Annotated in this window: 51 protein-coding genes (1 of these 51 running past the window's edge); 31 read left to right on the top strand and 20 right to left on the bottom strand. The window is 62.4% G+C overall.

The window, feature by feature from the left end; genetic code table 11:
• The 3 genes from secD to ACIP1G_RS05650 all read left to right on the top strand — a co-directional run.
• On the top strand, nt 1-1,073 hold the 3' portion of the coding sequence (gene secD / locus ACIP1G_RS05660) for a protein translocase subunit SecD (protein ID WP_400734594.1). 790 nt of this gene lie to the left of the window's left edge; 1,073 of the gene's 1,863 nt are visible here — the last part of the coding sequence; its start codon lies beyond the left edge, outside the window; it ends in the stop codon at nt 1,071-1,073.
• 10 nt (nt 1,074-1,083) lie between these two features.
• Nucleotides 1,084-1,992, top strand: coding sequence for a protein translocase subunit SecF (gene secF / locus ACIP1G_RS05655; RefSeq protein WP_400734592.1), 909 nt, complete (start codon nt 1,084-1,086; stop codon nt 1,990-1,992).
• Nucleotides 1,993-2,110: 118 nt separating this feature from the next.
• Nucleotides 2,111-2,653, top strand: a complete 543-nt coding sequence (locus ACIP1G_RS05650) for a glycine zipper 2TM domain-containing protein (protein ID WP_400734591.1) — start codon at nt 2,111-2,113, stop codon at nt 2,651-2,653.
• Nucleotides 2,654-2,819: 166 nt separating this feature from the next.
• Here ACIP1G_RS05650 and suhB read toward each other — a convergent pair whose 3' ends face one another.
• Nucleotides 2,820-3,638, bottom strand: a complete 819-nt coding sequence (suhB, locus tag ACIP1G_RS05645) for an inositol-phosphate phosphatase (RefSeq protein ID WP_012270588.1) — start codon at nt 3,636-3,638, stop codon at nt 2,820-2,822.
• Nucleotides 3,639-3,789: 151 nt separating this feature from the next.
• On the opposite strand from suhB, the gene trmJ reads away from it, so the two are divergent.
• The 22 genes from trmJ to ACIP1G_RS05535 all read left to right on the top strand — a co-directional run bounded on the left by trmJ (nt 3,790) and on the right by ACIP1G_RS05535 (nt 23,864).
• On the top strand, nt 3,790-4,545 hold the full coding sequence (trmJ, locus tag ACIP1G_RS05640) for a tRNA (cytosine(32)/uridine(32)-2'-O)-methyltransferase TrmJ (RefSeq protein ID WP_400734590.1): 756 nt from the start codon (nt 3,790-3,792) through the stop codon (nt 4,543-4,545).
• Between the two features lie 3 nt (nt 4,546-4,548).
• Nucleotides 4,549-5,334 (top strand): serine O-acetyltransferase, encoded by a 786-nt coding sequence (cysE, locus tag ACIP1G_RS05635; RefSeq protein WP_016501401.1) that lies wholly within the window; start codon nt 4,549-4,551, stop codon nt 5,332-5,334.
• Between the two features lie 179 nt (nt 5,335-5,513).
• Complete coding sequence (gene iscR, locus ACIP1G_RS05630) at nt 5,514-6,005, top strand: Fe-S cluster assembly transcriptional regulator IscR (RefSeq protein WP_008092572.1); 492 nt, start codon at nt 5,514-5,516, stop codon at nt 6,003-6,005.
• Between the two features lie 46 nt (nt 6,006-6,051).
• A complete protein-coding gene (locus ACIP1G_RS05625) occupies nt 6,052-7,266 on the top strand; it encodes an IscS subfamily cysteine desulfurase (RefSeq protein ID WP_400734589.1) in 1,215 nt (404 codons plus the stop codon).
• Nucleotides 7,267-7,313: 47 nt separating this feature from the next.
• The gene (iscU, locus tag ACIP1G_RS05620) at nt 7,314-7,700 is read left to right on the top strand and encodes a Fe-S cluster assembly scaffold IscU (protein ID WP_003248539.1); all 387 of its coding nucleotides are present in this window, start codon (nt 7,314-7,316) and stop codon (nt 7,698-7,700) included.
• A 28-nt stretch (nt 7,701-7,728) separates the two neighbouring features.
• Nucleotides 7,729-8,052, top strand: a complete 324-nt coding sequence (gene iscA, locus ACIP1G_RS05615) for an iron-sulfur cluster assembly protein IscA (RefSeq protein ID WP_060511418.1) — start codon at nt 7,729-7,731, stop codon at nt 8,050-8,052.
• A gap of 8 nt (nt 8,053-8,060) precedes the next feature.
• Nucleotides 8,061-8,582, top strand: a complete 522-nt coding sequence (gene hscB / locus ACIP1G_RS05610; RefSeq protein ID WP_400734588.1) for a co-chaperone HscB — start codon at nt 8,061-8,063, stop codon at nt 8,580-8,582.
• A gap of 42 nt (nt 8,583-8,624) precedes the next feature.
• Nucleotides 8,625-10,487: a Fe-S protein assembly chaperone HscA gene (gene hscA, locus ACIP1G_RS05605; RefSeq protein ID WP_400734586.1), complete on the top strand. Its 1,863-nt coding sequence runs from the start codon at nt 8,625-8,627 to the stop codon at nt 10,485-10,487.
• 3 nt (nt 10,488-10,490) lie between these two features.
• Entirely contained in the window at nt 10,491-10,832 is a 342-nt protein-coding gene (gene fdx, locus ACIP1G_RS05600; protein ID WP_400734585.1) for an ISC system 2Fe-2S type ferredoxin, read from the top strand.
• A gap of 10 nt (nt 10,833-10,842) precedes the next feature.
• A complete protein-coding gene (gene iscX / locus ACIP1G_RS05595) occupies nt 10,843-11,043 on the top strand; it encodes a Fe-S cluster assembly protein IscX (protein WP_110699949.1) in 201 nt (66 codons plus the stop codon).
• 88 nt (nt 11,044-11,131) lie between these two features.
• A complete protein-coding gene (gene ndk / locus ACIP1G_RS05590) occupies nt 11,132-11,557 on the top strand; it encodes a nucleoside-diphosphate kinase (RefSeq protein WP_012316140.1) in 426 nt (141 codons plus the stop codon).
• A gap of 28 nt (nt 11,558-11,585) precedes the next feature.
• Entirely contained in the window at nt 11,586-12,731 is a 1,146-nt protein-coding gene (gene rlmN, locus ACIP1G_RS05585; protein WP_346644596.1) for a 23S rRNA (adenine(2503)-C(2))-methyltransferase RlmN, read from the top strand.
• Nucleotides 12,732-12,745: 14 nt separating this feature from the next.
• Nucleotides 12,746-13,507, top strand: coding sequence for a type IV pilus biogenesis/stability protein PilW (gene pilW / locus ACIP1G_RS05580; protein WP_400734582.1), 762 nt, complete (start codon nt 12,746-12,748; stop codon nt 13,505-13,507).
• Complete coding sequence (locus ACIP1G_RS05575) at nt 13,504-14,547, top strand: RodZ domain-containing protein (RefSeq protein WP_400734580.1); 1,044 nt, start codon at nt 13,504-13,506, stop codon at nt 14,545-14,547. Before pilW ends, ACIP1G_RS05575 begins: the two co-directional genes overlap by 4 nt.
• Before the next feature lie 3 nt (nt 14,548-14,550).
• Nucleotides 14,551-15,660 carry a flavodoxin-dependent (E)-4-hydroxy-3-methylbut-2-enyl-diphosphate synthase gene (gene ispG / locus ACIP1G_RS05570; RefSeq protein ID WP_016713199.1) on the top strand — a complete coding sequence of 370 codons (1,110 nt, stop codon included), beginning with the start codon at nt 14,551-14,553 and terminating at the stop codon, nt 15,658-15,660.
• A gap of 25 nt (nt 15,661-15,685) precedes the next feature.
• Nucleotides 15,686-16,975: a histidine--tRNA ligase gene (hisS, locus tag ACIP1G_RS05565; RefSeq protein ID WP_400734579.1), complete on the top strand. Its 1,290-nt coding sequence runs from the start codon at nt 15,686-15,688 to the stop codon at nt 16,973-16,975.
• Nucleotides 16,976-17,014: 39 nt separating this feature from the next.
• Nucleotides 17,015-17,656: a tetratricopeptide repeat protein gene (locus tag ACIP1G_RS05560; protein WP_400734577.1), complete on the top strand. Its 642-nt coding sequence runs from the start codon at nt 17,015-17,017 to the stop codon at nt 17,654-17,656.
• On the top strand, nt 17,657-18,799 hold the full coding sequence (gene bamB / locus ACIP1G_RS05555; protein ID WP_400734576.1) for an outer membrane protein assembly factor BamB: 1,143 nt from the start codon (nt 17,657-17,659) through the stop codon (nt 18,797-18,799).
• Nucleotides 18,800-18,915: 116 nt separating this feature from the next.
• Nucleotides 18,916-20,379: a ribosome biogenesis GTPase Der gene (gene der / locus ACIP1G_RS05550; RefSeq protein ID WP_400734575.1), complete on the top strand. Its 1,464-nt coding sequence runs from the start codon at nt 18,916-18,918 to the stop codon at nt 20,377-20,379.
• Nucleotides 20,380-20,673: 294 nt separating this feature from the next.
• Nucleotides 20,674-21,759 carry an RHS repeat-associated core domain-containing protein gene (locus ACIP1G_RS05545; RefSeq protein WP_400734573.1) on the top strand — a complete coding sequence of 362 codons (1,086 nt, stop codon included), beginning with the start codon at nt 20,674-20,676 and terminating at the stop codon, nt 21,757-21,759.
• Nucleotides 21,760-21,936: 177 nt separating this feature from the next.
• Entirely contained in the window at nt 21,937-23,085 is a 1,149-nt protein-coding gene (locus ACIP1G_RS05540) for a pyridoxal phosphate-dependent aminotransferase (protein ID WP_400734572.1), read from the top strand.
• Nucleotides 23,073-23,864 (top strand): amidohydrolase, encoded by a 792-nt coding sequence (locus tag ACIP1G_RS05535; protein ID WP_400734570.1) that lies wholly within the window; start codon nt 23,073-23,075, stop codon nt 23,862-23,864. The genes ACIP1G_RS05540 and ACIP1G_RS05535 overlap by 13 nt, the downstream gene beginning before the upstream one ends.
• Before the next feature lie 102 nt (nt 23,865-23,966).
• Here ACIP1G_RS05535 and ACIP1G_RS05530 read toward each other — a convergent pair whose 3' ends face one another.
• Both ACIP1G_RS05530 and ACIP1G_RS05525 read right to left on the bottom strand, forming a co-directional pair.
• Nucleotides 23,967-26,522: a PepSY domain-containing protein gene (locus ACIP1G_RS05530; RefSeq protein WP_400734568.1), complete on the bottom strand. Its 2,556-nt coding sequence runs from the start codon at nt 26,520-26,522 to the stop codon at nt 23,967-23,969.
• A 249-nt stretch (nt 26,523-26,771) separates the two neighbouring features.
• On the bottom strand, nt 26,772-29,084 hold the full coding sequence (locus ACIP1G_RS05525; RefSeq protein WP_400734567.1) for a TonB-dependent receptor: 2,313 nt from the start codon (nt 29,082-29,084) through the stop codon (nt 26,772-26,774).
• 222 nt (nt 29,085-29,306) lie between these two features.
• On the opposite strand from ACIP1G_RS05525, the gene ACIP1G_RS05520 reads away from it, so the two are divergent.
• Together ACIP1G_RS05520 and ACIP1G_RS05515 are read left to right on the top strand one after the other, a co-directional pair.
• Entirely contained in the window at nt 29,307-29,987 is a 681-nt protein-coding gene (locus ACIP1G_RS05520) for a Fe2+-dependent dioxygenase (protein WP_400734565.1), read from the top strand.
• A gap of 3 nt (nt 29,988-29,990) precedes the next feature.
• Complete coding sequence (locus ACIP1G_RS05515; protein ID WP_400734563.1) at nt 29,991-30,740, top strand: tetratricopeptide repeat protein; 750 nt, start codon at nt 29,991-29,993, stop codon at nt 30,738-30,740.
• 157 nt (nt 30,741-30,897) lie between these two features.
• Here ACIP1G_RS05515 and ACIP1G_RS05510 read toward each other — a convergent pair whose 3' ends face one another.
• The gene (locus ACIP1G_RS05510; protein ID WP_012270610.1) at nt 30,898-32,061 is read right to left on the bottom strand and encodes a type III PLP-dependent enzyme; all 1,164 of its coding nucleotides are present in this window, start codon (nt 32,059-32,061) and stop codon (nt 30,898-30,900) included.
• Between the two features lie 507 nt (nt 32,062-32,568).
• Between ACIP1G_RS05510 and ACIP1G_RS05505 the strand changes: the two genes are divergently transcribed.
• The 3 genes from ACIP1G_RS05505 (at nt 32,569) to ACIP1G_RS05495 (ending at nt 36,578) form a co-directional block, all read left to right on the top strand.
• Nucleotides 32,569-33,060 (top strand): sigma-70 family RNA polymerase sigma factor, encoded by a 492-nt coding sequence (locus ACIP1G_RS05505; RefSeq protein WP_400734561.1) that lies wholly within the window; start codon nt 32,569-32,571, stop codon nt 33,058-33,060.
• Nucleotides 33,061-33,077: 17 nt separating this feature from the next.
• Entirely contained in the window at nt 33,078-34,040 is a 963-nt protein-coding gene (locus ACIP1G_RS05500; RefSeq protein WP_400734559.1) for a FecR family protein, read from the top strand.
• A 108-nt stretch (nt 34,041-34,148) separates the two neighbouring features.
• Complete coding sequence (locus ACIP1G_RS05495; RefSeq protein ID WP_400734558.1) at nt 34,149-36,578, top strand: TonB-dependent siderophore receptor; 2,430 nt, start codon at nt 34,149-34,151, stop codon at nt 36,576-36,578.
• A gap of 109 nt (nt 36,579-36,687) precedes the next feature.
• Here the strand turns inward: ACIP1G_RS05495 and ACIP1G_RS05490 are convergent, their stop codons facing one another.
• The 4 genes from ACIP1G_RS05490 to ACIP1G_RS05475 are packed head-to-tail and all read right to left on the bottom strand — an operon-like array spanning nt 36,688 to nt 40,133.
• Nucleotides 36,688-37,845 (bottom strand): betaine/proline/choline family ABC transporter ATP-binding protein, encoded by a 1,158-nt coding sequence (locus ACIP1G_RS05490; protein ID WP_400734557.1) that lies wholly within the window; start codon nt 37,843-37,845, stop codon nt 36,688-36,690.
• Nucleotides 37,842-38,495 (bottom strand): ABC transporter permease, encoded by a 654-nt coding sequence (locus tag ACIP1G_RS05485; protein ID WP_400734555.1) that lies wholly within the window; start codon nt 38,493-38,495, stop codon nt 37,842-37,844. Before ACIP1G_RS05485 ends, ACIP1G_RS05490 begins: the two co-directional genes overlap by 4 nt.
• Complete coding sequence (locus ACIP1G_RS05480) at nt 38,492-39,406, bottom strand: glycine betaine ABC transporter substrate-binding protein (protein ID WP_400734553.1); 915 nt, start codon at nt 39,404-39,406, stop codon at nt 38,492-38,494. The genes ACIP1G_RS05485 and ACIP1G_RS05480 overlap by 4 nt, the downstream gene beginning before the upstream one ends.
• Nucleotides 39,407-39,419: 13 nt before the next feature.
• Nucleotides 39,420-40,133: an ABC transporter permease gene (locus tag ACIP1G_RS05475; RefSeq protein WP_400734552.1), complete on the bottom strand. Its 714-nt coding sequence runs from the start codon at nt 40,131-40,133 to the stop codon at nt 39,420-39,422.
• 548 nt (nt 40,134-40,681) lie between these two features.
• Between ACIP1G_RS05475 and ACIP1G_RS05470 the strand changes: the two genes are divergently transcribed.
• Nucleotides 40,682-42,265, top strand: coding sequence for a peptide chain release factor 3 (locus ACIP1G_RS05470; RefSeq protein ID WP_400734550.1), 1,584 nt, complete (start codon nt 40,682-40,684; stop codon nt 42,263-42,265).
• Nucleotides 42,266-42,385: 120 nt separating this feature from the next.
• Here the strand turns inward: ACIP1G_RS05470 and ACIP1G_RS05465 are convergent, their stop codons facing one another.
• From ACIP1G_RS05465 to ACIP1G_RS05410, 12 genes are all read right to left on the bottom strand, one after another.
• Nucleotides 42,386-43,465 (bottom strand): polyamine ABC transporter substrate-binding protein, encoded by a 1,080-nt coding sequence (locus ACIP1G_RS05465; protein ID WP_400734548.1) that lies wholly within the window; start codon nt 43,463-43,465, stop codon nt 42,386-42,388.
• 52 nt (nt 43,466-43,517) lie between these two features.
• On the bottom strand, nt 43,518-43,859 hold the full coding sequence (locus ACIP1G_RS05460; protein WP_400734546.1) for a cupin domain-containing protein: 342 nt from the start codon (nt 43,857-43,859) through the stop codon (nt 43,518-43,520).
• 32 nt (nt 43,860-43,891) lie between these two features.
• Entirely contained in the window at nt 43,892-45,298 is a 1,407-nt protein-coding gene (locus ACIP1G_RS05455) for an NAD(P)/FAD-dependent oxidoreductase (RefSeq protein WP_400734544.1), read from the bottom strand.
• A 64-nt stretch (nt 45,299-45,362) separates the two neighbouring features.
• Nucleotides 45,363-46,172 carry a helix-turn-helix domain-containing protein gene (locus ACIP1G_RS05450; RefSeq protein WP_400734542.1) on the bottom strand — a complete coding sequence of 270 codons (810 nt, stop codon included), beginning with the start codon at nt 46,170-46,172 and terminating at the stop codon, nt 45,363-45,365.
• A 371-nt stretch (nt 46,173-46,543) separates the two neighbouring features.
• Nucleotides 46,544-47,512: a peptide ABC transporter ATP-binding protein gene (locus ACIP1G_RS05445; RefSeq protein WP_400734540.1), complete on the bottom strand. Its 969-nt coding sequence runs from the start codon at nt 47,510-47,512 to the stop codon at nt 46,544-46,546.
• Nucleotides 47,512-48,480, bottom strand: a complete 969-nt coding sequence (locus tag ACIP1G_RS05440) for an ABC transporter ATP-binding protein (protein WP_400734538.1) — start codon at nt 48,478-48,480, stop codon at nt 47,512-47,514. The genes ACIP1G_RS05445 and ACIP1G_RS05440 overlap by 1 nt, the downstream gene beginning before the upstream one ends.
• Before the next feature lie 10 nt (nt 48,481-48,490).
• Nucleotides 48,491-49,417 (bottom strand): ABC transporter permease subunit, encoded by a 927-nt coding sequence (locus tag ACIP1G_RS05435; RefSeq protein ID WP_400734536.1) that lies wholly within the window; start codon nt 49,415-49,417, stop codon nt 48,491-48,493.
• Between the two features lie 10 nt (nt 49,418-49,427).
• Nucleotides 49,428-50,438 carry an ABC transporter permease subunit gene (locus ACIP1G_RS05430; protein WP_016485006.1) on the bottom strand — a complete coding sequence of 337 codons (1,011 nt, stop codon included), beginning with the start codon at nt 50,436-50,438 and terminating at the stop codon, nt 49,428-49,430.
• A 91-nt stretch (nt 50,439-50,529) separates the two neighbouring features.
• A complete protein-coding gene (locus ACIP1G_RS05425) occupies nt 50,530-52,140 on the bottom strand; it encodes an ABC transporter substrate-binding protein (protein ID WP_400734534.1) in 1,611 nt (536 codons plus the stop codon).
• A gap of 78 nt (nt 52,141-52,218) precedes the next feature.
• Nucleotides 52,219-53,598 (bottom strand): OprD family porin, encoded by a 1,380-nt coding sequence (locus tag ACIP1G_RS05420; protein WP_400734532.1) that lies wholly within the window; start codon nt 53,596-53,598, stop codon nt 52,219-52,221.
• A 217-nt stretch (nt 53,599-53,815) separates the two neighbouring features.
• Nucleotides 53,816-55,408, bottom strand: a complete 1,593-nt coding sequence (locus tag ACIP1G_RS05415) for an ABC transporter substrate-binding protein (protein ID WP_400734530.1) — start codon at nt 55,406-55,408, stop codon at nt 53,816-53,818.
• Between the two features lie 146 nt (nt 55,409-55,554).
• Nucleotides 55,555-57,180: an ABC transporter substrate-binding protein gene (locus ACIP1G_RS05410; protein ID WP_400734528.1), complete on the bottom strand. Its 1,626-nt coding sequence runs from the start codon at nt 57,178-57,180 to the stop codon at nt 55,555-55,557.
• Between the last annotated feature and the right edge of the window lie 491 nt (nt 57,181-57,671).

The raw sequence follows: 57,671 nt of genomic DNA, 5'->3' as shown, positions 1-57,671 counted from the left end.
TGCCTGGCGTGCAGGATACTGCCGAAGCCAAGCGTATCCTGGGTAAAACCGCCAACCTGGAGTTCCGCTTCGGTGCCGAGCCGGGCGCGTCCAAGGCCACTACCGAGGTGTTCGAGTTCCGTGAAGGCGGCCGTTCCGCACCGGTCGAGCGCGGCCTGATCATCACCGGTGACCAGGTTACCGACGCCCAGGCCAGCTTCGACGAACACGGCCGCCCGCAGGTGAACATCCGCCTGGATGGCCACGGCGGCGAGCTGATGAGCCGTGCTACCCGTAGCAACGTCGGCCGCAGCATGGCGGTGATCTTCATCGAGCAGAAGCCGGTCACCCGCTACGTCAAGCAGACCGTCGATGGCGTCGAGAAGGACGTTGCCGTACAAAGCTTCGTCGAAGAGAAGAAAATCATCAGCCTGGCGACCATTCAGTCGCCACTGGGTAGCCAGTTCCGCATCACCGGCCTGAACGGCCAGGGTGAATCGTCCGAACTGGCCCTGTTGCTGCGTGCCGGTGGTCTGGCCGCACCAATGTACTTCGCTGAAGAACGTACCATTGGTCCAAGCCTGGGTGCCGACAACATCACCAAGGGTATCGATGCGTCGCTGTGGGGCATGCTGTTCGTCTCGCTGTTCATCATCGCCATCTACCGCGGCTTCGGCGTGATCGCCACCATCGCCCTGGCGGGCAACATGGTCCTGCTGCTGGCGCTGATGTCGCTGCTGGGTGCTACGCTGACCCTGCCGGGTATTGCCGGTATCGTGTTGACCATGGGTATGGCGGTAGACGCCAACGTGCTGATCTTCTCGCGTATCCGCGAAGAGCTTAACGCCGGCATGTCGGTGCAGCGCGCCATCCACGAAGGCTTCAACCGCGCCTACACCGCGATCATCGACGCCAACCTCACCAGCTTGCTGGTCGGCGGCATCCTGTTCGCGATGGGTACCGGCCCGGTCAAAGGCTTTGCGGTCACCATGTCCCTCGGGATTTTCACCTCGATGTTCACCGCCGTCATGGTGACCCGTGCAATGGTCAACCTGACCTGCGGCGGGCGTGACATCAAGAAGCTGTGGGTTTGAGGGAGCTGCGATGAAAACCATCAACTTCATGGGCGTGCGCAATGTCGCGTTCGCCATTACCGTGCTCCTCACCGTCCTGGCGCTGTTCAGCTGGTGGCAGAAGGGCCTGAACTTCGGCCTGGACTTCACCGGCGGTACGCTGATCGAGCTGACCTACGAGCGCCCGGCCGACCTCAAGGCAGTACGTGCCGAACTGGTCGATTCCGGCTTCCACGAGGCGGTGGTGCAGAGCTTTGGCGCTACCACCGACCTGCTGGTGCGTATGCCGGGCGATGACCCGCAACTGGGCAACAAGGTAGCCGCCGCCCTGCAAAAGGCTGGCGGTGACAACCCGGCCACGCTCAAGCGTGTCGAGTTCGTCGGCCCACAGGTGGGTGAAGAGCTGCGCGACCAGGGCGGCATGGGCATGCTCCTGGCGCTGGGCGGCATCCTCATCTACCTGGCCTTCCGCTTCCAGTGGAAGTTTGCCGTGGGTGCGATCGTTTCGCTGATCCACGACGTGGTGGTGACGTTGGGTATCCTGTCGTTCTTCCAGATCACTTTCGACCTGACGGTGCTGGCAGCTGTGCTGGCGATCATCGGCTACTCGCTGAACGACACCATTGTGGTATTCGACCGGGTGCGTGAGAACTTCCGCGTCATGCGCAAGGCTTCGCTGATCGAGAACATCAACGTTTCCACTACCCAGACCCTGCTGCGTACCATCGCCACCTCGGTTTCGACCTTGCTGGCCATTGCTGCTCTGCTGTTCTTTGGTGGTGACAACCTGTTCGGCTTCTCGCTGGCCCTGTTCATCGGCGTCATGGCCGGTACCTACTCGTCGATCTACATCGCCAATGTGGTACTGATCTGGCTGAACCTGAGCAGTGAAGACCTGATCCCGCCGGCCAAGGCCGAGGGTGTGGACGAGCGTCCGTAAGCGCTGTTTTCACACCGTTTGGCAGCCTGAAGGCGCGAGTGTTGAACTCGCGCCTTTTTTTTCGTTCCAAGGCTGGGAGAAAGCGGGTTGGACCCGCGGGTATGATCAGGAGGTTCATGTGAACAAATCAATGCTGGTGGGTGCGGTACTGGGTGCTGTCGGTGTGACTGCCGGAGGTGCTGTCGCGACCTACAGCTTGGTCAACAAGGGGCCTGAGTATGCACAGGTCACCGACGTGCAACCGATCAAACAACAGGTAAAAACCCCGCGCGAAGTCTGCAAGGACGTCGCTGTTACCCGTCAGGCGCCGGTCAAGGACCAGCACCAGATTGCCGGTACCGTGGTGGGTGCAATTGCCGGTGGCCTGCTGGGTAACCAGATTGGTGGTGGTACCGGCAAGAAGATCGCCACCGTGGCCGGTGCGGTCGGTGGTGGTTATGCCGGTAACAAGGTGCAAGAGGGCATGCAGGAGCGTGATACCTACACCACCACGCAAACCCGCTGCAACACGGTCAACGACATCAGCGAAAAGGTGGTGGGCTACAACGTGAAGTACACCATCGGTGACCAGGTGGGGCAGGTGAAGATGGATCGCGAGCCAGGGTCGACCATTCCGGTGGACAAGAATGGCAAGTTGATCCTGAGCGAAGCCGGTCAGTAATTTGGGTTGCCTGTGCCGGCCTCTTCGCGGGTAAACCCGCTCCTACATGGATCGCATTACCCTTGTAGGAGCGGGTTTACCCGCGAAGAGGCCGGCACAGGCGGTACAAAACTGTCAGGCACAAAAAAAGCACCGCAAGGGTGCTTTTTTTGCCGGCAATCCGCGCTTAGCGCTTCATGCTTTCTGGCAGGTGCGGCTGGATAGCAGTCAGCACGGCTTTGAAGCACTTGATGTTGCCTGCAACGATATGGCCCTTGTCGAGGAAGTCGTGGCCGCCGTTGAAGTCGCTCACCAGGCCGCCAGCTTCCTGGATCAGCAGCACGCCGGCTGCCATGTCCCATTCGGACAGGCCCGATTCCCAGAAGGCGTCGAAACGACCAGCGGCCACGTAGGCCAGGTCCAGGCTGGCAGAGCCGGCGCGGCGGATGCCGGCGGTCTGGCCAGTCAGGGCGCGGAACATGCCCAGGTAGTTGTCCATGTCGGCCATCTGGCCGTCACGGAACGGGAAGCCGGTCCCCAGAAGGGCGCCTTCCAGGCTGGTGCGCGAGCTGACACGCAGGCGGCGGCCGTTGAGCTGGGCGCCACGGCCACGGCTGGCGGTGAATTCTTCCTGGCGTACCGGGTCGAGCACAACGGCGTGCTCAAGGCGACCACGGTATTTGCAGGCGATGCTGACCGCGAAGTGGGGGATGCCGCGCAGGAAGTTGGTGGTACCGTCCAGTGGGTCGATGATCCACAGGTAGTCTTTACCTTCTTCGCCGGTGCCCGCATGCATGCCCGTCTCTTCACCCTGGATGGAGTGGTTCGGGTAGGCCTTGCGCAGCGCGTCGACGATCTTCTGCTCGGCGGCACGATCAACCTCGGAAACGTAGTCCTTAGCCTCTTTCTCGTCCACCTTGATGCTATCCAGGCGTTCGATGGAGCGGAAAATCAGTTCACTGGCGCTGCGAGCGGCGCGCAGGGCGATATTCAGCATAGGCTGCATGGGCGGGTCACCTGGAGATGTTAAAGAAGAAAGCCGATCATTCTAGCAGAAAAATTTGGCGGCAGAAGTGTCACATTTGCTTTCATGGCGTTACGTCTGTCGGTTCTGTAAGATCGAAGGCCCTGAATCCTGCATCTGTGAGCACAACACCTTGCTGCAAAATATTCGTGTTGTTCTGGTCAATACCAGCCACCCCGGCAACATCGGCGGCGCTGCGCGTGCCATGAAAAACATGGGCTTGTCGCGTCTGGTGCTGGTGCAGCCGAAAGAGTTCCCCGCCGCGGAGGCCAGTGCCCGTGCCTCGGGCGCCGACGATGTGCTGGATAGCGCCCAGGTGGTCGACAGCCTTGAACAGGCACTGGTCGGCTGCAACCTGGTGATGGGCACCAGCGCCCGCGAGCGCAGCATTCCCTGGCCGTTGATCGGCCCGCGCGAGTGTGGCGACAAGGCGGTGGAGCATGCCAATGGCGGCGAAGAAATCGCCCTGGTGTTCGGGCGCGAGCACGCCGGCCTGACCAACGAAGAACTGCAGCGATGTCACTTCCACGTGCACATTCCCTCCAACCCCGACTTCAGCTCGCTGAACCTGGCTGCTGCCGTGCAGGTGCTCTCTTATGAGGTGCGCATGGCCTGGCTGGCTGCGGGTGCAGCGCCGGGCAAGGTCGAGAAGGTTGACGCCAGCGAGCTGGCGACCATGGACGAAATGGAGCTGTTCTACGACCACCTGGAAAAAACCCTGGTGGGCATCGGCTTCCTCGACCCCGAGAAGCCCAAGCACCTGATGCCGCGCCTGCGCCGGCTGTATGGGCGGGTGGCGGTCGAGCGTTCGGAAATGAGCATTTTGCGCGGCATCCTTACCGAGACCCAGAAAGTGGTCCGGGGCGAGCCGCATAAACGGAAGGACTGACAGATGTTCGAACGCCTGCGTGAAGATATTCAAAGTGTATTCCACCGTGACCCGGCGGCGCGCAACGCCTTCGAGGTGCTCACCTGCTACCCGGGCATGCATGCCATCTGGCTGCATCGCCTGGGCAATGCCCTGTGGAAGCGTGATTTCAAGTGGCTGGCCCGGCTGGTGTCGAACTTCGGCCGCTGGCTGACCGGCATCGAGATTCACCCCGGCGCCACCATTGGCCGGCGCTTCTTTATTGACCATGGCATGGGCATCGTCATTGGCGAAACTGCCGAGATCGGTGATGACGTCACCCTTTACCAGGGCGTGACCCTGGGTGGTACCAGCTGGAACAAGGGCAAGCGCCACCCGACCCTGGAAAACGGCGTGGTGGTAGGGGCGGGGGCCAAGGTGCTGGGCCCGTTCACCGTCGGTGCCGGGGCCAAGATCGGCTCCAATGCGGTGGTGACCAAGGCGGTACCGGCTGGTGCCACCGCGGTGGGCATCCCGGGGCGGATCATCGTCAAGAGCGAAGACACCGAAGTCGAGGCCAAGCGCAAGGCCATGGCCGAGAAGATCGGTTTCGATGCCTATGGCGTCAGTGGCGACATGCCCGACCCGGTGGCCCGTGCCATCGGCCAGATGCTCGACCACCTGCAGGCCGTCGACGAGCGGTTGGAGGGTATGTGTGGCGCGCTGACCAAGATGGGCAGTGACTACTGTGCCAAAGAGCTGCCGGCCCTGCCGGAAGACGACTTCACCGAGGTTGCCCAGGTGGCTCAGCGCGACACTCAGTCGCATTGATTGCGCCGCGCTGAAATCATAGTGACATACGGGGCGTGTGCTCACGCCCCTCGTCTGCTACAATCGCGCCCGCCTCCCCGATGCAAACCCGACTAAAGCACTAGGTCTAATAGTTGACTTAAATGCTCGGGAATCGCATACTCGCACACATCCCGAAACTCCCGTGGTACCCAATAGCCATGCGACTGACTACCAAAGGCCGATACGCCGTGACCGCCATGCTCGACCTGGCGTTGCACGCGCAGCATGGGCCGGTGTCTTTGGCCGACATTTCCGAGCGCCAGGGCATTTCCCTCTCTTATCTGGAACAGCTGTTCGCCAAGCTGCGCCGCAGCAGCCTGGTTTCCAGCGTGCGCGGTCCAGGTGGCGGCTACCAGCTGTCGCGGGGCATGGAGACCATCCAGGTGGCCCAGGTCATTGATGCGGTCAACGAATCGGTCGATGCCACCCGTTGCCAGGGCCTCGGGGACTGCCATGCCGGTGATACCTGCCTGACCCACCACCTGTGGTGCGACCTCAGCCAGCAGATCCATGAATTCCTCAGCGGCATCAGCCTGGCCGACCTCGTCATGCGCCGTGAGGTGCAGGAAGTCGCCCAGCGCCAGGACCTGCGTCGTGTCGCAGGCCGAACCGCCCAGCTGGACAAGATTGAGACGTCCGCCGTCGATTGATCCCCCTGGGACGACGAGCGACGCCACCGCCTGATAGGAGAGACAAATGAAGTTGCCGATCTACCTCGATTACTCCGCGACCACTCCGGTTGACCCACGCGTCGCCCAGAAGATGGCCGACTGCCTGCTGGTTGACGGGAACTTCGGTAACCCGGCTTCGCGCTCCCACGTCTTCGGCTGGAAGGCCGAGGAAGCGGTCGAGAACGGTCGCCGCCAGGTTGCCGAGCTGATCAACGCCGACCCGCGCGAAATCGTCTGGACCAGCGGTGCCACCGAGTCCGACAACCTCGCGCTGAAAGGTGTCGCGCACTTCTATCAGACCAAGGGCAAGCACATCATCACCTCCAAGATCGAGCACAAGGCGGTCCTGGATACCGCTCGCCAGCTGGAACGTGAAGGTTTCGAAGTCACTTACCTTGAGCCAGGCGAAGACGGCATCGTCACCCCGGCCATGGTTGAGGCAGCACTGCGCGACGACACCATCCTGGTCTCGCTGATGCACGTTAACAACGAAGTCGGCTCGATCAACGACATCGCCGCCATCGGTGAACTGACCCGTTCGCGCGGCGTGCTGTTCCACGTTGACGCCGCCCAGTCGGCCGGCAAAGTCGAAATCGACGTGCAAAAGCTGAAGGTCGACCTGATGTCGTTCTCGGCGCACAAGGTCTACGGCCCGAAAGGCATCGGCGCGCTGTACGTCAGCCGCAAGCCTCGCGTACGCCTGGAAGCCATCATTCACGGCGGTGGCCATGAGCGCGGCATGCGTTCGGGCACCCTGCCGACCCACCAGATCGTTGGCATGGGCGAAGCGTTCGCCATCGCCAAGCAGGAAATGGCCGCGGAAAACCTGCGCATCAAGGCCCTGAGCGACCGCTTCTTCAAGCAGGTTTCCAACCTTGAAGAGCTGTACGTCAACGGCAGCCAGACTGCCCGCGTACCTCACAACCTGAACCTGAGCTTCAACTACGTCGAAGGCGAGTCGCTGCTGATGTCGTTGAAGGACATCGCCGTTTCGTCCGGTTCGGCCTGCACCTCCGCGTCGCTCGAGCCGTCGTACGTACTGCGCGCTCTGGGTCGCAACGACGAGCTGGCGCACAGCTCGATCCGCTTCTCTTTCGGCCGCTTCACCAGCGAAGAAGAAGTCGACTACGCCGCGCAGAAAGTCTGCGAGGCAGTCAACAAACTGCGTGAACTGTCGCCGCTGTGGGACATGTACAAAGACGGCGTTGACATCTCCAAGATCGAGTGGGCCGCCCACTAAGCAGTCGCCAGCAAGAGCGGCTCCCCTGATGAGGAAGGAATAGCACCATGGCATACAGTGAAAAGGTCATCGACCACTACGAAAACCCACGCAACGTCGGCAAGATGAATGCCGAGGACCCGGATGTCGGTACCGGCATGGTCGGCGCCCCAGCGTGCGGTGACGTGATGCGTCTGCAAATCAAGGTCAACGAGCAGGGCGTTATCGAAGACGCCAAGTTCAAGACCTACGGCTGCGGTTCGGCCATCGCTTCCAGCTCCCTCGCCACCGAGTGGATGAAGGGCAAGACCCTGGACGAAGCCGAGACCATCAAGAACACCCAGCTGGCCGAAGAACTGGCGTTGCCGCCGGTCAAGATCCACTGCTCGGTACTCGCCGAGGATGCCATCAAGGCAGCCGTACGCGATTACAAGCAGAAGAAAGGCTTGATCTAAGTCGCCTGTTGCAAGGTAAGGAGTTCTGATGGCTATCAGCATGACAGAAGCCGCCGCCAACCACATTCGCCGCTCCCTCGACGGGCGCGGCAAAGGTGAGGGCATTCGCCTGGGCGTGCGCACCACCGGTTGCTCGGGCCTGGCCTACGTGCTGGAGTTCGTCGACGAACTGGCGGACGAAGACACCGTGTTCGAGAACCATGGCGTGAAGGTGATCATCGATCCCAAGAGCCTGGTCTACCTCGACGGCACCGAGCTGGACTTCGTCAAGGAAGGGTTGAACGAAGGCTTCAAGTTCAACAACCCCAACGTGCGCGGTGAGTGTGGCTGCGGCGAAAGCTTCAACGTTTGAGGCTGGCTGTGGGTACTCCTTGTCATTACGCATTGTTTGACCTCCAGCCAAGCTTCCGCCTGGATCTCGACAAGCTGGCCACTCGCTATCGCGAGCTGGCCCGCGAAGTCCATCCCGACCGCTTTGCCGACGCCTCCGAGCGTGAGCAGCGCGTAGCGCTGGAAAAGTCTGCAGCCCTCAACGACGCCTACCAGACTCTGCGCAGTGCGCCGCGTCGCGCCCGCTACCTGCTGGCCATCAGCGGCCACGAAGTGCCCCAGGAAGTCACGGTCCACGACCCGGACTTCCTGTTGCAGCAGATGCAGTGGCGTGAAGAGCTCGAAGAACTACAGGACGAAGCCGACCTCGATGGTGTCGGTGTGTTCAAGAGGCGCCTGAAGGTCGCCCAGGACACGCTGAACGAGGACTTTGCCGCCTGCTGGGATACCCCAGGCGAGCGCGACAAGGCCGAGCGCCTGATGCGCCGCATGCAGTTCCTCGACAAGCTCGCCCAAGAAGTGCGCCAACTGGAAGAGCGCCTCGACGATTAACCCGGTGCTGCCCGTGATGGCACCTAAGGTATTCAGATAAGCATGGCCCTACTGCAGATTGCCGAACCCGGTCAAAGCCCTCAGCCGCACCAGCGCCGCCTGGCGGTGGGGATCGACCTGGGTACCACCAACTCTCTGGTCGCTGCACTGCGCAGCGGCCGTAGCGAGCCCCTGCCCGATGCGCAGGGCAACGTCATTCTGCCGTCCGCGGTGCGCTACCTCGAAGGGCGCAACGAAGTGGGGCAGGCTGCACGTGATGCCGCTTCCAGTGACCCGCTGAACACCGTGCTGTCGGTCAAGCGCCTGATGGGGCGCGGCCTGGCCGACGTCAAGCAGTTGGGTGAGCAGCTGCCGTACCGCTTTGTTGGCGGTGAGTCGCACATGCCGTTCATCGACACCGTGCAGGGCCCGAAAAGCCCGGTGGAAGTGTCTGCCGACATCCTCAAGGTGCTGCGTGAGCGTGCCGAAGCGACCCTGGGTGGCGAGCTGGTGGGTGCGGTAATCACCGTGCCGGCCTATTTCGACGATGCTCAACGCCAGGCCACCAAAGATGCTGCGCGCCTGGCCGGCCTTAACGTACTGCGCCTGCTCAACGAGCCGACCGCAGCTGCCGTGGCCTACGGCCTGGACCAGAACGCCGAAGGCGTGGTGGCTATCTATGACCTGGGCGGCGGTACCTTCGATATCTCCATTCTGCGCCTGACCGCTGGCGTGTTCGAAGTGCTGGCCACCGGTGGCGATACCGCCCTGGGTGGTGACGATTTCGACCACACCATTGCCGGCTGGATCATCGAACAGGCCGGCCTGTCGTCCGACCTGGACCCGGCCACCCAGCGCGCGCTGCTGCAAACTGCCTGCGCCGCCAAGGAAGCCCTGACCGACACCGACGTGGTCGCTGTCAGCCATGGCGCCTGGCAGGGTGAGCTGAGCCGCGCCGCCTTCGAAGCCATGATCGAGCCACTGGTCGCCCGCAGCCTCAAGGCCTGCCGCCGCGCCGTGCGCGACAGTGGCGTAGAGCTGGAAGAAGTCAGCGCCGTGGTCATGGTGGGTGGTTCAACCCGTGTGCCGCGCGTGCGTGAAGCCGTGGGCGCGTTGTTCGGCCGTACCCCATTGACCTCGATCGACCCCGACCAGGTGGTGGCCATCGGTGCCGCCATCCAGGCCGACACCCTGGCTGGCAACCGCCGCGAAGGTGGCGAGCTGCTGTTGCTCGATGTCATCCCGCTGTCGCTTGGCCTTGAGACCATGGGCGGGCTGATGGAGAAAGTGATCCCGCGCAATACCACCATTCCGGTGGCGCGTGCGCAGGAATTCACCACTTATAAAGATGGCCAGTCGGCCATGATGATCCACGTGCTGCAGGGCGAGCGTGAGCTGATCAGCGACTGCCGCTCGCTGGCACGCTTCGAGCTGCGCGGCATCCCGGCCATGGTCGCAGGTGCAGCAAAAATCCGCGTCACCTTCCAGGTCGATGCCGATGGCCTGCTCAGTGTCGCTGCGCGCGAGCTGGGCTCGGGCGTGGAAGCCAGCATTCAGGTCAAGCCGTCCTACGGCCTGACCGACGGCGAAATCGCCCGCATGCTCAAGGACTCCTTCGTACACGCAGGTTCCGACAAGCAGGCCCGCCAGTTGCGTGAGCACCAGGTGGACGGCGAGCGCCTGCTTGAAGCCGTACAGGGCGCCCTGGACGCCGACGGCGAACGCCTGCTCAGCAGTGACGAGCGCGACGCTATCGAATTCCAGATGCAAGAACTACGTGATTTGCTGGCCGGCACCGATGGCCCTGCCATCGAGCAACAGACCAAGCGTCTGTCGCAGGTGACCGACGCATTTGCCGCCCGTCGCCTTGATTCGACGGTCAAAGCCGCACTGGCCGGGCGCAACCTGAATGAGATCGAGGAGTAATCGATGCCGCTGGTGACATTCCTGCCGCATGAGAAGTTCTGCCCCGAAGGGCTGACCGTGGAGGTTGCGACCGGGACCAACATCCTGGAACTGGCCCACGACCACCACATCGAAATGGAAAGCGCCTGCGGCGGCGTCAAGGCCTGTACCACTTGCCACTGCATCGTGCGCAAGGGCTTCGATTCGCTCGAAGAGGCCGATGAGCTGGAAGAGGACATGCTGGACAAGGCCTGGGGCCTGGAAGCGCAATCGCGCCTTGGCTGCCAGGTGGTCGTCGGCGACGAAGACCTGACCATCGAGATCCCCAAGTATTCGCTCAACCACGCTGCCGAAGCACCGCACTGAGGTTTGCCCCATGAGCCTGAAATGGATTGATGTACTTGAGATCGCCATCCAGCTTGCAGAAAGCAAGCCAGACGTCGATCCTCGTTATGTGAATTTCGTCGACCTGCACCGCTGGGTGCTGGCATTGCCAGAATTCAGCGACGATCCGTCACGTGGCGGTGAGAAAGTGCTTGAGGCTATCCAGGCCGCCTGGATCGACGAAGCCGACTAAGCGTCATGTGCAGGTTAGGCAATCCCCTGAAACCCGCGTATAATTCGCGGGTTTAATTTTTCGTAACACTCATATTCTGGAGTTTTCCATGGCTGTTCAACGTACTTTCTCGATCATCAAGCCTGACGCAGTTGCCAAAAACGTTATCGGCAAGATCACCACTCGCTTCGAAGAAGCTGGCCTGAAAATCGTTGCCTCGAAAATCAAGCAACTGTCCAAAGCCGAAGCCGAAGGCTTCTACGCTGAGCACAGCGAGCGCGGCTTCTTCGGTGACCTGGTTGCCTTCATGACTTCCGGCCCGGTTGTTGTTCAGGTTCTGGAAGGCGAAAACGCTATCGCTCTGAACCGTGAGCTGATGGGCGCTACCAACCCTAAAGAAGCTGCTGCCGGCACCATCCGTGCTGACTTCGCCGAGTCGATCGACGCCAACGCCGTTCACGGTTCGGACTCCGAAGCTGCTGCTGCTCGCGAAATCGCTTACTTCTTCGCTGCTACCGAGGTAACCACTCGCTAAGCGAAAGCTTACGGGTGAGGGTGAATCCATGACGACATCTACTGGCAAAATCAACCTGTTGGGTCTGACCCAGCCGGAAATGGAACAATTCTTCGACTCAATCGGGGAGAAGCGCTTCCGTGCCGGCCAGGTGATGAAATGGATTCACCATTTTGGCGTGTCCGACTTTGCGGCCATGACCAACGTAGGCAAGGTCTTGCGCGAAAAGCTCGAGGCCGTTGCCGAGATTCGCCCCCCGGAAGTGGTCAGTGAAGACATTTCCGCCGACGGCACCCGCAAGTGGGTGATCCGCGTTGCCTCTGGCAGCTGCGTCGAGACCGTCTACATTCCCACCGACGACCGCGGCACCCTGTGCGTATCGTCGCAAGCCGGCTGTGCCCTGGACTGCAGCTTCTGCTCCACCGGCAAGCAAGGCTTCAACAGCAACCTCACCGCCGCCGAAGTGATCGGCCAGGTGTGGCTTGCCAACAAATCCTTCGGGACCGTCCCTGCCAAAATCGATCGCGCGATTACCAACGTGGTCATGATGGGCATGGGCGAGCCTCTGCTGAACTTCGACAACGTCATCGCCGCCATGAAAATCATGATGGATGACCTGGGCTATGGCATTTCCAAGCGTCGCGTCACCCTGTCCACTTCGGGCGTGGTGCCAATGATCGACGAGCTGGCCAAGCACATCGACGTTTCGCTGGCCCTGTCGCTGCACGCACCGAACGACGAGCTGCGCAACAAGCTGGTACCGATCAACAAGAAGTACCCACTGAAGATGCTGCTTGAATCGTGCATGGGCTACATGTCGACCCTGGGTGGCAAGCGCGTGCTCACCATCGAGTACACCTTGCTCAAGGACGTCAACGACCAGCCCGAGCATGCCGCGCAGATGATCGAGCTGCTGCGCGACGTGCCGTGCAAGATCAACCTGATCCCGTTCAACCCGTTCCCGCATTCGGGCTATGAGCGGCCAAGCAACAACGCCATTCGTCGCTTCCAGGACCTGCTGCACCACGGTGGCTTCAACGTCACCACCCGCACCACCCGTGGCGACGACATCGATGCTGCCTGTGGTCAGCTGGTTGGCCAGGTCAACGATCGCACCCGCCGCAGTGAGCGCTACATCGCCGTGCGCCAGCTTTCCGCGGACGTCGAGCTGCAAGACAGCACCGCGCGTCACTGACCGGAACGTTGCCCATGAGCCTGCGCGCCGCGCTGTCGATCCTTGCGCTTTCGCTGCTGGCCGGCTGCGTGTCGGGCGGCGCGGGCGACCCCCTGGCCAGTCGCCAGGGCAGGGTAGAGGCGGGGCGGGCCTATGTGCAGCTGGGCTTGGGTTATTTGCAACAGGGTTTGACCGAGCAGGCCAAGGTGCCGCTGGGCAAGGCCTTGGCCCTCGATAGCGCTGATGCCGACGCGCACGCCGCCCTGGCGCTGGTGTTCCAGGCCGAAGGCGAGCCGGCGCTGGCCGAAGCACACTTTCGCAAGGCCCTGCAGGTTCGCAGCGGCGACACGCGAATGCGCAACAATTACGGCAGTTTCCTTTATGCTCAGGGGCGATTTGCCGAGGCTGAGCAGATGTTTCGCCTGGCCAGTGCCGATACCCTGTATCCTGAGCGCTCACGCGTGTATGAGAACCTGGGCTTGACCGCCTTGAAGCTCGAACGCCGCGACCAGGCGCACGGGTACTTGCTGAAGGCTTTGCAACTCAACCAGCGGCAACCGAAAGCGTTGCTGGAAATGGCTGAGTTGTCCTACGAAAACAGGCATTATGTGCCGGCCCGGGACTACTACGATCGTTTCAGCCAGTTGAGCGACCACGATGCCCGTAGCCTGCTGCTGGGCAGCCGCCTTGCCAGGGTGTTCGACGAGCAGGGCACACTGGCCGAACTGGGCCAGCAATTACAACGACTTTATCCCGGTACGCCGGAATACCAGCAATACCTGTCGGAGCAACGATGAACGCCGCGCATCCCGAAGTAGCAGTAGCGCCTGGCCAGAACCCCGGTGAGCTTTTGCGCCTGGCCCGTGAGAAACGGGACTGGTCTCAAGCCGAGGTGGCCCGCAAGCTCAACCTCACTGTCAGTTCGTTGAACCACGTTGAAACCGGCGCCTTCGACAAGCTGCCCGGGCATACTTTTGCCCGTGGCTACATACGCGCCTATGCCAAGCTGATGGACCTCGACCAGGCTGCCCTGGTAGACGCCTTCGACCGCTATACCGGTACCCACGCCAAAGGCAGCGACGTGCATTCGCTGGGCCGTATCGAAGAGCCGATGCGCCTGTCGCACAATATCCTGCGTGGCGTCAGCCTGTTGTTGCTGGTGGCCGTGGTCGGCGGCGGCTTCGTCTGGTGGCAGGACCAAGGTAGCTTGCGTGGCAAGGAGCTGGCCAAGATCGCCCTGGAGCACGTCGAAGTCGAGAGCGCCGACGGTACCACCCAGATTCACCCGCTTGACGAGCCTGAAGACCAGGCCGTTTCCGCTGGCCAGCAGCCCGAAAGCGCGCCGCTGCCGCTGGAGCAGGGCGCTGCCGAGCAACCCGCCGCCGCCGAACAGGCGCCGAGCAGCCCGCAACCCGCCGCTACCGCAGTACCAGCCCCGGCCCAGGCCCAGCCTGCGGCTGTGCAGCCTGCCGCAAGCGCACCTGCCGCCACGCCAGCCCCGGTAGCACCGGCTATCCCGGCCGCCGTTGCGCCTGCCGCAGCTGCACCGGCGGTGGCTGCTGCCGCGCCAGTTGCGCCAGCCGCAGTGCCGGCAGGCAGCGCCAAAGTTGCCATCAAGTTCACCGCCGATTGCTGGACCCAGGTCAGCGACGGCAACGGCAAGGTGCTGTTCAGCGCCGTCAAGCGCAAGGGGGACAACCTCGAACTGACCGGCAAGCCGCCGTTCGCGGTACGCCTGGGCTTTGCCCGTGGCGCCCAGGTCAGCTACAACGGCCAGGCCGTCGATGTTGCCCCGTTCACCAGTGGCGAGACTGCTCGCCTGAAGTTGGGACAGTAAGTCATGCACGGCGAATCTCCGATCAAACGTCGCGAATCCCGCAAAATCTGGGTCGGCAATGTGCCGGTGGGTGGTGATGCGCCCATCGCGGTGCAGAGCATGACCAACACCGACACCAACGATGTGGCCGCCACCGTGGCGCAAATCCAGCGCCTGGTCGATGCCGGCGTGGACATCGTGCGTGTATCGGTGCCGGACATGGACGCTGCTGAAGCGTTCGGCAAGATCAAGCAACTGGTCAGCGTGCCGCTGGTCGCTGACATCCACTTCGACTACAAGATCGCCCTGCGTGTGGCTGAGCTTGGCGTCGACTGCCTGCGCATCAACCCGGGCAACATCGGCCGTGAAGACCGTGTGCGCGCTGTGGTCGATGCCGCCCGCGACCGCGGTATCCCGATTCGTATCGGGGTCAACGCAGGCTCGCTGGAAAAAGACCTGCAGAAGAAGTACGGCGAGCCGACCCCGGCCGCGCTGGTCGAGTCCGCCCTGCGCCATGTCGAGCATCTCGACCGCCTGGACTTCCAGGATTTCAAGGTCAGCGTCAAGGCCTCCGACGTGTTCATGGCCGTCGAAGCCTACCGCTTGCTGGCCAAGCAGATCGTACAGCCGCTGCACCTGGGCATCACCGAAGCCGGTGGCCTGCGTTCGGGGACGGTGAAATCCGCCGTCGGCCTCGGTATGCTGCTGGCTGAAGGCATTGGCGATACCATCCGTATCTCGCTGGCGGCCGACCCGGTCGAAGAAGTGAAAGTCGGCTACGACATCCTCAAGTCGCTGCACCTGCGCTCGCGTGGCATCAACTTCATCGCCTGCCCGAGCTGCTCGCGGCAGAACTTCGATGTGGTCAAGACCATGAACGAGCTGGAAGGGCGCCTGGAAGACCTGCTGGTGCCGCTGGACGTGGCGGTGATCGGTTGCGTGGTCAACGGCCCGGGCGAAGCCAAGGAAGCCCATGTAGGGTTGACCGGCGGTACGCCGAACCTGATCTACATCGACGGCAAGCCTGCGCAAAAACTGACCAATGACAACCTGGTCGATGAGCTGGAAAAACTCATCCGCCAGAAAGCGGCCGAAAAGGCCGAAGCCGACGCGGCGCTGATCGCCCGTGGCTGACACACAGAATTCGTAAGGACTATTCGTGAGCAAATCGCTGCAAGCCATTCGTGGCATGAACGACATCCTGCCTGAACAGTCGCCGCTGTGGCGCTACTTCGAAGGCACCGTGGCCGGCCTGCTGGACACCTACGGGTACAGCCAGATCCGCACGCCGATCGTCGAGTTCACCGAGCTGTTCAAGCGCTCCATCGGTGAAGTGACCGATATCGTCGAAAAAGAGATGTACACCTTCGAGGACCGCAACGGCGATTCGCTGACCCTGCGCCCCGAAGGCACCGCTGCGTGCGTGCGTGCCGTGCTGGAGCATGGCATCACCGGCAACGGCCAGGTGCAGAAACTGTGGTACATCGGCCAGATGTTCCGCCACGAGCGCCCGCAGAAGGGCCGCTACCGCCAGTTCCACCAGATTGGCGTGGAAGTGTTCAACCTGGACGGCCCGGACATCGATGCCGAGCTGATCATGCTGACCTGGCGCCTGTGGGGCCTGCTGGGTATCCAGGACGCGGTCAAGCTTGAGCTCAACAGCCTGGGCACCAGCGAAGCCCGTGCGCGCTACCGTGATGCGCTGGTCGAGTTCCTCTCGGCGCGTCTGGAGCAGCTGGACGAAGACAGCCAGCGCCGTCTGAAGAGCAACCCGCTGCGCATCCTCGACAGCAAGGACCAGAACACCCAGGCGGTGCTGGTGGGTGCGCCGAAGCTGGAAGACTACCTGGACGAAGAATCGCGCGTGCACTTCGAGGGCCTCAAGGCCCGCTTGGACGCCGCCGGTATTCCGTTCGTGATCAACACCAAGCTGGTACGTGGCCTGGACTACTACAGCAAGACCGTGTTCGAGTGGGTCACCGACAAGCTCGGCGCCCAGGGCACTGTCTGCGCCGGTGGTCGCTACGACGGCCTGGTCGAGCAGATGGGCGGCAAGCCGACCACTGGCGTTGGTTTTGCCATGGGCATCGAGCGCCTGATCCTGCTGCTGGAAACCTTGGGCAAGGTGCCGGAGTCCATCAGCCGTCAGATCGACGTCTACCTGTGCGCCTTTGGCGAGCAGGCGGAGCTGGCCGGCCTGCGCCTGTCCGAGGCCCTGCGCGACCGTCTGCCGGGCCTGCGCCTGGCCGTGAACGCCGGTGGTGGCAGCTTCAAGAGCCAGTTCAAGAAAGCCGACAAGAGCGGCGCACTGTTCGCCTTGATCCTCGGCGACGATGAGCTGGCCAAGCAAGAGATCGGCTTGAAGCCCCTGCGCGGTCAGGGCGAACAACAGAACATTGCCTGGGATGCTCTGGCTGAGCACCTGGAAACCGCGATCGCTCAGGCGTAACGCGGTTCAACAAGCGAATAGGCGAAAAGGAGTATTGGGGTGTCGAGTACCGATGATGATGACCTGGCAGGGGTCAAGGACTGGTGGAACCGCAACGGCAAGCCGCTGCTGACCGGCGCATTGCTGGCTGGCGTGGTGGTGCTGGGCTGGAACACCTGGCACAAGTACCAGAACAACCAGTCGCAAGGTGCCTCGCAGCTGTATCAGGCGTTGCTTGAGACCAGCCTGACGCCGACTGGCCAGCCAGACGCCACCAAGGTCGCGGAACTGGCCAGCAAGCTCAAGAGCGAGTTTGGCGGTACCGCCTACGCCCAGTACGGCAGCCTGTTCGTGGCCAAGGTCGCGGTCGAGAGCGGCAAGCTCGACGACGCCGCTGCCGAGCTGAAGAGCGTGCTGGACAAGCCGGCCGATGCCACCCTGGGCGAGATTTCGCGCCAGCGCCTGGCACGCGTGCTGGCCGCTCAGAACAAGGCCGAGGACGCCCTCAAGCTGCTCGACGGCGACGCCGACAAAGCCTTCCTGGCCAGCCGTGAAGAGTTGAAGGGTGACCTGCTGGTACAGCTGGGTCGTGCCGCCGACGCGCACAGCGCTTACCAGAAAGCCAAGGATGCGCTGTCCGATGAGGCCGCGGTGGGTGGCCTGCAATTGAAGCTGGATGACCTGGCCAAAGGGGACGCGTAAGTGATCGGTTGGAAACAAGCAGCAGTGCTGACCCTGGCCGTGCTGGCCGCAGGTTGCAGCAGCAACAGCAAGAAGGAACTGCCCCCGGCCGAGCTGACCAAGTTCACCGAGGAAGTGGTGCTGAAGAAGCAGTGGAGCCGTTCGATCGGTGACGGCCAGGGTGAAACCTACAATACCCTGGTACCGGCCATCGAGAACGACCGCATCTACGCCTCCGACGTCAACGGCGAAGTCTTCGCCCTCGACCGCATCACCGGCGACGTGGTGTGGAAGAAAGACCTGGAGCTGCAGGTTTCCGGCGCTGTCGGCGTGGGCTATGGCCTGGTCATGCTCGGCACCCTTAAGGGTGAAGTCATCGCCCTGGACTCCAGCACCGGTGAGGAGCGCTGGCGCTCCCGCGTGACCAGCGAAGTGCTGGCCCCGCCTGCCAACAACGGTGACGTGGTGGTGGTGCAGACCCAGGACGACCGCCTGATCGGCCTGGATGCCGCCACTGGCGACCGCCGCTGGATCTACGAGAGCACTCCGGCAGTACTGACCCTGCGTGGCACCGGTGCGCCGATTGCTACCAACCGCCTGGCCGTTGCCGGCCTGTCCACGGGTAAAGTGGTGGCGGTGGACATCAATAACGGCGTGCCCGTGTGGGAGAGCCGCGTGGCCATCCCGCAGGGCCGTTCCGAGCTGGAGCGTGTGGTCGACATCGACGGTGGCCTGCTGCTGTCTGGTGAAACCCTGTACGTCGGCACCTACCAGGGCCGCGTAGCGGGCCTGGACCTGCAAAGCGGCCGTGTGCTGTGGCAGCGCGATGCCTCCAGCTACGTGGGTGTCGCCCAAGGCTACGGCAACGTCTACGTCAGCGAAGCGTCGGGTACCGTCGAAAGCGTCGACGAGCGCTCTTCCAGCGCCCTGTGGACCAACGACACCATGGCCCGCCGCCAGCTGTCGGCACCGGAAGTGTTCTCCAGCTACGTGGCTGTGGGCGACTTTGAGGGTTACCTGCACCTGCTGAGCCAGGTGGATGGCCGCTTTGTCGGCCGTGAGCGTATCGACAGCGATGGCCTGCGCGCCCGCCCACTTGTGGTCGGCGACACCATCTATGTCTTTGGCAACAGCGGCAAGCTCGAGGCACTGACCATCCGCTGAAGCTATGCTTGAAGCCTTGACGGGCTTCAAGCCGCGGCGTAGGACACGCCGCCCGTATTCCGGCCGCTGCCTTGCAGCGGCCTTTGCATTTTCAAGAATTCGAGAGTGGAGAGCCGATGGTTCCCGTAATTGCCCTGGTGGGCCGCCCGAACGTCGGCAAATCCACCATGTTCAACCGCCTGACCAAGACCCGCGATGCCATCGTCGGTGACCTGTCGGGCTTGACCCGTGACCGCCAGTACGGTGATGCCAGCTGGCAGGGTCGCTCTTTCATCCTGATCGACACCGGCGGTATCACCGGTGACGAAGTGGGCATGGACGAGAAAATGGCCGAGCAGTCGCTCATGGCCATTGAAGAAGCCGACTACGTGCTGTTCCTGGTCGACGCCCGCGCCGGCATGACCGCAGCCGACCAGATGATTGCCGACCACCTGCGCAAGCGCAACAAGTCGGCCATCCTGGTGGCCAACAAGATCGACAACATCGACCCGGACATCGCCCGCGCCGAGTTCTCGCCGCTGGGCATGGGTAACGCCATTCCGGTGGCTGGTTCGCAAGGCCGTGGTATCAATGCCTTGATGGAGTCGCTGCTCGGCCACCTGCCGCGTGACGCCGAAGAAGAGGCGCTTCAGCAGGACGTCGCCGAAGGCGAAGAAGCCGTACGCATTCCGGGCCCGAGCGAGAAAGATGGCATCAAGATCGCCATCATCGGCCGCCCGAACGTAGGCAAATCGACCCTGGTCAACCGCATGCTCGGTGAAGAGCGCGTGGTGGTGTACGACGAGCCGGGTACTACCCGTGACAGTATCTACATCCCGTTCGAGCGCGATGGCGACAAGTACACCTTCATCGACACCGCCGGGGTGCGCAAGCGCGGCAAGATCCACGAAGAAGTCGAGAAGTTCTCGGTGGTGAAGACGCTGCAGGCGATCAAGGACGCCAACGTCGTCATCTTCGTCATGGACGCCCGCGAAGGTGTGGTGGACCACGACCTGAACCTGCTGGGCTTTGCCCTTGAAGCCGGCCGCGCAATCGTCATCGCCCTGAACAAGTGGGATGGCATGGAGCCGGGTGAGCGCGCTTACGTGAAGACCGAGCTGGAGCGCCGGCTGTTCTTCGTCGACTTCGCCGACATCCACTTCATCTCCGCCTTGCACGGCACCGGTGTGGGCAACCTGTACAAGTCGGTGCAGGCCGCGTTCACCTCGGCTGTGACCCGCTGGCCAACCAGCCGCCTGACGCAGATCCTCGAAGATGCTGTCAGCGAGCACCAGCCGCCGCTGGTCAACGGCCGCCGCATCAAGCTGCGCTATGCCCACCTCGGTGGTGCCAACCCGCCGCTTATCGTGATCCACGGCAACCAGACCGAGAGCATTCCAAAGTCGTACTCGCGTTACCTGGAAAACACCTACCGCCGCGTGCTGAAGCTGGTCGGTACGCCGATCCGCATCGAGTACAAGGGCGGTGAGAACCCGTACGAGGGCAAGAAGAACACCCTCACCGACCGCCAGGTCAACAAGAAGCGCCGCTTGATGTCGCACCACAAGAAGGCCGAGAAGAAGCGCCGCGACAAGCGCTGATTCCGCGTCAGCTTCTTCGCGGGTAAACCCGCTCCCACAGGGACTGCACAAGCCTCAGGTTTGTGGGTTACCTGTGGGAGCGGGTTCATCGAAGCGTCGAACCGCCGCGAAGAGGCCCGTTGATCCAGCGCAAATCCCGCTATTGTTTCAAATTTTTTGACCGCTCGATTGTTTCATCCCGCCCATCGCCAGGTGCTGCTACTCCCCCCCCCCTAGTAAAAATGCTAGTTGTCCGTTGCTGTAAACTTTGAAAGACTTCTGCCCTATAGAATTGTTTGTCATTCAGGGTTTACTATGAACATTCAGCATAAAAACTTGAGGCTGTTTTATTGTGGTGGTGATTTGCATACGAGCCTTCGTGATCAAGGCAGTCGTACTGTGTTTCGGGGCGCAGGGCAACCATTAGCCGAGTGGAAAAGAAGTACTGTAGATAGCCTCAGCCTGTTGTCGGTTAATAACGCCGGCTCTGTAGTTGGCGTGGCGCAGGGGAGTGAGCGGGAGCAGTTTGAGTATACTGCTTATGGCCATTGTTCGTCCCTTTCTTCGGGGCGCTCCTCGCTAGGTTTCAATGGTGAGTATTATGATGATTTTCTTCAAGGGTATTTGCTGGGGAATGGCTACAGATTGTTAAGTGGTATGAGATTTAACTCCCCGGACAGTTTTGCGCCTTTCAGGGTATTGAACGCATATGGGTATTGCGATGGGGATCCGATAAACTACGCCGACCCAAGTGGTCATTTGCCGACATTGTTTAAAGGCTGGTTCAGGCCGAGGGGGTATAATACTTCTAAAGAACTTTTGAGGCAGATGGGTAGCGCAATATCGTCATTGGAGACATTGTCCAGTAATATTAATTACCACCCCCGCATGGGGCATCCGGCAGCATCGGAATACTCCTATAACAATAAATTTGCCTCATCAGCATCTAAACTATTCTCTCTTGAGCGAAAGCTGGAGAATATTTATAAAAGCAGTCCTCAAGGTTTTGAACGTGCGCGTAAGAAAATTGGCTATGATGCGCTGGTCAGTCGTGCTAATACAGTGCTTGGTGGCATCCTTTCTAAGCTTGACTCTACCTTCAGTGGAGCGATAGCTTGGCATAAAGAATGGTCGGAAGTTGCTCAGGCGCGGTCGGTTGTTGAACAGCATAATTTGCCGTATGTGTCTAAGCTCAGTCAGCTAGAGGCGTCAATTGATAGGTTGCACGGTTCATATCAAGGCGGCAAGAAAGATTATTGGGCTGACGCTGAAACGCTTGAGAAACGGGCTACCTATAATTCTAAATTGGACCGTCAGATTGCGGCTTTGGAAGCTGAGGCTTCTGAAATTCGTCGCTCTATGAAACCCTTGCCAAACTATCCGTCGCGCAGGCGCGTTTAGTGCTGAGCTGCTAAGCAGCGTTTCATGATTCGCCTGTTTACGTGGGGGCAAGCTCGCGCCCACTCTCACCTTTTGACCCAGCGCAATCGCCCATTCTTTCAACCTTTTTCCTGACCGCCCGATCCGCTATGCTCGGACTCCACCCCGTGCCGGATACACCCCAGGAAAGAGGGCTCCATGATCCGCAGCAAACTGCCGAATGTCGGCACGACCATCTTCACCACCATGTCCCAGCTCGCCGCGCAGACCGGCGCGCTCAACCTGTCGCAAGGTTTCCCCGACTTCAATGGCCCGCAGGCCCTGCTCGATGCAGTGGGCCGGCATGTGGCTGCCGGGCATAACCAGTATTCGCCAATGACCGGGCTACCGGCCCTGCGCCAGCAAGTGGCGGCCAAGGTCGAGCGCTTGTACGGAGCCAAGGTGGATGCCGACCAGGAAGTAACCATCACCCCTGGTGCCACCGAAGCGATCTTCTGCGCCATCCAGACGGTGGTGCAGGCCGGTGACGAGGTGATCGTATTCGACCCTTGCTACGACAGCTACGAGCCGTCCGTGGAGCTGGCCGGTGGCCGCTGCGTGCATGTGCAGCTAAGCGATGGCAGCTTCCGTATCGACTGGCAGAAGTTCAGCGATGCCCTGAGCCCGCGCACGCGCATGGTCATCCTCAACTCGCCGCACAACCCCAGCGGCGCGCTGATTACCCGTGAAGACCTTGACCAGCTGGCCCGGCTGATCGCCGATCGTGATATCTACCTGGTCAGCGATGAGGTCTATGAACACCTGGTCTACGACGGCGTGCGCCACGCCAGCGTGCTGGCCCACGAGCAGCTGTACCAGCGCGCCTTCGTGGTCAGCTCGTTCGGCAAGACCTACCACGTCACCGGCTGGAAGACCGGTTACGTGATCGCCCCGCCGGCGCTGAGCGCCGAGCTGCGCAAGGTGCACCAGTACGTCAACTTCTGCGGTGTAACGCCGTTGCAGTGCGCCCTGGCCGACTTCATGGCCGAGCACCCCGAGCATATCGATGAATTGCCGGCCTTCTACCAGGCCAAGCGCGACCTGTTCTGCGGCTTGCTGGAAGGTTCACGCTTCAACTTTACCCGCACCACGGGCACCTATTTCCAGCTGGTGGACTATTCGCAAATCCGCCCGGACCTGAACGATGTCGACATGTCGCTATGGCTGACCCGTGAGCATGGCGTGGCGACCATTCCGGTGTCGGTGTTCTACCAGCAACCCATCCCCGAGCAACGCCTGGTGCGCCTGTGCTTTGCCAAACGTGAGGAGACGCTGCGTCAGGCAGCGGAAAAACTATGCGCGATCTGAGTGCACTGCCAAACCTGAAAGTCGCCCTGGTGCAAACCACCCTGGCCTGGCATGACCGCGAGGCCAACTATGCGCACTTCGAGGTGTTGCTGGAGCAGGTGGGCGAAGTGGACCTGGTGATTTTGCCGGAAATGTTCACCACCGGTTTTTCGATGCAGTCGGAAAGCCTGTGCGAGCCGGAGAACGGCCCGACCTACAAATGGCTAAAAGCCCAGGCCAAGAAGTACAACGCGGTGATTACCGGTAGCGTGATCATCCAGGCCGCCGATGGCAGCCACCGCAACCGCTTGCTGTGGGCGCGCCCGGATGGCGAGATTTTGCACTACGACAAGCGCCACCTGTTCCGCATGGCCGGTGAGCACAAGCACTACACCCCCGGCGAGCGCCAGGTGCAGTTCGAGATCAAGGGCTGGCGGGTTCGCCCGTTGATCTGCTACGACCTGCGCTTCCCGGTGTGGAGCCGCGACGCCCAGGACACCGACCTGCTGCTGTACACGGCCAACTGGCCGGCTGCTCGTCGCCAGCACTGGAACCGCCTGCTGCCAGCGCGGGGTATCGAGAACCTGTGTTATGTGGCGGCGGTGAACCGGGTGGGCACCGATGGCAAGGGCTTTGCCTATTCCGGGGACAGCCAGGTGCTGGACTTCCAGGGTGAGAGCTTGCTCAGTGCCGGGGAAGCGGACGGGGTGTTTACAGCGATATTGAGCGCGGCGGAGCTAGCCGCCTACCGCACCAAGTTCCCGGCCAACCTGGATGCCGATACTTTCGAACTGCACTGACTGCAGGACCGGCCTCTTCGCGGGTAAACCCGCTCCTACATCGGTCGTTGTAGGAGCGGGTTTACCCGCGAAGAGGCCGGCACTGGTTACATCAATTTCCGATCAATACACATCCCGCCGATAGCGCCCATCCTCGATCAGCTGCTGCACTGCGGCTTCACCCAGCATGCCATTGAGCGCCGCATCCACCCCCGCAGCCATGCCTTGCAGGCTGCCGCAGACATACACACAGGCACCATCCGCCACCCAGCGCTTGAACTCCTCGGCCTGCTGCAGCAACACATCCTGCACATACACCTTCTCGGCCTGATCCCGCGAAAACGCCAGGTCCAGGCGCGCCAGGTCGCCGCTGTCCAGCCAACCGTGCAGCTCGTCACCACACAGCAGGTCATGCGCCCGGTTACGCTCGCCGAACAGCAGCCAGTTACGCTGCTCGCCGGCATTCACCCGTGCGCGGATCAGGCTGCGCAGGCCGGCCAGGCCGGTGCCGTTGCCGATCAATATCATCGGCGCGGCGCTTTCCGGCAGGTGGAAGCTGCTGTTGCGCCGCAGGCGCAGGCTCAATGTGCCGTTCAGCGGCAGGTACTCGGTCAGCCAGCCGGAGCCCAGGCCAAGGTGGCCATCGGCGTGGCGTTCCTGACGCACGATCAGCTCCAGCACTCCATCGCTGGCAATCGAAGCAATGGAGTATTCGCGGCTGCCGATCGGTACCAGGGCGTCGACCAACGCTTGCGGCTGCAAGCCGATCAGGTGATCGCGACGGGTCGGCAGCTGGCGGCCGGCCAGGGCCTGGGCAAGGGTTTCGCTCAGGCCATTCACCTGCACCTGGGCAGCGGCGTCCAGTGCCATACCTTTGAGGAACGCGTCGATCCTTGGCTGCCCATTGAGCGGCAGGATCTCCACCAGGTCGCCGGCTTCCCAGCTGGCAGGCTGTTGCGGCTGCAGGCCAAGCAGGTACACAGGCTGGCCCTGGCTGCCTGGATTGAGCAGTTCACGGTGCACCAGCGACCAATTGGCATAGCTTGGCGGCTGCCAGGCGGCCACCGGCTGGGCACCGGTCAGTTGCGCCAGCTCTTGCTGCCACTGTTGCAGGGCGGCCTGGTCGGCGTTGTCCACTTCTACCGGGCTGAATGCGCTGCTGGCACCGCGCTCACCCAGCCATGCCTGCAGGCGGCGGGCGAAACCGCAGAAGTGCGGGTACTGGCGGTCGCCGAGGGCGAGCAGGGCGTAGTTGAGGTTGTTCAGCGCCCACGGCTGGCCGAGCACCTTGCGCTCGAAGCCACGAGCGCTGTCGGGGGCTTCGCCGTCGCCGAAGGTGCTGACCACGAACAGCGCGCGGCGGGCCTGGCGCAGGTCGTTTTCACCCAGCTCGGCCAGGGCGCGTACCTGCACTGGCAGGCCGGCCGCCTGCAATTGGCCGGCACTCTGCCAGGCCAGTTGTTCGGCAAGGCCGCTCTGGCTGGCAAAACCGATCAGCCAGCTGTCGCCGCTGCCGTTGCTGCTGGCAACGTTGCCACGGGCCGCGCGCACCTGGCGCTTCTTGCGGCGGCGGTCGAGGTACAGCAGCCAGCCGGTGACGAAGAACAGCGGCATGGTCAGGCTGGCAATGGTGACGATGATGCGCCCCGGCAGGCCGAAGTATTCGCCAACGTGCAGGGCGTAGACGCTTTGCAGCAGCTGGGCCTTGAAGGACTTGTCGGTGTAGCGGTCATGGCTTTTCACCTGGCCGGTGGCCGGGTCCAGCACCATCGTGTTGAAGGCGCGGGGGTGGTCGGCGTTTTCCAGCAGGTAGAACAGGTTGGCCGGTTGCCCACCTGCCGGCGGCAGGCGCAGGTTGTACATGGCCAGGCCTGGGCCGGCGGCGTCCTTGAGGTTGGCCCAGATCGCGTCGTAGTCGACCACCAGCGGCGGGGCGTTCTTGTCGACTTTCTGCGGCCCGTGGCGGCCACGGCCTTCGCCACGTTTTTGCTGCTGGCCGGCAGCTGGCGCGTCGGCCAACAGCTTGTTGAGGCCTTCGCGGTACCACTCGTAGGACCAGAACAGCCCGGTCAGGGCGAACAGCAGGTAGAACAGCAGGCACCAGGTGCCGGCCACGGCGTGCAGGTCCCAGTTGAAGGCGCGGCCTTTCTTGGCCCAGTCGAAGATCAGCCAGGTGCGCCAGTCCAGCGCCTTGCGCGGCCAGCGCAGGTACAGGCCGGACAGGCAGAAGAACACCAGCATCAGGGTACAGGCACCGGTGATTTGCCGGCCGGTGTCGCCCATGGCCAGGAAACGGTGCAGGTTGAGCATGAGGTTGAAGAAGCCTTGCCCGGCCACTTCACCCTTGAGCTCGCCGGTGTACGGGTCGGCATAGCGCAGCTGGCCGCGGCGCTCGCCTGGTGCGGGTGTGAAGAAGACCCGTGCGGCGTTGCCTTCGCGCACGTCGACCCACAGCATCGCCACCTTGTCGTGTTGCTGGGCCTCGACCCGCTGCACCAGCTCGGCTGGCGGCAGCACGCCTTCGGCGCGCACTTCTACCTTGAGTACATCGGCGTTGAACGCACGCAGCAGTTCTTCCTGAAACGAATACAGGGCCCCGGTAATGCCCATCAAGGCCAGCACCAGGCCAGCGGTGATGCCAAAGAACCAGTGCAATTGGAACAGCGTCTTCTTCACCACATCAATCACCTTGTGTTGCTGCCGCTAGCTGCGCGGTGTGCATTATGCCTTGATACGCAAAAGCCCCGCTCACTGGGAATGAACGGGGCCGGGGTTGGTGTTGTTTAGTGGATTGTGTGTTGCCTGTGCTGGCCTCTTCGCGGCTAAAGCCGCTCCTACAAGGGCTACGTGACCATTGTAGGAGCGGCTTTAGCCGCGAAAGGGCCGGCATAGGCGCAGCCCATTCAACAGATCACCCCAATCCCGACATCAGAAGTGCACGCTGGTGGTCAGCAGCGCAGTCCGCCCGGCCGCCTGGTTGGCGAAGTGGGTAGAGAAGGCCTTGTCGTAGTACACCTCGTTGGTCAGATTCTGCACGTTCAGCTGCAGGTCGACGTTCTTGGTCAGCTTGTAGGCGGCCATGGCGTCGTAGCGTACGTAGCTGTCGACCATGGTGGTGTTGGCCACGCTGCCGTACACGTCATCCACGTAGAACGCACCGCCACCCACGGTCAGCTTCGGCGTGATCGAGTAGGTGGTCCAAAGGCTGGCGCTGTTGTTCGGCGTGTTCGGCAACTGGTTGCCGTCGTTGGCCTTGTTCAGCGGGCCGCCGTCGATCTGGCGAGCTTCCATGTAGGTGTAGCCGGCGAATACCTGCCACTTGTCGGTGAGCTTGCCGCTGGCCGACAGTTCGATACCTTGCACGCGGGTTTCGCCGACGTTTTCGTAGGTGGTGGTGTCCACCTGGACGCGGGCGTTTTCCTTCTCGGTGCGGAACAGCGCGGCGGCCAGGGACAGACGCTGGTCGAGCAGGTCCCACTTGGTGCCGATTTCGTAGTTGGTGGTTTCTTCCGGCTCCAGGTCGCTGCTCAACAGGTTGCCAGTGCGGTCGGTGGTGTTGCCCAGCGGGTTGCCTTCAGTGCCTTCGCCCAGCATCGCACCGGGTGGCGTTGCAGAGGTGGCGTAGGAAACATAGATGCTGCCATTTTCAGCCGGCTTCCATACCAGGCCCAACTGGCCGGTGACGAACTCGCTGGTATCCTTGCCTTTGGAAACCACGCCCTTGGTGTTGACCACAGTGGCGCCAGTGGCGTCATAGGTGCGGAACTGGGTATCGAAGTGGTCGTAACGCAGGCCCATGTTCAGCAGCCAGTCGGGCGTCAGTTCAAGCGTATCGAACACGTAGATTGCGCGGGTGTTGCTCTTGGTGTCGGTGCCCGCGTAGTTGCGTGCGATGCTGCCGTTCCACGGATCATCCGGGTTCGGGTTGCTCAGCGAGGTGCAGTTGTAACCGCTGGTGGCGCCAATCATGCCTGGGGTGCAGTTGGTGTTGGCGGCGCCGCCTGGGACGGTGTCGGTATCGACGGTATAGCTCGAACGCTTGCTCTCTTCACGGCTCAGTTCGATACCGGTCGAGAAGCTGTTCTTCATGCCCCCCAGGTAGAACTCACCGAACAGGTCGGTCTGGTTGGTGGTGGTGGCGGTGTTGCCGACACGGGTGTTGGCACGGCGCCAGACGCTGCCGTTGTTGACGTTGCCCTTGCTGTCGTCAGGCTGGGTCAGGATGTAGTCCTGCATGCTGTTGCCGTGACGCAGGGTGTTCTTGATGGTCAGCGCGTCGGTCAGGTCGTGCTCGATGGCGAAGGTGGCGATGTCCACACGGGCTTTGCGGAAGTCGCGACCGGTCAGGCCGTAGAAGTTGTCGCTGTCACCGCCGTCGTTCGGCTTGCTTGGGTGTGCAGAGGTACGTGCAGCGCTGCCGCCGGTCGGGATGGTGTACGGGATGCCCGAATCTGGCAGGTCGTCGCTTTCCAGGTGGTAGTAGTCGAGGTTGACGCGGGTCGGCGTTCCCAGGCCGAAGGCCAGCGACGGGGCGATACCCCAACGGTCGTAGTTGACCTTGTCGCGGCCGGCGACGTTGCTTTCGTGGGTCATCAGGTTCAGGCGGCCGGCAACGGTGTCGCTGAACTGGTAGTTGCCATCGAAGGTGTAGCGCTGGGTCTGGTCGCTGCCCCAGGTCCAGGCACCGTCCAGCGAGTTGCCCAGGTGCGCACGCTTGCTCACCAGGTTGATGGTACCGCCGGCGGCGCCACGGCCACCGATGGCCGAGTTCGGGCCCTTGGCCACTTCCACCGACTCGATGGCGAAGATTTCGCGGGTTTGCGCGCCAGTGTCACGCACGCCGTCCAGGTAGGTGTCACCCTGGGCGTCGAAGCCACGGATAAACGGGCGGTCGCCTTGCGGGTTACCGCCTTCGCCGGCGCCAAAGGTGATGCCTGGCACGGTGCGCAGGGCGTCCTGCAACGACAGGGCGTTGGTGTCCTTGATCACTTGCTGCGGGATCACGGTAACCGAGCGCGGGGTGTCTACCAGCGGCGCGGTGTACTTCTGCGAGGAGGCCTTCTCGACCTTGTAATCGGTGCTGGCTTGTTCAGCCTTGCCGTTGACGCTGGTAGCGTCGAGGGTGATTGCGCTGTTGGCGGCCGGGTCGGCGGCGTAGACCGACGAGGCACTAAGGGCGACACCGATGGCAGACACGATCAGGCGTGGTGAACTCACTGCAGATGGTACGTACTGGCGCATTGCTTAGGACCTTCCCCAAGGTATTGAGGCGGCGGATCTTAATGTAAGCAATTGTGACTCACAATTGAGATTCGTTACCATTCGTGAAGAATTTACAATCTTTACAATTTGCCTTTACGGTTTCATCAAGCTGAAACGTCTTAAGCGGCGAATGGGGCTTGTGCCACGCAAAAGGGAATCAATATCATTGGCGCCTTTACATTTCCTAACGGTGCTGCCGCCATGCTGCTTCACATTCCAGGCCTGTTCGACGCTGATGAACTGGCCCGTATCCGCGAGGCGCTGGAGCAGGCCGATTGGGCCGATGGCAAGGTCACGGCCGGCTATCAGTCGGCCAGGGCCAAGCACAACCTGCAACTGCCGGAAGGCCATCCGCTGGCCAAGGAGATCGGCAGCGCGCTGATCGACCGCCTGTGGAAAACCCCGCGCTTCATGTCGGCGGCCTTGCCGCACAAGGTGTTCCCGCCGCTGATCAACTGCTACCGCGAAGGCGGCAACTTCGGCTTCCACATCGACAACGCCCTGCGCCAGCCCAAGGGCAGCCCGGAGCGGGTGCGCACCGACCTGTCTTCCACGTTGTTCCTTAGCGACCCGGACAGCTACGACGGCGGTGAATTGGTGATCCAGGACACCTATGGCGTGCAGCAGGTCAAGCTGGCCGCCGGTGACCTGGTGCTGTACCCAGGCACCAGCCTGCACAAGGTCAACCCGGTGACCCGTGGCCAGCGTTACGCGGCGTTTTTCTGGACCCAGAGCCTGGTACGCGAAGACAGCCAGCGGGCGCTGCTGTTCGAGATGGACAATGCCATCCAGCAACTGACGGCCGATGTGCCGGACCACCCATCCTTGCTGCAGCTGACCGGTACCTACCACAACCTGCTACGCCGCTGGGCCGAGGTCTGAGCCGTGTCCTACCAGTTGCGACGTGAGGAAGTGGTGGATTTGGCCGGTTTGCAGGCCATGCTTGAACACAGCCCTGGCAAGGCCGCCCAGGCGATTCTGGCAGCGGCGGGGCAGGGCGCGGTCGAGGCGCAGTTGCTGCTCGGGCAGATCCTGCTCGATGGCCGTGGCATCGAAGAAGATGCCAGTGTTGCACGGCGCTGGTTTGGCATCGCCGCGCAGGGTGGCAGTGCCATGGCGCACAACATGCTCGGGCGCTGCCTGGAGCATGGCTGGGGTGGCGAGGTGAACTTGGCACAGGCTGCCATTCACTATGCCCGCGCAGCCGATGCCGGGTTGGACTGGGGCCTTTACAACCTGGGCAACCTGCTGGCCACCGGGCGTGGCGTGCCGGCCAATCAGGCGCAGGCGCTGATGTGTTACGAGAAGGCTGCCCAGATGGGGCATGCCAAGTCGATGAACCTGTACGGGCGTTACCTGGAGCAGGGCATTGCCACGGCACCCAGCCCGGCGCGGGCGGTGCGCTGGTATCGGCGCTCGGCCGAGGCGGGGGATTTTCGCGGTATGTTCAGCCTGGCGCTGGTGCTGGTCGAGCGTGGCCAGGTGGCTGAGGCCGGGCCCTGGCTGGAGCGGGCTCGGGTCGAGGGCAACATGAACTTCCTGCGCGCTGCGCTGGTGACCTTGCAGGGGGCGGGGCCGGTGTTGATGGCGTTTGCTGGGTGCTATGCCGAGGAGATCGAACGGCGCGGGGAGTGAGGATGCCTGTGCCGGCCTCTTCGCGGGTAAACCCGCTCCTACAGGTACGGCGCTGGACCTGAAGGGAGCACCGTCCCTGTAGGAGCGGGTTTACCCGCGAAGAGGCCAGCACAGGTAGCATACAAACGAAAACGGGGCCTTTCGGCCCCGTTCTGCATTACAGGTAGTAAGCCTTCAGCGGCGGGAAGCCGTTGAATTCCACTGCGCTGTAGCTGGTGGTGTAGGCACCGGTCGACAGCCAGTACAGGCGGTCACCGATGGCCAGGTTCAGCGGCAGGCCGTACTTGTAGTTCTCGTACATGATGTCGGCGCTGTCGCAGGTCGGGCCGGCGATGACCACTTCTTCGGCTTCGCCTTTCTTCTCGGTCCAGATCGGGAACTTGATGGCTTCGTCCATGGTTTCGATCAGGCCGGAGAACTTGCCCACGTCGGTGTAGATCCAGCGCTCGACGGCGGTGCGCGACTTGCGTGCTACCAGCACCACTTCGCTGACCAGGATACCGGCGTTGGCGATCAGCGAACGGCCTGGCTCGAGGATGATTTCTGGCAGCTCGTCACCAAAGTCTTCCTTCAGGAAGCGGATGATCTCTTCGGCGTAGGTTTCCAGGCTGTTGGTACGGGTGATGTAGTTGGCCGGGAAGCCGCCACCCATGTTGATCAGCTTCAGCTCGATGCCGTCTTCTTCCTTCAGGCGCTCGAAGATCACCTTGACCTTGGCGATGGCGGCGTCCCACACGCTGATGTCGCGCTGCTGCGAGCCCACGTGGAAAGAAATGCCGTAAGGCACCAGGCCCAGGTCGCGGGCGAGGATCAGCAGGTCCATGGCCATGTCGGTCTGGCAGCCGAATTTACGGGACAGTGGCCAGTCGGCAGTGGTCGAGCCTTCGGTCAGGATACGCACGTACACTTTCGAGCCCGGGGCGGCCTTGGCGATGTTGCGCAGGTCGGCTTCCGAGTCGGTGGCATACAGGCGCACGCCTTTCTCGTAGAAGTAGCGGATGTCCTTGGACTTCTTGATGGTGTTGCCGTAGCTGATGCGGTCAGCGCTGACGCCACGGTCCATCACCTTGTCCAGCTCGTAGATCGAGGCGATGTCGAAGCTCGAACCTTTTTCTTTGAGCAGGTCGATGATTTCGACGGCCGGGTTGGCCTTGACCGCGTAGTACACCTTGGCGAATTCGAAACCGGCGCGCAGGTCGTCATAGGCCTGGCTGATCATCTGGGTGTCGATGAGTACGAACGGGGTTTCCTGCTTGTCGGCGAACGCCTTCATTTTCTGGAAGGTGTCACGCGCGAAATAGTCTTCGACCTGGATCGACATGCTCAGGGACTCCATGGGCAAACAAAAAGATTAAGTGGCTGCAAACTGAACGTCCTCCGTATCCCCACTTTGGTTCGCCTACTCAGTACTTGAGCCGGATGGATCGTTTCCAGCATGGACGTTCGGCGCGCACTTTAGGGCGTGAAGAATGCAGAATCAACAGGTAATCCGGGCGTGATCGCCGTGGATCGACGACCAGCCATTTCAATAACCGACTCGTGTGACCGGCTGATGTTCCCCACGATGTTTAAAGCGTAAAAAATTGTGGAATGGACGGTGTTGGCCCCTTCGCGGGTAAACCCGCTCCCACAGGGTTTTCGGTATTCCTCTGGCAGCGGGTTTACCCGCGAAGAGGCCAGAGGTGTTCATATTTACGGCCACATTTTTCTAGTACCCCCGTACAGGAAATGGCTCATAAATTTTTTGTTACCGACTGGCGGAATTGCCGTTATTGATGAGAAACATTACTATTCGCACCCTTATCCGCCTCCCTGACGACCCCCGACCGTGTCCGGACCCAAAGGCTTCCTCGACCACTACCATGAGCTGATCGGCACCTGGACGCGCAAGCTGCGCAGTCGTCAGCAGGCCGAGGACCTCACCCACGATGCCTTTGTCCGGGTGCTGGAAAACCCGCGCGAGCAGGTCGTTCAGCCACGCGCGTACCTGCACCAGACTGCGCGCAACATTGCCGTGGATGGTTTCCGCCGTGAAGACCGCCGCCAGGCCCTGGAGCTGGAAGCCTTCGACGGCGGCATGGCCGGCAGTGGCGACGACCCGGAGGCCTATGTGCATGCCCTGGAGCTGGCCGACAGCGTCGAGCGGGCGCTGGCCGAACTGCCGCTCAACTGCCGGCAGGTGTTCATCTGGCAGAAGCTCGAAGGCCTGACCCAGGCCGAGATCGCCGAGCGCATGGGGTTGAGCAAGAACATGGTCGAAAAGTATATGATCCGCACGCTCCGCCACCTGCGTGAGCACCTGGATGTGTCGGCATCATGAGTCAGGAGACCTTTTCGATGAAACAGCACGGTACCGAGACCGTCCGCGAGCAGGCGGCCGCATGGTTCGTCCGCGTGCAGGATGCGCCTCGGGATACCGCGTTGCAGAAGCAGCTGCGCGCCTGGTTGGTGAGCGACGAGCGGCACCGGCAAGAGTATGAACATCTGTGCCGCGTGTGGCAGGCCGCCGACTTTATTCCACGCCAGCGCCTGGAGGCACTGTGCCAGCCCGACCCGGTGCAGCAGCTGCCGCGTCGGCGTTTGCTGCATCAGGCGCTGGCTGCCAGTGTGGCGGTATTGGCGTTGGGCCTGGGCTGGGGCGGCTGGCATTACCAGCAACTGAACCACCAAGGCAGCTTGCAGACTGCCTTCAATGAGCGCCGCCAGGTCGAATTGCCGGATGGCTCGCACCTCGAACTCAATGGCAGCACGCAGTTGCAGGTCGATTTCAGCGCCGGCCAGCGGCATATCCGCCTGAGTGCCGGTGAGGTGATGTTCAGCGTCGCCCATGACAGTGCGCGGCCGTTCGTGGTCGACACCGCCCAGGGCAGCGTGACGGTCACCGGTACCCGCTTCGACGTGCGCCTGGACCCGGCCAGCACCCGTGTGGCGGTGGAGCAGGGCTCGGTACGGGTACAGGGCAACGGCGCCTCGCTGGCGCAACTCACGGCTGGCCAAGGCTCGCATATTGATGCACAAGGCCAGGTGGCCGCGCCCTACGCGGTCAATGCCGCTGCCGTGACTGCCTGGCGCCAGGGCAAGCTGGTGTTCGACAACGCCACCCTGGCTGAGGTGGTGGCCGAAGCCTCGCGCTACCGCAGCCAGCCGTTGCGGGTCGCCCCCGGTAAAGTCGCCCAGTTGCGCCTCTCCAGCACGTTCAACACCGACGACACCGACGCGCTGTTGCGCGCCTTGCCGAGCATCCTGCCGGTGGCTATCAAGGCCCATGAAGATGGCTCGCGCGAAATAATCGCGAAATAGATTCAGGTTTTTTTCCGCTCGTTCGTCTTCCCCGCCAGCTGCAACTGCCAAGCATTTCCATTTGCATGCGGTTGGCGTTTATCCGGCATTCCAGGAAGTTTCGACGACGTGAACAACAACAAGCCCTTCCCACCCCTGCGCGCCCTGGCGCTGGCCCTGGCAGTCAGTGCAGTGGCCGTCAACAGCCAGGCCGCAGAGGCCGCCAGCACCATCCAGATCCAAGCCCAGCCGTTGGCTTCGGCGCTGAACCAGCTTGGCCAGCAGACCAACCTGCAGCTGTTCTTCAGCCCCGAACTGGTGGCTGGCAAACAGGCCCCGGCAGTGTCTGGCCAGCTGGCGCCCGAGCAGGCCTTGCAACAGCTGCTGCAAGGCAGTGGCCTAACCTACGAGATGTCCCAGGGCACCGTGGTGGTCAAGCCGGCCCAGGCCGCCGGCACCCTCACCACCGGCAGCCTGGAGCTGGCGCCCACCGACATCAAGGTCGTCGGTGACTGGCTGGGCGATGCCCAGCAGAGCGTGGTGCAGAACCACCCTGGCGCGCGCACTGTGGTACGCCGCGAGGCGATGGTGGAGAAGGGCGCAATGAACGTGCGCGATGTGCTGCGCGGCATCCCTGGCGTGCAGGTGCAGGATTCCAACGGCACCGGCGGTAGCGACCTGTCGCTCAACGTCGGCGTTCGCGGCCTGACTTCGCGCCTGTCGCCGCGCTCCACGGTGCTGATCGATGGCATCCCGGCCGCCTTCGCGCCATATGGCCAGCCGCAACTGTCGATGGCGCCGATTTCCTCGGGCAACCTCGACAGCATTGATGTGGTGCGTGGCGCCGGCTCGGTGCGTTATGGCCCGCAGAACGTCGGCGGGGTGATCAACTTCGTTACCCGGGCAATCCCCGAAAAAGCCTCGGCGGAGCTGTCCACCACCCTGGAAACCTCCCAGCATGGCGGTTGGAAGCACACCGAGTCGGCCTTCGTCGGCGGCACGGCAGACAACGGCATGGGCGTGGCGCTGCTGTACACCGGGGTGAACGGCAATGGTTACCGCGAGAGCAACAACGGCAACGACATCGACGACGTTATCCTCAAGACCCACTGGGCGCCGACCGACGTCGACGAATTCTGGCTCAACTTCCACTACTACGATGGCCGCGCCGACATGCCCGGTGGCCTGACCCAGGCCCAGTACGACAGCAACCCGTACCAGTCGCTGCGCGACTACGACTACTTCGCCGGCCGGCGCAAAGACGTGTCGTTCAAGTGGCAACGGCAGCTCGACGACGCCACCCAGTTTGAAGTGCTGACCTATTACACCGACAGCTTCCGCGGCAGCGCCATTGCCTCGCGCGACATGCAGACCCTGTCGTCGTACCCGCGCAACTACCACACCTTCGCCATCGAGCCACGCTTGTCGCACATCTTCTTCGCCGGCCCGACCACCCAGGAAGTCAGCGTCGGCTACCGCTACTTGAAAGAAGCGATGCGCGAACAGTCGACCCGCCTGGCGCTGATCGACAACGTGCCGACGCCCGCCCCGGGCTCCGACGGCCATGTGTTCCAGGACCGCAGTGGTGGTACCGAGGCCAGCGCCTACTACATTGACGACAAGATCGACGTGGGCAACTGGACCATCACCCCGGGCATCCGCTTCGAGCACATCAACACCGACTGGCGCGACCGCCCGGTGCTCGGCGCCAACGGCAAGCCGGTGCCGGAAAAGAACCGCAGCATCACCAGCAACGAGCCGCTGCCGGCGCTGAGCGTGATGTACCACATCTCCGATGCGTGGAAGGTGTTCGCCAACTACGAGACCTCGTTCGGCAGCCTGCAGTACTTCCAGCTGGGCCAGGGCGGAACCGGCAACAGCACCGCCAATGGCCTGGAGCCGGAAAAGGCCAAGACTTATGAAATGGGTACGCGCTATGACAATGGCGGCTTTGCTGGCGAGCTGACGGCGTTCTACATCGACTTCGATGACGAACTGCAGTACATCAGCAACGACGTAGGCTGGACCAACCTCGGGGCGACCAAGCACCAAGGTATCGAGGCTTCGGTACGCTATGACCTGGCAGGGTTGGACCCGCGCCTGGACGGGTTGTCGGTGAGCGGTGGCTACACCTACACCCGCGCTACTTATGAAGGAGACATCCCAGGCTTCAAGGGCCGTGACCTGCCGTTCTACTCACGCCAGGTGGCCACCGCCGGGGTGCGCTATGCGGTCAACCGCTGGACCTGGAACCTGGACGCCTACGCCCAATCCAAGCAGCGCGCGCCGGGTACCGGGATCAATGCCGATGGCAGTTTCAACGGCGACTACATCACCGAGCCGAGTGCCGATGGGCAATATGGCGATATTCCAGGGTATGTGACCTGGCATGCCCGTGGTGGGTACGACTTCGGGCCGGAGATGTCAAACCTGAAGCTGGCGGCGGGAGTGAAGAACCTGTTCGACAAGCAGTACTTCACCCGCTCCAGCGACAACAACGCCGGCATCTATGTGGGTGAGCCGCGGACCTTTTATGTGCAGGCCAGTGTAGGGTTCTGATACCGCGTCGCCTGCTTCGCGGGTGAACCCGCTCCCACAGGTCCGGTGCAAGTCTTGAATCCTGCACCTACCCTGTGGGAGCGGGTTTACCCGCGAAGAGGCCCTCGGATCAGGACACCACCGCCTCAGCCGGCGAGACAATGCTGGTCTTGGCCCCGCGCGAACGCCCCGAACTCAGGTACGCCGCTATCGACTCCTGCGTCACCTCACCCAAAAACACCTGCTCGGCATCCAGCACCGGCAACCACGCGCGGTTGAACTCGTACATGCGCGACAGCAGGATGCGCAAATGCTCATCGTGCGAGGCCGTGGCATTGAACGGCCTCAGGAAGTCGCCACAGGTGCCTTGCTGGCGGTGCATGTCGCGCCGACGTACATAACCCAGCGCCTTGTTCTGCGCATCGGTCACCACCACATAGCGGCGGTCGTGCTCGTCGAGCAGTTCCAGCGCATCGCTTACCGGTGTTTCCGGGCTCACCGCCGGGGCGTTGTCCGCCGCATCTTCGGCACGTACCAGCAGCAGGCGTTTGAGCGTGCTGTCCTGGCCAACGAAGTTGCTGACAAACTCGTCCGCCGGGTGCGCCAGCAGCGTGTCCGGGTGGTCCAGTTGCAACAGCTTGCCAGCACGGAAGATGGCGATCTTGTCACCCAGCTTGATCGCCTCGTCGATGTCGTGGCTGACCATGATCACGGTCTTGTTCAGCGCCCGTTGCATCTCGAAGAACTCGTTCTGGATCATCTCGCGGTTGATCGGGTCTACCGCACCAAACGGCTCATCCATCAACAGCACCGGCGCTTCTGCCGCCAAGGCGCGAATCACGCCGATACGCTGCTGCTGGCCACCGGACAGCTCGCGCGGGTAGCGCTGCAGGTACTGCTTGGGCTCCAGCTTGATCATGTGCATCAGTTCGCGGGCACGTTCATGGCACTTTTGCTTGTCCCAGCCGAGCAGGCGCGGGACCACGGTGATGTTCTCCTCGATGGTCATGTTGGGGAACAGGCCGATCTGCTGGATCACGTAGCCGATGTGCCGGCGCAGGGTGACTTCGTCCAGCCCGGTGGTGTCTTCGCCATTGATGAACACCTGGCCGGAGGTAGGCGTGATCAGGCGATTGATCATTTTCAGCGTGGTGCTCTTGCCGCAGCCCGAAGGGCCGAGGAACACGCAGATTTCCCCTTCGTTGACGGTGAGGCTTACCGCGTCGACGGCTTTGACGTCCTTGCCGTTGACGTTGAAGGTTTTGCTGAGGTTCTTCAGTTCGATCATGAGCGCAGTCCTTCTGGAGTCAGGGCACGTTGCAGGGTTTGCAGCAGCAGGTCGGCGATGATCGCCAGCAGGCTGACCAATACGGCGCCGACCAGCAGCATCGACATGTCGCTGCGGCTGATGGAGGTAAGAATGAGCACGCCGAGGCCGCCGGCGCCGATGGTGGCGGCAATGGTCATGACGCCGATGTTCATCACCACGGCGGTGCGCACGCCGGCGAGGATCACCGGCACGGCGATGGGCAGCTCGACCATGCGCAGGCGCTGGCCGAAGGTCATGCCGATACCGCGCGCGGCTTCACGAATGCCAGGCTCGACGTTGGTCAGGGCCAGGTAGGTGTTGCGCATGATCGGCAGCAGCGAATAAAGGAACACGGCGGTAATCGCCGGTAGCGGCCCAAGCCCTTGGCCGAACTTCGAGTAGAACGGCAGCAGCAAGCCGAACAGGGCGATGGAAGGGATAGTCAGCAGCACCGTGGCGCTGGCCTGCAGCGGGCCGGCAAGCGCCGGGAAGCGGGTCATGAGGATGCCCAGCGGCACCCCGACCAGAATCGCCAGGCCCACGGCCACGCCAACCAGCATGATGTGCTGCCAGGTCAGTTGCAGCACCTGGGCCCAGTCCAGGTGGTTGAAGGTATCGATCAGGTTCATGGCTGGCCCTCGCTGTTCAGTGGGTGCTCACGCAAGAAGGCGGCGGCCACGGCGGTCGGGTTCTGGTGCTCGACATCGACCTTGGCGTTGAGCTGGCGCATGGTTTCGTCGTCCAGTTGCTCGGCCAGCGGCTTGAGCAGGCCGGCCAGTTTCGGGTTGGCGTCGAGCACGGCTTTGCGTACTACTGGCGCTGCGGTGTAGTCGGGGAAGTAGTGCTTGTCGTCTTCCAGCAGCTTGAGGTTGAACGCACTCAGGCGGCCGTCGGTGGTGTACACCAGGCCGGCGAATACCTGGTTGTTGCGCATCGCGGTGTAGACCAGGCCACCATCCATCTGGCGGATGTTGCGCCGGTCCAGCGGCAGCTCGTACATCGCGCGCAGGCCGACCAGGCCGTCGGGGCGGTTGGCGAACTCGGTGTCCAGCGCCACCAGGTGGCTGCGCTGGCTTTCGTCACGCAGTACATGGTTGAGGTCGCTGATGGTGTTGATTTGCGGGTAGGCCTCGGCCACCTGCTTGGGTAGGCCCAGCGCGTAGGTATTGCTGAACTTCGACGGGGTCAGCCAGATCAGGTCTTTTTTCGCATCCAGCGCCTTCACCCGGGCGAAGGTGGCTTCGGCACTGGGCATGCGCTCGTCGATGTGGTTGTACGACACCAGCGACACGCCGGTGTATTCCCACATCAGGTCGAGCTGGCCGGTTTCCTGGGCCTGGCGCGCGATATTGCTGCCAAGGCCGCTGGTAACGCGCACGTCAAAGCCATTGGCGCGCAGGTATTGCGCGGTGATTTCGGCGAGTACGGTCTGCTCGGTGAACACCCGCGCGCCGATGCGGATCTGTGGTTTTTCCGCCGCTTGGGCAAATCCTGCGAACAGCAGGGCCGCGCCCAGCAGCAAGGCGATTCTCTTGTTCATACGTTCCCTATCTTTATTGGGCCAGGCCACGTTCCAGCCAGCGCTTGCTGGAGAAACTCACCGCCGCATCCAGCACCAGTGCCAGCAGCGCGGTGCAGGCGGCACCCAATAGCTGCTGTGGCTGGTTGTTCAGGGCGATGCCGGGGAAGATCAGGCTGCCCAGGCTGTTGGCGCCGATCAGGAACGCCAGCGGTGCGGTGCCCACGTTCAACGCCAAGGCCACGCGTACGCCGCCGATGATGATCGGCACGGCATTGGGCAATTCCACCTGCCAGAGTTGCTGGCGCGGGGTCATGCCGATGCCGGTGGCGGCTTCCTTGAGCGAGGCGGGGACGTTTTTCAGGCCTTCGTAGGTGTTGCGCACGATGGGCAGGAGGGAGGCGAGGAACAGCGCGAACATCGCAGGCCCGGCGCCGATGCCCAGGACACTGAGCGCGATGGCCAGAACGGCCAGGGGAGGGATGGTGTTGCCAACGTTGAAGAACTGCATGAAGCGTTCGGCTTTGTCGACCCGGTGCGGTCGACTGAGCGCAATGCCAGCGGGGATGCCCACGGCCAGCGCCGCCGCCATCGAAGCCAGCACCAGTACCAGGTGCGCTTGCAGGTAGAACCCAAGATCGTCGCGATAACGCGCGATCGTGTCGATGCCGATCCAGTGGATCAGCAGGGCCAGGATGACGAGCACGGTGGCGCATCCCAACAGCCCCTTACCGTAGCGTTTTGCCACAGGCGGACTCCTTGTGTTGTCGGCGAGCACACTTCTTGGAAGCCGGCCAGTCCTGGCGGCGGGTGGTGTGTTCGCGAGTAGCAGCGTGACGCATGCCGAAGGCTGCGATCAGGCCATGAGCCGAACCCCGTCGGGCCCGAAATTGCTGATGAAACCAGTCCCCAACCGAAGCGGGTTGCAGGGGAGTGGACGTCTCCGTGGGCGTAAAGGTTCCCATCTGGGGCGGCATTTGGCCAGCGTTAATCACTGGGTGGGTTGAAATATGGCGAGAAAAAAAAGCGGGTTAATGCGCTGCAGGCGTTGAAATAACTGCGCTGCGGCCTTTTGTCGTGATAAAGCAATTGTCTGTTGAATTTGTTGTGGCAGGTCCGGCCCTTTCGCGGGTAAACCCGCTCCTACAAGGACCGCACGGCATTTGCAATCTGTGTAGTAGCGGGTTTACCCGCGAAAAGGCCGGCACAGGCGCCATTCATTCCCCAGGTTTTGGTCCAGGCCCAACTTCAGGTATGATATCGCCCCTTTTAAATCCCCCAGTCAGGCGATTTCCCATGACCAACCAGGCCGCCGAAGTCGCGAAGCGCCGCACTTTCGCAATCATTTCCCACCCCGACGCCGGTAAGACCACCATCACCGAGAAGCTCCTGCTGATGGGCAAGGCCATTGCCGTCGCCGGTACCGTGAAGTCGCGCAAGTCCGACCGCCACGCCACCTCCGACTGGATGGAAATGGAGAAGCAGCGCGGCATCTCCATCACCACCTCGGTGATGCAGTTCCCGTACCGCGAGCACATGATCAACCTGCTCGATACCCCCGGCCACGAAGACTTCTCGGAAGACACCTACCGCACCCTGACCGCAGTGGACTCGGCGCTGATGGTGCTCGACGGCGGTAAGGGTGTAGAGCCACGGACCATCGCCCTGATGGACGTGTGCCGCCTGCGCGACACGCCGATTGTCAGCTTCATCAACAAACTCGACCGTGACATCCGCGACCCGATCGAACTGCTCGACGAGATCGAAGCCGTTCTGAAGATCAAGGCCGCGCCGATCACCTGGCCGATCGGTTGCTACCGCGACTTCAAGGGCGTGTACCACCTGACCGGCGACTACATCGTGGTCTATACCCCGGGCCACGGCCACGAGCGCACCGAAGCCAAGATCATCCAGAAGCTGGACTCGGACGAAGCCCGTGCCCACCTGGGCGACCAGTACGACTCGTTCGTCGAGCAGCTGGAGCTGGTGCAGGGCGCCTGCCACGAGTTCGACCAGGAAGAGTTCATCAACGGTCAGCTGACCCCGGTGTTCTTCGGTACGGCACTGGGTAACTTCGGTGTCGACCATGTGCTCGACTCGGTCGTCGACTGGGCGCCACGCCCGCTGGGCCGTATCGCCCACGAGCGTACCGTCGAGCCTGTGGAAGAGAAGTTCACCGGCTTCGTGTTCAAGATCCAGGCGAACATGGACCCGAAACACCGCGACCGTATCGCCTTCATGCGCATTTGCTCGGGCAAGTACGAGAAGGGCATGAAGATGCGCCATGTGCGCTTGAACAAGGACCTGCGTATCGGCGACGCGCTGACCTTCTTCTCCTCCGAGCGTGAGCAGCTGGAAGAGGCCTATGCCGGCGACATCATCGGCCTGCACAACCACGGCACCATCCAGATTGGCGATACCTTCACCGAAGGCGAGTCGCTGGGCTTCACCGGTATCCCGCACTTCGCCCCGGAACTGTTCCGCCGCGTGCGCCTGAAGGACCCGCTGAAGTCCAAGCAGCTGCGCCAGGGCCTGCAGCAGCTGGCAGAAGAGGGTGCGACCCAGGTGTTCTTCCCGGAGCGCAGCAACGACATCATCCTGGGTGCGGTCGGTGTGCTGCAGTTCGACGTGGTCGCCAGCCGCCTGAAGGAAGAGTACAAGGTCGAGTGCGCCTACGAGCCAATCACCGTGTGGTCGGCGCGCTGGATCAGCTGCGATGACAAGAAGAAGCTTGAGGAATTCCAGACCAAGGCCATGGAAAACCTGGCCATCGACGGTGGCGGGCACCTGACCTACCTGGCGCCGACCCGGGTCAACCTGGCGCTGATGGAAGAGCGCTGGCCGGACATCAAGTTCCGCGCGACCCGCGAGCACCACTGATTCGGGAAGCCTGCACCTCACCCAGTGTAGGAGCGGGTTTACCCGCGAATGCGTCGGTAGATTCAACATCGCATTCGCGGGTAAACCCGCTCCTACACTGGGATCGTGTAACGCCCGAAACTAGTTCCCGGCTTTGATACTGGTCCAGATCCGGGTGCGAATGCGGTCGATCTTCGCCGGCATCGCCTGCAGCGCATACAGCTTGCCCATCACTTCCTCGCTCGGGTAAATCATCGTATTGCCCTTCATCGCCGGCTCCACCAGCCCGTCCGCCTTGAGGTTGCCGTTGGCGTACTGCACGTGGTTACTGATGTTGGCCATCACTTCCGGCTGCAGCAGGTAATTCATGTAGGCATACCCGGCCTTTTCATCCGGCGCATCGGCTGGCATGGACACCATGTCGAACCACATCGGCGCGCCCTCCTTGGGTATCGAATAGCCCACCTTCACCCCGTTGTTCGCCTCTTCGGCACGGTTTTTCGCCTGCAGCACATCCCCCGAGAAGCCCACCACCACGCAGATATCGCCATTGGCCAGGTCGCCGGTGTACTTCGACGAGTGGAAGTAGCTGATGTACGGCCGCACCTGCATCAGCAGCGCCTTGGCCTTGTCATAGTCCGCCGGGTTCTGGCTGTGGTGCGGCAGGCCCAGGTAGTGCAGGGCGATTGGCAGCAGCTCGGGGCCGTTGTCCAGCACGGCGACGCCGCAGCTTTTCAGCTTGCTCATGTACTCGGGCTTGAAGATCAGGTCCCACGAGTCCAGTGGCGCGTTATCGCCGAGCACAGCCTTGACCTTGTCGATGTTGTAGCCGATGCCGGTACTGCCCCACAGGTACGGGAAGCCATACTGGTTGCCCGGGTCGTTCACTTGCAGCGCCTTGAGCAACACCGGGTTGAGGTTGTGCCAGCTGGGCAGCTGCGACTTGTCCAACGGCTTCAGGGCCTTGCCCTGGATCTGCCGGGCCATGAAGTGGTTGGAGGGGAACACCACGTCGTAGCCGGAGTTGCCGGTCATCAGCTTGCCGTCGAGGGTTTCGTTGCTGTCGTACACGTCGTAGGTGGGCACGATGCCGCTGGCTTGCTGGAAGTTCTTCAGCGTGTCGGGGGCGACGTAGCTGGACCAGTTGTAGATCTTCACCGTTTCGGCGGCACCGGCCAAGCTGGCGGCCAGCATCAGGGGGGCAAGAAGGAGCGTGCGCATGTCGGGGTTACCTTGCTTTGTCTGTTGTTATCGAAGGCAGGCGATCAGCGGATCAGAAGATAAGTACGTAGGTCTTGCGCACGGTCACCTGGATGTCCCAGGTGCCGGTGCTGTTGGCCGGTAGCACCAATGCGTCTCCGGCTTCTATGAACAGGGTCTCGCCACCATCGGGAGTGAAGCTGCAGCGGCCCTTGATGAAATGGCAGAACTCCTGCTGCACGATCTGCCGCCGCCAGCGCCCGGGGGTACACTCCCAGATGCCGGTTTCGACGCCGTCGCTGCGCTCCACGCAGGTGACCGAAGTCACGGCCACGGGTTCGCCAAGCGGTACCGCAACCGGGTTGCTGCTGTCGAGCACGGCGCTGTCGGTGTGTTTGAACTGGGTGATGCTCATGACCGGTGGATCCTGTGTCGGGGAAAGGGGAGTCAGTGCATGAAGCCTTCCATGAAGTCCGCAAGGGAGCTGGCCAGGCGCCGCCTCCACGACGCACTGGCAGGGTTGGCGAGGGTCCGGTCCTCGTGGACGAAGCTCTGGATGATCGCGTTGTAGCCCAGCCAGCGGCAGGGTTCGGGTGGCCAGCTGGCCAGGCTCGAAACGGGACGGTTGTCGAGTACCCAGGGCTGCGCGGTGAGGTGGTTGTGCTGGTTGAGGATCAGTGCCGCCAGGGTGCGCCCGCCCAGGTTGGTGGCGCCGACGCCTTCACCACCGTAGCCGCCAGCCAGGGCAATGCCGCGCTGGCGGTCGCAGAGCATGTGCGGGCGGAAGCGCCGCGCCATGCCCAGGTTGCCGCCCCAGGAATGGCTGATGCGTACATGCTTCAGCTGCGGGAACAGCTCGCCAAACAGGTAGCGGCGCAGTTCGATTTCGTGCTCATCGAGGTTGAAGTTCTCTCGCAGGCGGCCACCGAAGCGGTAGCCACCGCGGGCACCGAATACCAGGCGGTTGTCGGCGGTGCGCTGGCCGTAGGTGACCTGGCGGCTGCTTTCGCTGAAAGCCTGGCCCTCGCTCAGGCCGATCTGCTCCCAGGTGGCCTCCGGCAGCGGCTCGGTGGCCACCAGCAGGCTCTGTACCGGCAATTGATGCTTGCCCAGTGGCGGCAGGCTGGCGGCGTAGCCCTCCACGGCCGGCACCATCCACTGGCAGCGAATGCGTGCCAGCGGGGTGCGTACTTCGCCGGGCTGCCAGACGATGGCCGGGGTGTTCTCGTAGATCGGTACCCCCAGCGCTTCCACTGCCCGGGCCAGGCCACGCGCCAGTTTGGCGGGTTGGATGGTCGCGGTGTGCGGGCTGTAGATGGCGCCATAGGCGTTGCTGACGCGCAGTTGCGCGTCCAGCTGCTCGGGGCGCAACCAGCGGTAGTCATCCTCGGTCATGCCTTGACGGTAAAGGTCGTCGAGGTAGGCGCGCAGGCTGCGCTCCTGTTCCGGGTAGCGTGCGGCGCAATACAGCACACCGCCTTTACGGTAGTCGCAGTCGATGCCTTCGCGTTGCAGCACGCTGTGCACTTCATCGGGTATGCCGTGCAGCAGGTCGATGCTGGCGCGGCGTTGTTGCGGCGACAGAGTGGCGAGCAGGCGGTCTTCGCCGAGCAGGTTGCCCATCAGCCAGCCGCCGTTGCGCCCGGAGGCGCCGAAGCTGGCGATGTTGGCATCGATGACTGCAATGTTCAGCTGCGGCGCCTGGCGCTTGAGGTAGTAGGCGGTCCACAGGCCGGTATAGCCGGCGCCGATGATGCACACATCCGCGTCCAGGTCTTCACGCAGGGCCGGGCGCGCGCACAGTGGCTCGTCGAGCTGGTCCATCCACAGGCTGAGCGTGCGCAGGGGTTGCATCGGGTTTGGCTCCACATCCGTAAAGGTCTGTGGGCGATCCTAGTGGTGTCGGCGGGCGGCTGTCTTACGTGCGTGCACGCAGGGAAATTTGCTTCAGGTAGGCCTTGGGCGTGAGCCCGGTGTGTTCGCGGAAGCACTTGTAGAACGCCGACAGCGAGTTGAAACCGGCGTTGAACGCCAGGTCGTCGATTGCCGCTTCGACGCTATCGTCGTCAAGGCTGGCCATCAGGTGCTGCAGGCGGGCCTGGTTGACGTAGCGGTAGAAGCTTTGCCCGAGCACCTGGTTGAGCAGGTAGGAGATCTGGTTGCGGCTGTAGCCACTGGCCTCTGCTACCTGCTGCAGGTCCAGCTCCGGGTCCAGGTAGGGGCGCTGGCGCTGGAAGTAGTGTTCCAGGTCCTGGGCCATGGTCGACAGCTGCCGCGGCGACAGGCCCAGGCGGCTGGTGGCCGGGCGCGGGCCTGTGCTGGCTTGACCGCTGCCGCTTTGGCGAACCAGTGTGGCGTATTCGTTGACCCGCCAGATCAGGCCGTCCTTGACGGTGATCGCCTCACTGGACTGGAACGCCACCAGGCCGTCCCCGCCCTGCACTGTGACCTGGTACTGGATGAACGCCGTGCAGCCATCGACGCGGATGCGGTCGCTGTGGACGATGTCCTCACCGGCTTCGTGGGGCAGGCAGGCACGCACGTAGTTGCGCAGTTCCTGGTAGCCGAGCACGCGGTTCTGGAAGAAGTCGTGGTACTGGATGTCGGGGTGGTAGAGCGCGATGACGCCGTCGAGGTCGCGGTGCTTCCAGCACTGGTGGTAGCGCAGCACGGTGTCGGCGGTGAGCGGGGTTTGCTCGGGGCCGTCGGGGAGGGTGGTGGCGGTCATGCGCCTGATAGTGCATTGCAGAACACCCAGGTGCAAGGGTGGGGATCTGGCAAATTGCACGGTTTTGGCAAGCGGCTTGGGCAGTAAGCCGTTGATTCGGTTGAGAGTGATTTTTTGACAGGGATGGCATGGCGAGTGCACCGGTCTGTTCAACATCGAACAAGGAGAAAGGCCATGCGCTCGATATTGCTCTGGATGATTGGTGTGCCGATTCCGGTGATTATCCTGATCTGGTTCTTCATGCATTGAGATTTTTGGGGCCGCTTTGCGGCCCATCGCGACACAAGGCCGCTCCTACAGGAGATCGCGGTTCCTTGTAGGAGCGGCCTTGTGTCGCGATGGGCTGCAAAGCAGCCCCGGCTATCTAAAGGCTAAAGAAACTGCTCGGCATAGTGACAAGCCACTTGCCGAGTACTCACCTGTCGCAATGCCGGCACCTCCTTGGCACAACGCTCGGTCGCATACGGGCAGCGCTTGTGAAACGCACACCCATCCGGCGGATCAAGCGGGTTCGGTAGCTCCCCGGCAATGCGTATCTTCGGCTTCAACGGATCAGGGTGAATCGCCGGTGTCGCCGACAGCAGCGCCTGGGTATACGGGTGCAGCGGCTTCTCGTAGATGTCCTCCTTCGGCCCCATTTCCGCCGGCCGCCCCAGGTACATCACCAGCACCTGGTCCGCCACATGCCGCACCACTGCCAGGTTGTGCGAAATGAACACGTAGGCGGTGTTGAACTCCTTCTGCAAATCCATGAACAGGTTCAGCACCTGGGCCTGGATCGACACGTCCAGCGCCGAGGTCGGCTCGTCCGCCACCAGCACCTTGGGCTGCAGCATCATCGCCCGGGCCAGGGCGATACGCTGGCGCTGGCCACCGGAGAACATGTGCGGGTAGCGTTGGTAGTGCTCGGGGCGTAGGCCGACCTGCTCCATCATCTTCTGCACCTTTTCGCGGCGCTCGGCCTTGCTTAGCGAAGTGTTGATCAGCAGCGGCTCGGCCAGCTGGTCACCAATCTTCTGCCGGGGGTTGAGCGAGGCGTAGGGGCTCTGGAACACCATCTGCACGTCGCGGCGCAGTTGCTTGCGCTCGGCCTTGCTGGCGCCCTTCACCTCGGTGCCGGCAATTTGCAACGAGCCGGAGGACGGCTCTTCGATCAGGGTCAGGGCGCGGGCCAGGGTCGACTTGCCGCAGCCGGACTCGCCAACCACGGCCAGGGTCTTGCCGGCCTCCAGTTCGAATGACACGCCATTCAGCGCACGGACCAGGGCATGGCCCTTGAACAGCCCGCGGGAGACTTCGTAATGCCGGGTCAGCTCCCGGGCGGATAGAACGACGGCCATTACGCCACCTCCTGGTTCAGCGGGTAGAAGCAGCGCACCAGGCTATGGGCCTGTGGGTCAAGGGGCGGGCGCTGGCGCCGGCAGTTGTCCTGCACGTAGGGGCAGCGCGGCGACAACAGGCAGCCGACGGGGCGGTCGTAGCGGCCGGGAACGATGCCGGGCAGGGTGGCCAGGCGTTCGGCGCCGATGCTGTGCTCGGGGATCGCCGCCAGCAGGGCTTCGCTGTAAGGGTGGGCGGGGACGTCGAACAGCTCCGGCACCTGGCCCACTTCCACGGCCTGGCCGGCGTACATCACGCACACCCGCTTGGCCGTTTCGGCAACCACGGCAAGGTCGTGGGTGATCAGGATGAGCGCCATGTTGCGCTCTTTCTGCAGGTTGACCAGCAGCTCCATGATCTGCGCCTGGATGGTCACGTCCAGCGCGGTGGTCGGTTCGTCGGCGATCAGCAGCTTGGGTTCGCCGGCAATTGCCATGGCAATCGCCACACGCTGGCTCATGCCGCCGGACAGCTGGTGCGGGTAGGCATCCAGGCGGCTTTCCGCAGCCGGGATCTCGACCTTTTTCAGCAGCTCCAGGGCACGCTGGCGCGCGGCCTTGCCCTTCAGGCCCAGGTGCTGGCGCAGCACTTCTTCAATCTGGTAGCCCACGGTATAGCTGGGGTTGAGCGCGGTCATCGGGTCCTGGAAGACCATGGCGATGTCCTTGCCCACCACTTTGCGCCGCTGGCGGCCGCTGAGCTTGAGCATGTTGGTGCCGTCGAAGGTGAGCGCGTCGGCGGTGATGCGCCCGGGCGCATCGATCAGGCCCATCAGGGCCATCATGGTGACCGATTTGCCCGAGCCGGATTCGCCGACGATGGCCAGGATCTCGCCGGCCTCCACCGCCAGGTCCAGGCCATCGACCACCGGTACCGCATTGGCGTCGCCGAAGCGCACATTCAGGTTGTTGATCTGCAACAGTGACATGGCGTTCTCCTCAGGCGGCGTTCTTGAGTTTCGGGTCCAGCGCATCGCGCAGGCCGTCGCCCATCAGGTTGATTGCCAGCACACTGAGCAGAATGGTCAGGCCGGGCAGGCTCACCACCCACCAGGCGCGCTCGATGTAGTCACGGGCCGACGCCAGCATGGTGCCCCACTCGGGGGTTGGCGGCTGTACGCCGAGGCCGAGGAAGCCCAGTGCGGCGGCATCGAGGATTGCCGAGGAGAAACTCAGGGTGGCCTGCACGATCAGCGGTGCCATGCAGTTGGGCAGCACGGTGACGAACATCAGCCGTGGCAGCCCGGCGCCGGCCAGGCGGGCGGCGGTGACATAGTCGCGGTTCAGTTCGCCCATCACGGCGGCGCGGGTCAGGCGCACATACGAGGGCAGCGAAACGATGGCGATGGCGATCACCGTGTTGATCAGGCCAGGGCCGAGGATGGCGACGATGGCCACTGCCAGCAGCAGCGAAGGCAAGGCCAGCATCACGTCCATCAGGCGCATGATCGACGGGCCGAGCAATTGCGGGAAGAAACCGGCCAGCAGGCCCATCAGGATGCCCGGGATCAGCGACATCACCACCGACGACAGGCCGATCAGCAATGACAGCCGTGCACCCTGAATCAGCCGTGAAAGCAGGTCGCGGCCGAGTTCGTCGGTGCCAAGGATGAACTGCCAGGTGCCGCCTTCCAGCCATACCGGCGGGGTCAGCAGGAAGTCGCGGTACTGCTCGCTGGGGTCATGCGGGGCAACCCACGGCGCGAACAGCGCGCAGAACACCACCAGGGTCATGAAGGCCAGGCCCATCACCGCGCCTTTGTTGCGCGCGAAGGCTTGCCAGAATTCTTTGTACGGCGAGGGGTAGAGCAGGCTTTGGTCCACCGGGCTTGCCGGCGACACGGATTTCGGAATCGGGCTAGTCATGGCAAGGGCCTCAGCGCTGATGACGGATGCGTGGGTTGGCCAGGCCGTAGAGGATGTCCACGACAAAGTTGACCAGGATTACCAGGCAGGCGATCAACAGGATGCCGTTCTGGACCACGGGGTAGTCACGGGCACCGATGGCTTCGATCAGCCATTTGCCGATGCCCGGCCAGGAGAAGATGGTTTCGGTCAGCACTGCACCAGCCAGCAGCGTGCCGACTTGCAGGCCGAACACGGTCAGTACCGGGATCAGCGCATTGCGCAGGCCATGCACGAACACCACGCGGGCCGGCGACAGGCCTTTGGCGCGGGCGGTGCGGATGTAGTCTTCGCGCAGCACTTCGAGCATCGACGAGCGGGTCATGCGGGCGATCACCGCCAGCGGGATGGTGCCGAGCACGATGGCCGGCAGGATCAGGTGCATCACCGCGTCTTTGAACGCGCCTTCCTCGTCGCTGAGCAGGGTGTCGATGAGCATGAAACCGGTTTTCGGCTCGATGTCGTAAAGCAGGTCGATGCGCCCGGACACCGGGGTCCAGCCCAGGCTTACCGAGAAGAACATGATCAGGATCAGGCCCCACCAGAAGATCGGCATCGAATAGCCGGCCAGCGATATGCCCATCACCCCGTGGTCGAACAGCGAACCGCGCTTGAGCGCGGCGATCACCCCGGCCAGCAGGCCGACGATGCCGGCGAACAGCAGGGCGGCGAAGGCCAGTTCGAGGGTGGCCGGGAACAGGGTGAGGAACTCGGTCCACACGCTTTCGCGGGTACGCAGCGATTCACCAAGGTCGCCCTGGGCCAGCTTGCCGACGTAGTCCAGGTACTGGACCGGCAATGGCTTGTTCAGGCCCAGGCGCTCCATGGCCTGGGCATGCATTTCGGGGTCGACCCTGCGCTCGCCCATCATCACTTCCACCGGGTCGCCGGGGATCAGGCGTATGAGCGCGAAGGTGAGCAAGGTGATGCCGAAAAAGGTCGGTATCAGCAGGCCAAGGCGCCGGGCAATAAAACTCAACATTGTCGGGGTTACCTCATCAGTCCGTGCGGCCAGCGGCGCGCGACGGCGGTGCCGCCGGTCCCCGTGTGGGTTGCCGGCGGTCGTTGTTGTTCTACTTCACCTTGGTGGTGGCGAAGTTGTTTTTGGCTAGAGGGCTGATCACGTAGCCCTCCACGTTGTCACGCATGGCGGTGAACACCTTGGGGTGGGCCATGCTGATCCAGGGTTGGTCGTCATCGTACACCTTCAATGCCTCGCTATAGAGCCTTGCGCGTTCGTCGTTGTCGATCACCTCGCGGGCGCGGCTGATCAGCTCCTGGAACTCAGGGTTGCACCAGCGCGCATAGTTCTCGCCGGTCTTGGCCGCCTCGCAACTGAGCAGTGGGGTGAGGAAGTTGTCCGGGTCGCCGTTGTCGCCGGCCCAGCCGGTTGACACCAGGTCGGCTTCGCCTCTCTTGGCGCGGCGCAGCATTTCGGCCCATTCCATCACGCGGATATCCAGCTTCAGGCCGATCTGCTTGAGGTCGGCCTGCAGCATCTCGGCGGACAGGCGCGGGTTAGGGTTGGTCATGCCGCCGCCGTTGCGGGTGAACAGGGTGATTACCGTGCCTTGCGGTACGCCCGCTTCCTTGAGCAAGGCGCGTGCCTTGTCGAGGTCACGCGGCGGGTTCTGGTTGGTCTTGTTGTAGCCGATCATGGTCGGCGGGTAGGGGTTAACGCCCACCAGCGCGTTGCCTTTGCCAAAGAGCTGGTCGACGTGGGTCTGGCGGTCGAAGGCCATGTTGATGGCTTTGCGCACGCGCACATCGCGGAGGTATTTGTGCTCGGTGTTCATGGCGATGTAGCCGGTTACCAGCGCTTCGGTCTCGGCTACCTTGAGCCTGGGATCGGCCTTGATCGACGGCACGTCTTCCGGCTTGGGATACAGCGCAACCTGGCATTCATTGGCGCGCAGCTTCTGCAGGCGCACGTTGCTGTCGGTGGCGATGGCGAACACCAGCGCATCGGCCGGTGGCTTGCCACGGAAGTAGTCCGGGTTGGGCTTGAAGCGGACTTGGGCGTCCTTGTTGTAGCGTTGGAAGATGAATGGGCCGGTGCCGATCGGCTTGCTGTTCAGCTCAGCGGTCTTGCCAGCCTTGAGCAACTGGTTGCCGTATTCGGCGGAGTAGATCGAGGTGAAGCCCATGGCCATGTCACGCAGGAACGGCGCTTCCGGGCGGGTGAGGGTGATCACTACGGTGTGGTCGTCGGTCTTGTCCACCGACTTGAGCAAGTCCCTGAAGGCCATGCTTTCGAAATACGGGTAGCCGACGCTGGTCTTGTCGTGCCACGGGTGCGCCGGGTCGAGTTGGCGGCGTAGGCTCCACAGCACGTCGTCGGCGTTGAATTCGCGGGTGGGGGTAAAGTAGTCGGTGCTGTGGAATTTCACGCCCTGTCGCAAGTGAAAGGTGTAAGTCAGCCCGTCCGCTGAAATGTCCCAGCGTTCGGCCAAGGCCGGCTCTATGTCGGTGGTGCCGGGCTTGAAGTCGACCAGGCGGTTGAACAGCGTTTCGGCGGTGGCATCGAAGGTAACCCCAGTGGTGTACTGGACAACGTCGAACCCTTCCGGGCTGGCTTCGGTGCATACCACCAGTGGTTTGGCCGCCAGTTGCGTGGCGCTGCCCAGCACCAGTGCTGCCAGGGTCAGGCGTAGCGGTAGCGATTTGATGAAAGCTCTCTGCATGGGTTTGAGTCTCCCTGCGTGCATTGATTCCAGCGTAGCCGCCACGGCCTGCAACGAAGCGGGCCGTGGCGCCAACGGTCAGAGAATGTTGAACGGAATGGTGGTCACCACGCGGAACTCGTCCAGGCTACCGTCGCCCTGCGCCTTGCTGGCGCGGTGGGTGGTGTAGGTGGCGCGGATGCTGGTGTCTTTCAGCGGCCCGCTCTGCACTGCATAGCTGGTGCCGATGCCCCACTCGTAGTGGTTTTCGCCATCCAGACCTTTCACGTCATAGGCGGTACCCCGGTAGTGAGTGCCGTCGATGCCCCAGCCGCGGGCGTTGTACAGGTTGAACTTCAGCCCTGGCAGGCCATACGGCGCCATGTTCAGCACGTAGGAGATCTTCAGCGACTTCTCGTTGGGACCGTTGAAGTCCGACAGCAGCGAGTTGGCCAGGTAAATGCCGTTGGTTTCGTGCAGGTAGTCGAAGTACTCGTTGCCGTTGACCTGCTGCCACGAGGCGCCGAGGGTGTGGGCCTGGTGGGTCAGGTCGAGCGACAGGCTGTAGGTGTCGTTGTCGATCTTGCCCATCTTCTGGCTGCCGGCGTCGACGGTCTTGTAGTAGTTCAGGCCGGTGCTCAGGCTGAGCACCGCGCTGTCGCCGAGCACATGGTTGGCGCCGAAGTAGTACTGGTTCCAGAAGTCGTCGACCTTGGTCGCGTACAGGCTGGTGCTCAGGCTCTTGAGCGGCTGATAGTTGATGCCGGCGGTGCTGGCACGGTCGGTTTCCACGCCGGTGGCGCTGTACTCGCTGCGGAACTTGCTGAGGCTTTGTTCGGTACGTGGCGAGACGCGGTCGAAGGTGCCCAGGTCGAAGCTGAGGTTGTCGAATTCGGCGCTGTGCAGGAACGCGCCCTGGAAGCTCGACGGCAGGGCGCGGTTGCCGATGTAGGCGATCATCGGCGTGTCCACCGCCTGGCGGCCGAGGGTGAGGGTGGTGTTGGACACGCGTGCCTTGATGTTGCCCAGGCCCAGTTTGCTCCACTGGCCGATGGGGTCGCCATCGCTATGGGTGAGCGTTCGGTTGTTGGGGCCGGCGACCGATTCACGGCTCTGTTGCAAGGCGACGGCGTTGTAGCCGGCGGCCTCTACGGCGATGCCCACGGTGCCTTCGGTGAAGCCGGAGCTGTAGTTGAGGATGGTGCCTTGCACCCAGTTCTCGCGGCTATGGGTATCGTGGCGGGTGCCGTCGTTCTTGTAGTAGCGCCACAGCGGAGCGCGTGCGGCGCGTTCGCGGGCGTACCAGTTGCGGGTGCTGCCGGATACGCTCTGGCCGTCGATGAAGCCGCTGGCCTGGGCTTGCGCGCTGTCGCTTTTCAGGGTGATGGGGATGAAGTCCTGGCTTTGCGGGTCGGCCTGGGCCACGGTGGTCAATGCACTGATGGATAAGGCCAGTGCGGTCAAGGTGAATACTCTCAAGGTTAAAGCTCCCTTTATTTTCTAGTTATTGCCGGCCTTGTGGGCCGGGTGCTTGCTGCGGTGTTGCCAGGGTTGCCACGGGATCGCCGGGCTTAATTTGGGGCGTTGTGTTGGCTGTGCTGGCCCTTTCGCGGGCAAGCCCGCTCCCACAGGTAGGGCGCTAATGCCGAACCTGTAGTAATCCTGTGGGAGCGAAGAGGCCGGTCCCGGTTAACGCTTAATCAACACTCACACCGGAAAAATCATTGCGCCCAAACGGGCTGACCTTGAACTGGGAAACCTTGACGCTAAGCGGCTGGTTCACCGTGGAATGGGCCACCGGGGTAATCGGCACCTGTTGCTTGAGCCGCTGCTGGGCCTGCTGGTACAGGGCGCTGCGCTGTGCTTGGTCGGTGACCTGCTTGGCCTGCTTGACCAGGCTGTCGTACTGCGGGTCGCACCACAGCGAATAGTTGTTGCTGCCAATGGCATCGCAGCTATAGAGGGTGCCCAGCCAGTTGTCCGGGTCGCCGTTGTCACCGGTCCAGCCGATCAGGGCAATGTCGTGCTCGCCGCTTTTCATGCGCTTGATGTATTCGCCCCATTCGTAGCTGACGATGCGCACCTTGAAGCCGAGCTTGTTCCAGTCGGACTGGAGCATTTCAGCCATCAGCTTGGCGTTTGGGTTGTAGGGGCGTTGCACCGGCATGGCCCACAGGGTGACTTCGGTGCCTGGCTTGACCCCGGCCTGCTGCAGCAGCTGTTTGGCCTTTTCCGGGTCGTAGGGCGCGTCCTTGAGGCTTTCGTCATAAGACCACTGGGTCGGTGGCATGGCGTTGACCGCCAACTGGCCGGAATCCTGGTACACCGCCTGGATGATGGCTTCCTTGTTCACAGCCATGTCCATCGCCTGGCGCACTTCCAGGCGGTCGAACGGTGGGTGCTGGGTGTTGTAGGCGATGTAGCCAAGGTTGAAGCCGGGCTGTTGCAGCACCTGCAGCTTGCTGTCGGCCTTGAGCGCCGGCAGGTCCGCCGGGCGTGGGTGCAGGGTGACCTGGCATTCGTTGCGGCGCAGCTTCTGGATGCGCACCGAGGGGTCGACGTTGATCGAGAACACCAGGTTGTCGATCTTGACTTCGTTCGGTGCCCAATAGGCCTTGTTGCCCTTGTAGCGGATTTGCGAGTCCTTCTGGTAACGCTGGAACACGAACGGTCCGGTGCCGATCGGTTGCTGGTTGATGTCGCTGGGGCGACCGCTGGCCAGCAGCTGCTCGGCGTATTCGGCAGAGAGAATCGAAGCGAAGCTCATGGCCAGGTTCTGGATGAAGGCGGCATCGACCGTGTTCAGGGTGAACACCACGGTCAGCGGGTCGCTCTTCTCGACACGGGCGATGTTTTTGTCCAGGCCCATGCTGATGAAGTAGGGGAATTCTGTCGGGTAGGCCTGGCGGAACGGGTGGCCCTTGTCGAGCATGCGGTTGAAGGTGAACAGCACATCGTCGGCGTTGAAGTCACGGCTGGGGGTAAAGGCCTTGTTGCTGTGGAACTTCACCCCTTTACGCAGGTGGAAGGTGTAGCGCAGGCCATCCTCGGACACGTCCCAGCGGCTTGCCAGGGCGGGGTGCACGGCGGTACCGCCGCGCTCGAACTCGACCAGGCGGTTGTAGATCGGCTCGGCGGCGTCGTTGTCGGTGGCCGTGGTGTACTGGGCGGTGTCGAAGCCGGCAGGGCTGCCCTCGGAGCAGAACACCAGGTTGCTGGCCAGCAGGGCCGGGGATTGGCTGAACAGGCCCAGGGCCAGCAGAGCGGAAAGGCGGGTAGCGTGGCGCATGGCAAATCCTTTTTCATCTGTTTGCACCGCTTCGGGGTACGAATGGCGGCAACAGTTCGCCGACCCCGCAGCGGATGGCCGCAGGACGACATGAAGAGGTGGTGAGGGTGAAGGGCACCCGCCGCTTGACGGGTGCCGGGGCTACCCTATTTGTCCACGCTGACGCCGTAGAAGGAGTTCAGCGCGAACGGGCTGATCTTGAAGTCCTTCACCTTGACGCTCATGGGCTGGTAGACGGTGGAGTGGGCGATCGGGGTGATCGGTACCTGCTCCTTGAGGATGTGCTGTGCCTGCTGGTACAGCTCGGTGCGCTTGGCCTGGTCGGAAGTGGCCTTGGCCTGCTTGATCAGGTCGTCGTAGGGCTTGAAGCACCACTTGGAGAAGTTGTTGCCGTCGATGGCATCGCAACCGTAGAGGGTGCCCAGCCAGTTGTCCGGGTCACCGTTGTCACCGCTCCAGCCGATCAGCATGGCGCCCTGTTCACCGCCTTTGGAGCGTTTGATGTACTCGCCCCATTCGTAGCTGACGATTTTCGCCTTGATGCCGATCTTGGCCCAGTCGGACTGCAGCATTTCCGCCATCAGCTTGGCATTGGGGTTGTACGGGCGCTGCACCGGCATGGCCCATAGGGTGATTTCGGTGCCGTCCTTGACTCCGGCTTCCTTGAGCAGCTGTTTGGCCTTCTCAGGGTCGAAGGGGGCGTCCTGGATGCTGTCGTCATAGGACCACTGGGTCGGCGGCATGGCGTTGACCGCCAGCTGGCCGGCACCCTGGTAGACCGACTCGATGATCTTTTTCTTGTCCACGGCCATGTCCAGCGCCTGGCGTACCTTCAGCTGGGCCATGGGGTTGGGTTCGTTGCTGCCCTTGATCTTGTCCATCACGTTGTAGGCGATGTAGCCGAGGTTGAAGCCCGCCTGCTGTGGCATTTGCAGGTTCTTGTCGGCCTTCAGCGGCTCGATGTCGGCCGGGCGCGGGAACAGGGTGACCTGGCATTCGTTCTTCTTCAGCTTCTGCATGCGCACCGAGGCATCGGTGGTGATGGCGAAGATCAGGTTGTCGATCTTCACGTCATCGGGCCGCCAGTAGTCCTTGTTGCCCTTGAAGCGGATCTGCGCGTCCTTCTGGTACTTGCTGAACACGAACGGGCCGGTGCCGATCGGCTTCTGGTTGATGTCGGCGGCCTTGCCGTCCTTGAGCAGCTGGTCGGCGTATTCGGCGGACTGGATGGAGGCGAAGCTCATGGCCAGGTTCTGGATGAACGCGGCGTCGACTTCGTTGAGGGTGAACTTGACCGTGTGCTCGTCGAGTTTCTCCAGCTTGGCGATGTTCTTGTCCATGCCCATGTCGGTGAAGTACGGGAACTCGGTGGGGTAGGCCTTGCGGAACGGGTGGTCCTTGTCGAGCATGCGGTTGAAGGTGAACAGCACGTCGTCGGCGTTGAATGCGCGGGTTGGCTTGAAGTAGTCGGTGGTGTGGAACTTCACCCCATCGCGCAGGTGGAAGGTGTAGGTCTTGCCGTCGTCGGACACTTCCCATTTGGTCGCCAGGCCCGGGATTACCGCAGTGCCGCCGCGTTCGAACTGGGTCAGGCGGTTGAACACGGTCTCGGCCGAGGCGTCGAAGTCGGTGCCGGTGGTGTACTGCCCCGGGTCGAGGCCGGCCGGGCTGCCTTCGGAGCAGAACACCAGGTTGGACGCGGCCAGGGCCGACGGTGCACCGGTGAGCAAGCCTGCACCTAGCAGGAACGGAATGACTGCGTGTTTGAGCATGGTGGCCTCATTGTTGTCATTTTTCGGATGAGGTGGCCTCGTGAGCCGACCTGAGGATACTTATGCAGGGGTGTTCCCAATGCAATACACACAAGGATAGTTGGCGCCAGAAAAGTGGTACGGGCGTACATGGATGTCGCATCGGTGTAACTTTTGGCGAAGTTAAACGTTTGCGCAGGCAAAATGATGGCTTTTTGCTGGATGTTTCGAGGCGGGGATAAATGTAGGTAGCATCTTGGTGGTGCGTAGGAAAGGTCTGAAAACACTAAATTCGAGGTTGGCGCGGTCCCTGTAGGAGCGGCCTTGTGTCGCGATGGGCTGCAAAGCAGCCCCGGGATTTCAGCTGTACCTGATAAATTGCCGGGGCCGCTGTGCGGCCCATCGCGACAGAAGGCCGCTCCTACACAGGCTGTGTGAAAACTCAAAATCAGAGTTCAGCCCGCCAGCGCTGATCTCTGACTGAGACTTTCAGATAACCGAGAGATACCTCT

It is taken from the genome of Pseudomonas sp. NPDC089392, assembly GCF_044749595.1.
GTDB lineage: Bacteria > Pseudomonadota > Gammaproteobacteria > Pseudomonadales > Pseudomonadaceae > Aquipseudomonas.
This window is presented reverse-complemented; position numbering and strand designations above follow the sequence as displayed.

Excerpts from the sequence above, each read along its gene's own strand:
- secF (WP_400734592.1), top strand. The coding sequence starts at position 1,084 with ATGAAAACCATCAACTTCATGGGCGTGCGCAATGTCGCGTTCGCCATT.
- suhB (WP_012270588.1), bottom strand. The coding sequence starts at position 3,638 with ATGCAGCCTATGCTGAATATCGCCCTGCGCGCCGCTCGCAGCGCCAGT.
- cysE (WP_016501401.1), top strand. The coding sequence starts at position 4,549 with ATGTTCGAACGCCTGCGTGAAGATATTCAAAGTGTATTCCACCGTGAC.
- iscR (WP_008092572.1), top strand. The coding sequence starts at position 5,514 with ATGCGACTGACTACCAAAGGCCGATACGCCGTGACCGCCATGCTCGAC.
- ACIP1G_RS05625 (WP_400734589.1), top strand. The coding sequence starts at position 6,052 with ATGAAGTTGCCGATCTACCTCGATTACTCCGCGACCACTCCGGTTGAC.
- iscU (WP_003248539.1), top strand. The coding sequence starts at position 7,314 with ATGGCATACAGTGAAAAGGTCATCGACCACTACGAAAACCCACGCAAC.
- iscA (WP_060511418.1), top strand. The coding sequence starts at position 7,729 with ATGGCTATCAGCATGACAGAAGCCGCCGCCAACCACATTCGCCGCTCC.
- hscA (WP_400734586.1), top strand. The coding sequence starts at position 8,625 with ATGGCCCTACTGCAGATTGCCGAACCCGGTCAAAGCCCTCAGCCGCAC.
- fdx (WP_400734585.1), top strand. The coding sequence starts at position 10,491 with ATGCCGCTGGTGACATTCCTGCCGCATGAGAAGTTCTGCCCCGAAGGG.
- iscX (WP_110699949.1), top strand. The coding sequence starts at position 10,843 with ATGAGCCTGAAATGGATTGATGTACTTGAGATCGCCATCCAGCTTGCA.
- ndk (WP_012316140.1), top strand. The coding sequence starts at position 11,132 with ATGGCTGTTCAACGTACTTTCTCGATCATCAAGCCTGACGCAGTTGCC.
- rlmN (WP_346644596.1), top strand. The coding sequence starts at position 11,586 with ATGACGACATCTACTGGCAAAATCAACCTGTTGGGTCTGACCCAGCCG.
- pilW (WP_400734582.1), top strand. The coding sequence starts at position 12,746 with ATGAGCCTGCGCGCCGCGCTGTCGATCCTTGCGCTTTCGCTGCTGGCC.
- ACIP1G_RS05575 (WP_400734580.1), top strand. The coding sequence starts at position 13,504 with ATGAACGCCGCGCATCCCGAAGTAGCAGTAGCGCCTGGCCAGAACCCC.
- ispG (WP_016713199.1), top strand. The coding sequence starts at position 14,551 with ATGCACGGCGAATCTCCGATCAAACGTCGCGAATCCCGCAAAATCTGG.
- der (WP_400734575.1), top strand. The coding sequence starts at position 18,916 with ATGGTTCCCGTAATTGCCCTGGTGGGCCGCCCGAACGTCGGCAAATCC.
- ACIP1G_RS05545 (WP_400734573.1), top strand. The coding sequence starts at position 20,674 with ATGAACATTCAGCATAAAAACTTGAGGCTGTTTTATTGTGGTGGTGAT.
- ACIP1G_RS05540 (WP_400734572.1), top strand. The coding sequence starts at position 21,937 with ATGATCCGCAGCAAACTGCCGAATGTCGGCACGACCATCTTCACCACC.
- ACIP1G_RS05535 (WP_400734570.1), top strand. The coding sequence starts at position 23,073 with ATGCGCGATCTGAGTGCACTGCCAAACCTGAAAGTCGCCCTGGTGCAA.
- ACIP1G_RS05525 (WP_400734567.1), bottom strand. The coding sequence starts at position 29,084 with ATGCGCCAGTACGTACCATCTGCAGTGAGTTCACCACGCCTGATCGTG.
- ACIP1G_RS05520 (WP_400734565.1), top strand. The coding sequence starts at position 29,307 with ATGCTGCTTCACATTCCAGGCCTGTTCGACGCTGATGAACTGGCCCGT.
- ACIP1G_RS05510 (WP_012270610.1), bottom strand. The coding sequence starts at position 32,061 with ATGTCGATCCAGGTCGAAGACTATTTCGCGCGTGACACCTTCCAGAAA.
- ACIP1G_RS05500 (WP_400734559.1), top strand. The coding sequence starts at position 33,078 with ATGAAACAGCACGGTACCGAGACCGTCCGCGAGCAGGCGGCCGCATGG.
- ACIP1G_RS05490 (WP_400734557.1), bottom strand. The coding sequence starts at position 37,845 with ATGATCGAACTGAAGAACCTCAGCAAAACCTTCAACGTCAACGGCAAG.
- ACIP1G_RS05485 (WP_400734555.1), bottom strand. The coding sequence starts at position 38,495 with ATGAACCTGATCGATACCTTCAACCACCTGGACTGGGCCCAGGTGCTG.
- ACIP1G_RS05480 (WP_400734553.1), bottom strand. The coding sequence starts at position 39,406 with ATGAACAAGAGAATCGCCTTGCTGCTGGGCGCGGCCCTGCTGTTCGCA.
- ACIP1G_RS05470 (WP_400734550.1), top strand. The coding sequence starts at position 40,682 with ATGACCAACCAGGCCGCCGAAGTCGCGAAGCGCCGCACTTTCGCAATC.
- ACIP1G_RS05465 (WP_400734548.1), bottom strand. The coding sequence starts at position 43,465 with ATGCGCACGCTCCTTCTTGCCCCCCTGATGCTGGCCGCCAGCTTGGCC.
- ACIP1G_RS05460 (WP_400734546.1), bottom strand. The coding sequence starts at position 43,859 with ATGAGCATCACCCAGTTCAAACACACCGACAGCGCCGTGCTCGACAGC.
- ACIP1G_RS05455 (WP_400734544.1), bottom strand. The coding sequence starts at position 45,298 with ATGCAACCCCTGCGCACGCTCAGCCTGTGGATGGACCAGCTCGACGAG.
- ACIP1G_RS05450 (WP_400734542.1), bottom strand. The coding sequence starts at position 46,172 with ATGACCGCCACCACCCTCCCCGACGGCCCCGAGCAAACCCCGCTCACC.
- ACIP1G_RS05445 (WP_400734540.1), bottom strand. The coding sequence starts at position 47,512 with ATGGCCGTCGTTCTATCCGCCCGGGAGCTGACCCGGCATTACGAAGTC.
- ACIP1G_RS05440 (WP_400734538.1), bottom strand. The coding sequence starts at position 48,480 with ATGTCACTGTTGCAGATCAACAACCTGAATGTGCGCTTCGGCGACGCC.
- ACIP1G_RS05435 (WP_400734536.1), bottom strand. The coding sequence starts at position 49,417 with ATGACTAGCCCGATTCCGAAATCCGTGTCGCCGGCAAGCCCGGTGGAC.
- ACIP1G_RS05430 (WP_016485006.1), bottom strand. The coding sequence starts at position 50,438 with ATGTTGAGTTTTATTGCCCGGCGCCTTGGCCTGCTGATACCGACCTTT.
- ACIP1G_RS05425 (WP_400734534.1), bottom strand. The coding sequence starts at position 52,140 with ATGCAGAGAGCTTTCATCAAATCGCTACCGCTACGCCTGACCCTGGCA.
- ACIP1G_RS05415 (WP_400734530.1), bottom strand. The coding sequence starts at position 55,408 with ATGCGCCACGCTACCCGCCTTTCCGCTCTGCTGGCCCTGGGCCTGTTC.
- ACIP1G_RS05410 (WP_400734528.1), bottom strand. The coding sequence starts at position 57,180 with ATGCTCAAACACGCAGTCATTCCGTTCCTGCTAGGTGCAGGCTTGCTC.